Annotated in this window: 42 protein-coding genes and 5 pseudogenes; 15 read left to right on the plus strand and 32 right to left on the minus strand. The window is 68.7% G+C overall.

Going from position 1 to position 50,616, the window contains the following annotated elements:
* Positions 1 to 234 precede the first annotated feature (234 nt).
* Together SSP08S_RS50195 and SSP08S_RS64695 are read left to right on the plus strand one after the other, a co-directional pair.
* Entirely contained in the window at positions 235 to 1,347 is a 1,113-nt protein-coding gene (locus SSP08S_RS50195; RefSeq protein WP_019075229.1) for an IS110 family RNA-guided transposase, read from the plus strand.
* Complete coding sequence (locus SSP08S_RS64695; RefSeq protein WP_086022078.1) at positions 1,238 to 1,567, plus strand: integrase core domain-containing protein; 330 nt, start codon at positions 1,238 to 1,240, stop codon at positions 1,565 to 1,567. The genes SSP08S_RS50195 and SSP08S_RS64695 overlap by 110 nt, the downstream gene beginning before the upstream one ends.
* Positions 1,568 to 1,668: 101 nt before the next feature.
* On the opposite strand, the pseudogene SSP08S_RS57670 reads toward SSP08S_RS64695, so the two are convergent.
* The 8 genes and pseudogenes from SSP08S_RS57670 to SSP08S_RS50225 form a co-directional block, all read right to left on the minus strand.
* A pseudogene (locus tag SSP08S_RS57670) lies at positions 1,669 to 3,459 on the minus strand (SpoIIE family protein phosphatase); the annotation flags it as partial.
* 30 nt (positions 3,460 to 3,489) lie between these two features.
* Positions 3,490 to 4,830: pseudogene (locus tag SSP08S_RS64355) on the minus strand (SAV_2336 N-terminal domain-related protein); the annotation flags it as partial.
* The gene (locus SSP08S_RS50205; protein WP_026179514.1) at positions 4,811 to 5,740 is read right to left on the minus strand and encodes an AAA family ATPase; all 930 of its coding nucleotides are present in this window, start codon (positions 5,738 to 5,740) and stop codon (positions 4,811 to 4,813) included. The gene SSP08S_RS50205 and the pseudogene SSP08S_RS64355, both read right to left, overlap by 20 nt.
* Complete coding sequence (locus SSP08S_RS57675) at positions 5,737 to 7,806, minus strand: vWA-MoxR associated conflict system protein (protein ID WP_019075231.1); 2,070 nt, start codon at positions 7,804 to 7,806, stop codon at positions 5,737 to 5,739. The genes SSP08S_RS50205 and SSP08S_RS57675 overlap by 4 nt, the downstream gene beginning before the upstream one ends.
* Positions 7,803 to 8,771 (minus strand): alpha/beta hydrolase, encoded by a 969-nt coding sequence (locus SSP08S_RS50215; protein WP_019075232.1) that lies wholly within the window; start codon positions 8,769 to 8,771, stop codon positions 7,803 to 7,805. The genes SSP08S_RS57675 and SSP08S_RS50215 overlap by 4 nt, the downstream gene beginning before the upstream one ends.
* Before the next feature lie 416 nt (positions 8,772 to 9,187).
* Positions 9,188 to 9,358 (minus strand): hypothetical protein, encoded by a 171-nt coding sequence (locus tag SSP08S_RS60365; protein WP_245608123.1) that lies wholly within the window; start codon positions 9,356 to 9,358, stop codon positions 9,188 to 9,190.
* A gap of 36 nt (positions 9,359 to 9,394) precedes the next feature.
* Positions 9,395 to 9,911: pseudogene (locus SSP08S_RS60370) on the minus strand (winged helix-turn-helix domain-containing protein); the annotation flags it as partial.
* A 109-nt stretch (positions 9,912 to 10,020) separates the two neighbouring features.
* A complete protein-coding gene (locus SSP08S_RS50225) occupies positions 10,021 to 11,280 on the minus strand; it encodes a tyrosine-type recombinase/integrase (RefSeq protein ID WP_245608125.1) in 1,260 nt (419 codons plus the stop codon).
* A gap of 292 nt (positions 11,281 to 11,572) precedes the next feature.
* On the opposite strand from SSP08S_RS50225, the gene SSP08S_RS57680 reads away from it, so the two are divergent.
* The gene (locus SSP08S_RS57680) at positions 11,573 to 11,791 is read left to right on the plus strand and encodes a helix-turn-helix domain-containing protein (RefSeq protein ID WP_102133586.1); all 219 of its coding nucleotides are present in this window, start codon (positions 11,573 to 11,575) and stop codon (positions 11,789 to 11,791) included.
* 82 nt (positions 11,792 to 11,873) lie between these two features.
* Here SSP08S_RS57680 and SSP08S_RS57685 read toward each other — a convergent pair.
* Positions 11,874 to 12,167, minus strand: a pseudogene (locus SSP08S_RS57685) (transposase family protein); the annotation flags it as partial.
* Positions 12,168 to 12,648: 481 nt separating this feature from the next.
* Between SSP08S_RS57685 and SSP08S_RS64005 the strand changes: the two are divergent.
* The 5 genes from SSP08S_RS64005 (at position 12,649) to SSP08S_RS50255 (ending at position 20,933) form a co-directional block, all read left to right on the plus strand.
* Positions 12,649 to 13,299: a hypothetical protein gene (locus SSP08S_RS64005; RefSeq protein ID WP_019075237.1), complete on the plus strand. Its 651-nt coding sequence runs from the start codon at positions 12,649 to 12,651 to the stop codon at positions 13,297 to 13,299.
* Positions 13,250 to 13,639 (plus strand): endonuclease domain-containing protein, encoded by a 390-nt coding sequence (locus SSP08S_RS60375; protein ID WP_245608127.1) that lies wholly within the window; start codon positions 13,250 to 13,252, stop codon positions 13,637 to 13,639. Before SSP08S_RS64005 ends, SSP08S_RS60375 begins: the two co-directional genes overlap by 50 nt.
* A 171-nt stretch (positions 13,640 to 13,810) precedes the next feature.
* Entirely contained in the window at positions 13,811 to 18,391 is a 4,581-nt protein-coding gene (locus tag SSP08S_RS50245; protein ID WP_245608129.1) for a PDDEXK-like endonuclease domain-containing protein, read from the plus strand.
* A gap of 1 nt (position 18,392) precedes the next feature.
* Positions 18,393 to 19,208, plus strand: a complete 816-nt coding sequence (locus tag SSP08S_RS50250; protein ID WP_019075239.1) for a hypothetical protein — start codon at positions 18,393 to 18,395, stop codon at positions 19,206 to 19,208.
* Between the two features lie 540 nt (positions 19,209 to 19,748).
* Positions 19,749 to 20,933, plus strand: coding sequence for a hypothetical protein (locus SSP08S_RS50255; RefSeq protein ID WP_245608128.1), 1,185 nt, complete (start codon positions 19,749 to 19,751; stop codon positions 20,931 to 20,933).
* A gap of 322 nt (positions 20,934 to 21,255) precedes the next feature.
* Here the strand turns inward: SSP08S_RS50255 and SSP08S_RS50260 are convergent, their stop codons facing one another.
* From SSP08S_RS50260 to SSP08S_RS50295, 8 genes are all read right to left on the minus strand, one after another.
* Complete coding sequence (locus tag SSP08S_RS50260) at positions 21,256 to 21,960, minus strand: restriction endonuclease (protein WP_078532833.1); 705 nt, start codon at positions 21,958 to 21,960, stop codon at positions 21,256 to 21,258.
* Between the two features lie 183 nt (positions 21,961 to 22,143).
* Positions 22,144 to 22,449 carry a hypothetical protein gene (locus SSP08S_RS50265; RefSeq protein WP_019075242.1) on the minus strand — a complete coding sequence of 102 codons (306 nt, stop codon included), beginning with the start codon at positions 22,447 to 22,449 and terminating at the stop codon, positions 22,144 to 22,146.
* A gap of 140 nt (positions 22,450 to 22,589) precedes the next feature.
* On the minus strand, positions 22,590 to 22,718 hold the full coding sequence (locus SSP08S_RS64360) for a hypothetical protein (RefSeq protein WP_019075243.1): 129 nt from the start codon (positions 22,716 to 22,718) through the stop codon (positions 22,590 to 22,592).
* Positions 22,719 to 23,419: 701 nt separating this feature from the next.
* Positions 23,420 to 24,136 (minus strand): ParA family protein, encoded by a 717-nt coding sequence (locus tag SSP08S_RS50275; RefSeq protein ID WP_019075244.1) that lies wholly within the window; start codon positions 24,134 to 24,136, stop codon positions 23,420 to 23,422.
* 183 nt (positions 24,137 to 24,319) lie between these two features.
* On the minus strand, positions 24,320 to 24,892 hold the full coding sequence (locus SSP08S_RS50280) for a helix-turn-helix domain-containing protein (RefSeq protein WP_026179516.1): 573 nt from the start codon (positions 24,890 to 24,892) through the stop codon (positions 24,320 to 24,322).
* Positions 24,889 to 26,217: a helix-turn-helix domain-containing protein gene (locus SSP08S_RS50285; RefSeq protein ID WP_019075246.1), complete on the minus strand. Its 1,329-nt coding sequence runs from the start codon at positions 26,215 to 26,217 to the stop codon at positions 24,889 to 24,891. Before SSP08S_RS50285 ends, SSP08S_RS50280 begins: the two co-directional genes overlap by 4 nt.
* 704 nt (positions 26,218 to 26,921) lie before the next feature.
* Positions 26,922 to 28,841, minus strand: coding sequence for a hypothetical protein (locus SSP08S_RS50290; RefSeq protein ID WP_026179517.1), 1,920 nt, complete (start codon positions 28,839 to 28,841; stop codon positions 26,922 to 26,924).
* 49 nt (positions 28,842 to 28,890) lie between these two features.
* On the minus strand, positions 28,891 to 29,391 hold the full coding sequence (locus SSP08S_RS50295; protein ID WP_019075248.1) for a tetratricopeptide repeat protein: 501 nt from the start codon (positions 29,389 to 29,391) through the stop codon (positions 28,891 to 28,893).
* A 138-nt stretch (positions 29,392 to 29,529) separates the two neighbouring features.
* Here SSP08S_RS50295 and SSP08S_RS50300 point away from each other — a divergent pair, with 138 nt between their 5' ends.
* Positions 29,530 to 29,931, plus strand: a complete 402-nt coding sequence (locus SSP08S_RS50300; RefSeq protein WP_026179518.1) for a hypothetical protein — start codon at positions 29,530 to 29,532, stop codon at positions 29,929 to 29,931.
* A gap of 119 nt (positions 29,932 to 30,050) precedes the next feature.
* Here SSP08S_RS50300 and SSP08S_RS50305 read toward each other — a convergent pair whose 3' ends face one another.
* From SSP08S_RS50305 to SSP08S_RS64010, 8 genes and pseudogenes are all read right to left on the minus strand, one after another.
* Positions 30,051 to 31,604, minus strand: coding sequence for a DUF1996 domain-containing protein (locus SSP08S_RS50305; RefSeq protein WP_026179519.1), 1,554 nt, complete (start codon positions 31,602 to 31,604; stop codon positions 30,051 to 30,053).
* A gap of 183 nt (positions 31,605 to 31,787) precedes the next feature.
* Positions 31,788 to 32,441 carry a LuxR C-terminal-related transcriptional regulator gene (locus tag SSP08S_RS50310; protein WP_019075251.1) on the minus strand — a complete coding sequence of 218 codons (654 nt, stop codon included), beginning with the start codon at positions 32,439 to 32,441 and terminating at the stop codon, positions 31,788 to 31,790.
* Positions 32,426 to 33,643 (minus strand): sensor histidine kinase, encoded by a 1,218-nt coding sequence (locus SSP08S_RS50315; protein ID WP_019075252.1) that lies wholly within the window; start codon positions 33,641 to 33,643, stop codon positions 32,426 to 32,428. The genes SSP08S_RS50310 and SSP08S_RS50315 overlap by 16 nt, the downstream gene beginning before the upstream one ends.
* Positions 33,644 to 33,776: 133 nt before the next feature.
* Positions 33,777 to 34,781, minus strand: coding sequence for an NAD-dependent epimerase/dehydratase family protein (locus SSP08S_RS50320; protein ID WP_078532835.1), 1,005 nt, complete (start codon positions 34,779 to 34,781; stop codon positions 33,777 to 33,779).
* Positions 34,782 to 34,841: 60 nt separating this feature from the next.
* Positions 34,842 to 35,447, minus strand: coding sequence for a winged helix-turn-helix domain-containing protein (locus tag SSP08S_RS50325; RefSeq protein WP_019075254.1), 606 nt, complete (start codon positions 35,445 to 35,447; stop codon positions 34,842 to 34,844).
* Positions 35,448 to 35,740: 293 nt separating this feature from the next.
* The gene (locus SSP08S_RS50330; protein WP_019075255.1) at positions 35,741 to 36,697 is read right to left on the minus strand and encodes a DUF6891 domain-containing protein; all 957 of its coding nucleotides are present in this window, start codon (positions 36,695 to 36,697) and stop codon (positions 35,741 to 35,743) included.
* A gap of 85 nt (positions 36,698 to 36,782) precedes the next feature.
* A complete protein-coding gene (glnII, locus tag SSP08S_RS50335; RefSeq protein WP_019075256.1) occupies positions 36,783 to 37,811 on the minus strand; it encodes a glutamine synthetase in 1,029 nt (342 codons plus the stop codon).
* Positions 37,812 to 38,063: 252 nt separating this feature from the next.
* Positions 38,064 to 38,207, minus strand: a pseudogene (locus tag SSP08S_RS64010) (MarR family transcriptional regulator); the annotation flags it as partial.
* Positions 38,208 to 38,227: 20 nt separating this feature from the next.
* Between SSP08S_RS64010 and SSP08S_RS50340 the strand changes: the two are divergent.
* On the plus strand, positions 38,228 to 39,103 hold the full coding sequence (locus SSP08S_RS50340; RefSeq protein WP_019075257.1) for an alpha/beta fold hydrolase: 876 nt from the start codon (positions 38,228 to 38,230) through the stop codon (positions 39,101 to 39,103).
* Between the two features lie 3 nt (positions 39,104 to 39,106).
* On the opposite strand, the gene SSP08S_RS50345 is transcribed toward SSP08S_RS50340, so the two are convergent.
* Positions 39,107 to 39,784 carry an SCO2207 family protein gene (locus SSP08S_RS50345; protein ID WP_019075258.1) on the minus strand — a complete coding sequence of 226 codons (678 nt, stop codon included), beginning with the start codon at positions 39,782 to 39,784 and terminating at the stop codon, positions 39,107 to 39,109.
* Between the two features lie 353 nt (positions 39,785 to 40,137).
* Here SSP08S_RS50345 and SSP08S_RS50355 point away from each other — a divergent pair, with 353 nt between their 5' ends.
* Complete coding sequence (locus SSP08S_RS50355; protein WP_026179521.1) at positions 40,138 to 40,452, plus strand: hypothetical protein; 315 nt, start codon at positions 40,138 to 40,140, stop codon at positions 40,450 to 40,452.
* Positions 40,453 to 40,522: 70 nt separating this feature from the next.
* On the opposite strand, the gene SSP08S_RS50360 is transcribed toward SSP08S_RS50355, so the two are convergent.
* A complete protein-coding gene (locus SSP08S_RS50360) occupies positions 40,523 to 41,698 on the minus strand; it encodes a winged helix DNA-binding domain-containing protein (RefSeq protein ID WP_019075261.1) in 1,176 nt (391 codons plus the stop codon).
* A 128-nt stretch (positions 41,699 to 41,826) separates the two neighbouring features.
* Between SSP08S_RS50360 and SSP08S_RS50365 the strand changes: the two genes are divergently transcribed.
* On the plus strand, positions 41,827 to 43,167 hold the full coding sequence (locus SSP08S_RS50365; protein ID WP_019075262.1) for a DUF2252 domain-containing protein: 1,341 nt from the start codon (positions 41,827 to 41,829) through the stop codon (positions 43,165 to 43,167).
* Positions 43,168 to 43,393: 226 nt separating this feature from the next.
* Entirely contained in the window at positions 43,394 to 43,684 is a 291-nt protein-coding gene (locus tag SSP08S_RS50370) for a hypothetical protein (RefSeq protein WP_019075263.1), read from the plus strand.
* Positions 43,685 to 43,690: 6 nt separating this feature from the next.
* Here SSP08S_RS50370 and pspAB read toward each other — a convergent pair whose 3' ends face one another.
* The 5 genes from pspAB to glnA all read right to left on the minus strand — a co-directional run bounded on the left by pspAB (position 43,691) and on the right by glnA (position 48,401).
* Positions 43,691 to 44,275, minus strand: a complete 585-nt coding sequence (gene pspAB, locus SSP08S_RS50375) for a PspA-associated protein PspAB (protein ID WP_026179522.1) — start codon at positions 44,273 to 44,275, stop codon at positions 43,691 to 43,693.
* Between the two features lie 2 nt (positions 44,276 to 44,277).
* Positions 44,278 to 45,201, minus strand: a complete 924-nt coding sequence (htpX, locus tag SSP08S_RS50380) for a zinc metalloprotease HtpX (RefSeq protein WP_019075265.1) — start codon at positions 45,199 to 45,201, stop codon at positions 44,278 to 44,280.
* 122 nt (positions 45,202 to 45,323) lie between these two features.
* Complete coding sequence (locus SSP08S_RS50385; protein WP_026179523.1) at positions 45,324 to 46,634, minus strand: hypothetical protein; 1,311 nt, start codon at positions 46,632 to 46,634, stop codon at positions 45,324 to 45,326.
* Between the two features lie 5 nt (positions 46,635 to 46,639).
* On the minus strand, positions 46,640 to 46,894 hold the full coding sequence (locus SSP08S_RS50390) for an SCO2583/SCO2584 N-terminal domain-containing protein (RefSeq protein WP_019075267.1): 255 nt from the start codon (positions 46,892 to 46,894) through the stop codon (positions 46,640 to 46,642).
* A 97-nt stretch (positions 46,895 to 46,991) separates the two neighbouring features.
* On the minus strand, positions 46,992 to 48,401 hold the full coding sequence (glnA, locus tag SSP08S_RS50395; protein ID WP_019075268.1) for a type I glutamate--ammonia ligase: 1,410 nt from the start codon (positions 48,399 to 48,401) through the stop codon (positions 46,992 to 46,994).
* A 198-nt stretch (positions 48,402 to 48,599) separates the two neighbouring features.
* On the opposite strand from glnA, the gene SSP08S_RS50400 reads away from it, so the two are divergent.
* Complete coding sequence (locus SSP08S_RS50400) at positions 48,600 to 49,070, plus strand: RDD family protein (RefSeq protein WP_019075269.1); 471 nt, start codon at positions 48,600 to 48,602, stop codon at positions 49,068 to 49,070.
* Between the two features lie 208 nt (positions 49,071 to 49,278).
* The gene (locus SSP08S_RS50405; RefSeq protein ID WP_019075270.1) at positions 49,279 to 50,457 is read left to right on the plus strand and encodes an acyl-CoA dehydrogenase family protein; all 1,179 of its coding nucleotides are present in this window, start codon (positions 49,279 to 49,281) and stop codon (positions 50,455 to 50,457) included.
* The last annotated feature ends 159 nt before the right edge of the window (positions 50,458 to 50,616 follow it).

Here is a 50,616-nt window from a genome sequence, read left to right on the forward strand (position 1 = left end):
TGCTTCGACTGTGAGGATGATCAGGTGCCGCTTCGGGCGGTGGCCTGACCCGTGCTTCGACTGGCGCTGTTGCCTTTGCATTGATCTGTCGGCCACTGCTTGGAGCGGTACACACTGCCGCCGGGCAGGGGACGTGTCCCGATAGGGGCCTTCGCGACAGGCACCGTCACAGTCTTGACCGCCCCGGCCCGGCGACGGTCACCCACACCCGAGGCGATCAGGAGACAGGCGACCTTGCCCAGCATCACGCAGTCCGCTGCCCCGTGTCACATCCCGGCCGACGCCGCCGGGGAAGTCCTGCTCGGCGTCGACACCCACAAGGACGTCCACGCCGCGGCCGTCATCACCACGCTCGGCGCCACTTTGGACGGCCGCACCTTCCCCGCAACTGCTGAGGGCTATCGCCAACTCGTGGCCTGGGCCCGCTCGTTCGGCCTGCTGCGCCGCGCCGGAGTCGAGTGCACCGGCTCCTACGGAGCCGCTCTGACACGGCACCTACGCACCGAGGGCATCGAGGTGACCGAGGTCAACCAGCCCGACAGGGCCGCCCGACGGCGCCACGGCAAGACCGATGCCATCGATGCCGAAGCCGCCGCTCGCGCCGTGCTGTCCGGCCGGGCCACGGCCACAGCGAAGACGAGCGACGGCCCGGTGGAGATGCTGCGGCTGTTCAAACTGGCCAAAGGGTCCGCGATCAAGTCCCGCACCCAGGCCATCAACCAGCTCAAGAGCGTCCTGGTCTGCGCGGACGTCGAACTTCGCGAATCCCTGGCCGGGCTGAGCAACCCGAAGCTGTTCCAGCAGTGCGCCGCACTCACGGAGTCGGAGGACTTTGGGCCGGCAGGGGCCGCGCGGCACACCTTGAGACTGCTGGCCCGCCGCATTCAGAGCCTGACCGAGGAGATCACCGAGCTCACCGGGCGGATAACCGAAGCGATCACGTCGAGCACTCCTGGACTGCTCGAGGTGAACGGCGTCGGCCCGGACAGCGCCGCGACCCTGCTCATCGCTGCCGGGGACAACCCTGAACGCCTCGGCAACGAAGCATCCTTCGCAGCCTTGTGCGGCACCAGCCCCGTCGAGGCATCCTCCGGCAAGACCCAGCGCCGCAGGCTCAACCGAGGCGGTGACCGCCAGGCCAACGCCGCCCTCTTCCGGATCATCCTCAGTCGCCTGCGCTGGGAAAGCCGCACCCAGGACTACATGCGCCGACGCCTCGCCGAGGGCAAGTCCCGCCGTGAGATCGTCCGCTGCCTCAAACGCTACGTCGCACGAGAGATCTACCGAATCATCGTCCCCAAGGCCACCGTGGGAGAGCGCACGGAACCAGCCCGAGGCGCCGCTTGACATCCATAGGGGCATCAATGCGGCTGCGGAGAGGTTCTTCGCCGTACTCAAGTCCGAGATCGGCACCACCGCTTGGCCGACCCGGATGCAGGCCCGGCAGGACGTATTCTGGTGGATCGCGCAGTATTACAACCGAGAGCGGATCCACTCGACCATCGGCTACCTCACCCCGCATCAGGCACGGACTCGCTATCGGCAACGCCTCGACCTCGCGGCATAAAAAGGAAGTGTCGGACTTCAAGGGGTCACTTCACTATCGCCAAGCTCACTCATGAGTGCATCAGCAGCTCCGTTCGACACCGTAGGTTCCGGCAAGGAGCATTCGAACCACACGACCTTGCCGGTGCTCAGCCGGGTGCTGCCCCAGCGGTTGGCCAGCTTGTTGACCAAGTAGAGCCCGAGTCCCTCTGCCTCACCGAACCGCGGCTGCCGCATACGGGGCAGCTGAGAAGAATCGTCGCCAACTTCGCAGCGCAGCACATCGGTACGCAGCAACCGCAACGCCACCGGCCGGGACGAGTAGCGGACAGCATTGGTCACGACTTCACTTACGAGTAGTTCGACCACGCCACTGAGCTCCTCCAGCCCCCACCGGGCCAACGCTCTCCGGGCCCTTCGCCGGGCCTTGCCCGGCGAGGTTTCCTCGGGCTCCAGGAACCAGTACGCCACGTCGCTGGGCGCGATCCCCTCGAAGCGGGCGGCGAGCAGCGCGATGTCGTCGTCCCGGTGGTCCCGGCCGAGCAGGTCGAACACCTCGTCGCACAGGGCGTCGAGGGGCGGCGGATGGCCGGGTCCGGTGTGCTGCGCGACCGCGGTGACCTTCTCGCGCAGTTGCTCTATCCCAGTCCACACGTCCCGCAGCCGCGACTCGACCAGCCCGTCCGTGTACAGGAGCAGAGTCGCTCCGGCCGGTGCGTCGAGCTCTACGGCCTCGAAGTCGACGCCGCCGACACCGATCGGTGGGGCGGGAGGTACCGGCAGGATATCGGCCCGGCCGCCCAGATGCAGCAGTATCGGCGGCGGATGGCCGGCGTTGGCGATGGTGATGCGTTGCGAGACCGGGTCGTAGACCGCGTAGAGGCAGGTCGCCATGTGCTCGGTGCCCAGGCGCTGGGCCTGTTCGTCGAGATGGTGCAGAACCTCCTGCGGGGGCAGGTCGAGACCAGCTAGGGTCTGCGTGGCCGTCCGCAGCTGGCCCATGATCATTGCGGACGTCATGGAGTGGCCCATGACGTCGCCGACGACGAGGGCGACCCGGCTGCCGGGCAGCGGGATCGCGTCGTACCAGTCGCCGCCGACGCGGGCGGTCTCGGCGGCCGGGAGGTAGCGGGCCGCCAGCCGCACGCCAGGCGTACCGGGGAGTGACTCCGGCAGCATGGTGCGCTGCAGTTCGCGGGCGGTGTACGCCTCGCGGCCGTAGAGCCTCGCCTTGTCGATGGCCAGCGCGCTGTGCGTGGCGAGCTGGGCGGCGACCAGGAGGTCGTCGGCCTCGAATGCCATCCGCTCCGAGCTGCGCAGGAAGAGCGCCACCCCGATCTCCCTGCGCCGGCCACGCAGCGGGGCAAGGATCACGCGCTGACCGTGGGGGACGATCGACTCGTCGCCCTCGCTGAGGAGTTCGGACAGCGCTGCACGCGCGGCGGGTGCATCCGTGAAGACTGGGCGGACGCCGCGCAGGACTTCGGAGAGACCACCGCCGAGCCGTACCTGACACTCCGCCAGACCGACGTGCGGGCCGGACTGATTTCTTCGGCCGGAGCCCCACCGCCGCAATGTCACGGGTTCAATGGGCGTCTCGTTGTCGACCGTGATGGGGTCACGAAGATATAGGACGAGTGTGTCGGCGAAAGCAGGGACGGCGGTGCCGAAGAGGGCATGGACGATTTCGTCGGTATCGATCCCACCGGCGATTCGGGCCGTCGCCGAGGCCAGGATGGATGCCATGCCGTCCGGCCCTGGTTCGCCGTGGTCGAGTGCCCGCAGGACATCGTGAGTGGCGCGGCCGAACGGCTGTATTTCGGCAGGAAGGAGCTGTAGTGCTTGGGGGTTGTGCAGAACTGCGGGCACGCTCATCGTGCTGTCGACCCGGGCCCGGACATACGTCTCCAGCATTCCGCACAAGCGCCATGCCTCGTGCTGGGGAAGTAACTGCTTCAGTTCTTCTTCGACACCGTTGCGGAAGGTCACCACGAACACGCCGCTGTCCTGCGAGTGAAGTGACACGATGTCGCTTGTGATCAGCTCGGCGAGGTCGGCGACGGTGGCTTCGGGTACGAGCTCTCGCCGGATCAGTTGAAGCACGGGAAGGCTGATGCGCCCGACCAGTGAGCACAGGACTGCGAGCTTGACCGTATCGGGCGAAGCTGTGCGGATGAATGCTTGGACTGGGTTGACTTGTGTGGCACGGGTGTGGGGCGAACTGCCGCGCCGGAGGCGGCCCGTTGCGGGGATGAGTACGGTGTCGCAGCCGCCGGGGTCGCCACGCATCTGGGCCCGTGCCCAGCGACCGAGCGAGTGCGGGCTGAGCGAGAGGATGGGAATGGGGAGCCATGGTGACGGGCCGTCCTGTGAATTTTCCAGGAGCAGCGGTACCTCGAACCTCAATGTTGTGCTGCTGTTGCCCGGCACTGCTTGAACGGCTGTAGCGCCCGGAAGGTCAAGTGCACTGCGCCGCCACAGTTTCGGGGGCAGTGGATCAAGTAGGGCCACTGGTGTCGACTGGGCCCATGCTCGCAGTTGCTTCCAAATTTTCCGCCGGTACCAGCCGGGGGCCGAGCAGTCTGAGATGACCAGGACCAGGCGTCTGCCCTGTGGGGAGAGTACGTGATCTGGACCGGCCACCGCCCCTTGGTGATCGTGGAGGAGGGGTTGTGAGTTCTCGAAGGTCAGTCCCCAGGTACGCAGAAGCCGAAAGGCGCCGAGGTGGTCCAGGACGCGTTCGAATTCGGCGATCGTTTCTGTCCACACCTGCATGGAGAGCGACTGGTCGACGATCAGCAGAAGGTCGAACCAGCGTTCCGGAGCGGCTCGCAGTGCGGGGATGAGTTCTCCGCTGCGCGCGTATCCGTCGATGGTGCGTTCGATGTCCAGCTCAGTGTGCAGGCCAGCTGCCCATGGTCGTTTGTAGGCTCGGAGCGCGCGTGACAGCTCAAGAGCTTTGGGAAGGGCCCGGCCTCGGGCGACGGCAACCAAGTCGCCCGGCATGCTGCCGGGGCTGTCAGAGAGTTGCTCGTGCATCGCCGCGCCGTGCTGGGGTGAGTCCGCTGATGCCCGGTCGCTCTGTGGTCGGTCGTGCTGTGTGTCGTCAGTCCTCTGCGGTGTCGGCCCGTAGTTGCTGGTATCTGGCTGCCGAAGACCCGCTTCCCCGCGGACCGTGGCGGCCAGCCAGACGGCTTCGGCCAGGACCGTTGCGTCCAGGTCTGTCCCCGCGGCACGCAGGCTGTGCAGTACGCGAGCCAAGTTGTCAGGCACGGGAGAGCTCACGCATGAGTAGTTCGGCGACCTCCTGCCGGCCGCGCCCTTCGGGAGCGGTGGTTCCGGATATCACGTAGACGGCGTTGAGGAGTTGGTCGATGGCCAGGCTGTCGCCGCCTTCCAGTCTGGCGACGAATTCCTCGACGAGGTCTTTCAGTGGTCCTCCGGCGTCGATGTCGATCTGCAGGTGAGCCAAGATCATTTGGCGGAGCAGGGGAACTGTCGGTGGCGCCATGGTGTAGCGGATGCACCGGCGCAGGAATGCGGCGGGGAAGTCCCGCTCGCCGTTGCTGGTCATCACGATGAAGGGGAACTGTGTGCAGCGCACGCGGCCCCGTTCGATGTCGTGATGCTCGTCGCTGCCCCACTGCCGGACGGAGACGAGGTCCTCTTGATAGCGGGCGAGTTCGGGGATCTCGTATTCGCCGCGTTCCAGGACGTCGAGGAGGTCGCTGGGAAGGTCGAGATCGCTCTTGTCCACCTCGTCGATCAGCAGCGCGCGTGGATGGTCCGAAGGCAGCAGGGCCGTGCCCAGCGGTCCCAGCTGCATGAACGGCGCGATGTCATCGACCCCGCCGGCTTGGCCGATCCGCTGAGCGTGAATTCGGCCGAGGGCGTCGTACCGGTACAGCGCCTCGTTCAGGGTGCTGCGGGAGGTGATGTGCCAGCGCAGCACCGCGCCGAGTTTCAGCTCGCTGGCCACCTGCTCGATGACGGTGGACTTGCCCGATCCGGCCGGACCGGTCACCAGCAGCGGCCGGCGCAGATGGAGCGCCGCGTTCACCGACTCCACCAGACCCGCCGGTGGCTTGAATTCCTTCGCCATCGCGCGACGGGGGAACATCCGCCATGGTGGTGGGGGCGCGAGTGCCACGTCGCGGGGGATGCCGTCTCCTACGTAGTACGGATTCCAAGTCATAGAGCGCTCCCGTGTGCGGCGTCCTGGCTGTCGAACCAGCTGCAGAAATCGAGCCATTCGAGGTCGTGCCAGACCGATCTCAGGTCGGCGAGCCGATCGGACGGAGCGGCCGAACCGCCCTGCCAGCGGCGTCGGTACGCCTCGGCCAGCTCTGTGGGCAGGCGGTCCCAGAACGTGTCCAGGAGTGCCTGTTCGGTGGGCGAGAAGTTGTTGTTCGTGTCGGGCCACAGCACGACCGGCACATAGGCCAGGAGCAACTCCATCAGCTGCTTCAGGTGGGCCGGCCGGTGCGCGAATGCCACCGCGCGCGTGTATCTGCCGGACTTCAGCCGCTCGCCGAGTTCCTGTGACTTGCCCTCATCGTGCGCCGCCAGCCAGTCGACCGGGGCCTTGGCCGCGCAGGCGCTCATCTGTTCCAGGCCCGACCGGGCGTGATCATTGATCCACCACAGGTGGGCGGGCGGGTTCAGACGCATGCTCCAGCGCACGACCACGTCGTGGTTCACGCCCAGTCGGACGCCGAAGTCGGTCTCTTCGGGCTTCCAGCGCAGCAGCAGCGAGGTGGGAATGGCAACGTCCACGTGTCTCAGTGGTGCCTGGCGCATTCGGGCGTGCTTGCGTCCCCAGGCGACGGCCTCTCCGACTTTGGCTTCGACGGCAGTCTGTGTCGGGGAGCAGGTGATCTCCGCCCGCTCGCACACTCTGCCACCGTCCAGCAGCCACAGGTCCAGTGATTCGGGCCAGTCGTCAGCCACCGTGGCATGCAAGCTGACCACCAGCCGCAACCGTCGTGCGGCCTGACCGCGAACCAGGTCTTCTTGGGCGTCGTTGAGTTCTATGCGGGCCCCGCAGGCATCCGCCCAGTCAGTGATCTCGGGAGCCGAGAGGTCCAGTCCGGCGTCGGCGCCGAGTGCCGCAACGAATCGGGTGAGCAAGGCTGTACGACTGTCCCCGACGCGCGGTGCGCGCAGGACGAGGAGCTCAAGGAGATCTGTGAGCAGGGCGGTGCCCGTGGTTGCCGGCATCAGCGCGTAGACGTCGTTGGGCAGCGGGGGCAGTGCCTTACGCAGACCGTGGGTGGTGAGTTTGTAGCCCATCCAGGAGACAAGGAAGGATTGGGTGAGAAGGCAGGTGCGCAGAGCGTCCACCACGTGGATGGCCCTGTAGACAAGGGCGATCGGGCCGATGGCTGTGCCGGTCTCCTTGATCGTCTGGATCTCGTGCCGGACCCGTTCCAGCTCGTGCAGGGACCACGGCTCCGGCCAGGCCACGGCGGGACCGACGGCTTCGAGCGCCGATCTGAGGTCCTCGGCGCCGAGCGTTCCAGGGCCGGGGCGATCCGTATCTGCACAGAGCGGATTGTGTGACAGCCACAACCCCTGCGCCGCGAAGTGATCACCGTCGTGTTCCAGACTGACGATGTCCTGACCGACGATGGTGTGGCGCAGCAGCTCCCGCAGCGTGGACACTCCTGTGTGTTTTCCTGCGCCCGGGACGCCCTGTCTCAGCAGTTCAGCGAGGCGTCGGCTGAACACGAGGCCATAGGCTTCCTGATCGGCCCCGGAGGCCATGAGCAGGGACACTCGGGTGCGGCCTCCTCGCACGCCTGCTACAAGGGCCTTGACGTCGGGCACGGCTCCTGAGGCATGGCAGGTGTCGACCAGGGCGATGACGCCGTTGACGCCCGGGTGCTCCGCCGCCTGGACGATGAGGTGGCCGATGTTCACCGCGGTGCTGAGTACGTCCGGCTGCGCGTCAGCGCCCATCAGGTACAGCTCAGAATGCCCGCCCGGGGTCATTCCGTGGCCGAGGAAGGCCAGGACCAGTGTGGCGCCGGTGTCGCCTGCCTGTCGGGCGGCCGCACGCACCGCAGTCTCGATCTGTACCTGAGTCACGTCCGTGCCGTACAGCAGGGCGATGCCGTCGGCCAGTGCAGGAGAACACTGGCCCAGGTCGTGCTGCTGAAGCGCCTTGCCCAAGGCGCGTGCGGCTCCCTCCAGTTCATCGAGGTGGCCCATGGCGGTGTTCTGAGGCGCCAGCATGAGCAGCAGCCGTGAAGCGGTCATGCCGAGAACCTCTCCTCGGCGCGGCGGATGGCCTCCACGATCGGGCCGGCCACGCTGGCCTGCGCCAAGTATTTGGTGGCTGTGTGAACCCAGATGCCGTCGGAATCCACCCGGTCAGTCACCGGCAGGCAGCCATCGGCGTTTGGCAGCATGTCCCGCTCCAGCCACGGGCGCGGGGCGATGATGTCGTCACGGTCCCAATAGTTGAGCCACCCCTCCACACAGTCCGGTGTGGCCGGCGGCTGGGGACGCAGCCGCGGGAGTACGACAGTGCGCATGCCGATCGGAGAGCCCACGGTCACCAGTAGTGGTACGGATCCCCGGTGGTGGTGCAGGGATTCCAGGGCGACGATGCTTCCCAGGGAATGCGCAACGACGACCGTGGGCCTGCTGTCGTCGAGAAAGCCGAGGACCCGGTCCCGGATGCGCCCGTCGAGCGTATGGCCGTTGCCGTCCGGCTCGGCCCGTGTCAGGTAGCGGGTGACCTGGGCGAGGTGACCAGCCATAATCCGTCCGCTCGCCCACTGACCCCCACGCCGGATACCGGGCAGGGCTAACAGAGTTGTGCAGACATTCACCAGCCGCCGTACGAGATCTCCGCTGCCTTGAGCCTGCTGTGTCGCCGTCAGCTCCACGCGTGCATGCTGCAACACACGCCGTTCGCCCTCCTCGGGGCGGGTGTCCAGCTGCGCCTCAATCATGTCTCCGAGCAGCTGTCGAAGGGCCTCACTCTCGGCTGCCTCTACGAGCGGTGCCGGCCCGCCCTGGGCATCCGGGTCCACGAACAGGTCACCGTAGTAGGCGAAGGCCGTGTCAGCGAACCCATTCTGGTCCAATGTCGTTGCCACCCGGGAATGGCCCGCCTTGCGTACCCCTGTGGCCAGGGCCGCGAGCCAGGAGTTGCGCTCCGCCTCGGGATCCCGCGCAGCGCCGATGCCATGAACAAATACCAAGGCCGGTCTCACGCCCTGGCCCCCTCCCCCGCCTATGCTCCACCAGTATGCGCACACGAGACCAACGGCGTTTCACACAAAGGGAGTCGACGTGGTCCGCGTGCTTGGAGAAGAGTTGAGAGTAGCAAGCAGAGCCTTCAACTCGGGCCGTACCGCGCGAGGTTAGCCGACGGTCAGCAAAGGCTTCTGTGTTGGGCGGCCGGGCCGTGCCCGGCAGGCAGGCTGGTTCGGGTGGCGGCGTTCGTAGTCGTGGCTGGTGTACGGAGGCCGAGGGAACTCCCGGCCTGACCGGCGGGCTCACTCAAGAAGAACCGCACCCATTGCCGAAGGCCCTGACTGAACGTCCGTTCCAGTTGTACCGGCCCCCAGGGCGATCCACTGCCCATCGGGTCGGGTCAGCGGCGGTTGCCCACTGGGGAGGGGTTCCGTCACCGGCGGGTCAGGTTGGCGAGGGCCGTCACCAGTCCCGCAGCCAGCGTCAGCGTCAGGGTGGTGGTGAAGGCAACTGTCGCTCGGGTTATGGCTGTTGGATACGAGGCGTGGTCGCGGCGGGCGAGATAGCTGACTGCCCCTGCGACGAGGACCGCGGTTAAGGTCACGAGAGCGCAGGTGAGAAGGACTACGGCGTGATGGCTCAGGCCCTGACCTGCCTCGTCCTCGAAGCGGAGCCGGGCGCCCAGGTCCGCCGCCCTCTTTTTGTGACGGGCCACTGCTCGTCCTTCCAGGCGGCGATCTGCGCCTCGTTGCGCTCGCTGGCCTTGCGGGCCGGGACCTGCACGCTCCAGCCGATGCGGTGCAGAAGCAGATTCAGCCCGGCCAGGGTGTACTCGACGCCGAACCGGCGGCGCACGACCTCGCCGATGCGGGCCAGCGTCCAGCACTGGTCACTCCATCCGCACGTGGCTGGCCCGGCCTCCAACACCGCCTCCAGAACATGCAGTTGACCTGTGCTGAGCTTGCAGCGAGCGCCACCGGAACCCTTGGAGACCAGCGCCTGCCGGCCGCCCGAAGCCAGGGCCCGGCGCCAGCGGTTCGCCGACATCCGGGTCACCCGGAACCGCCGGGCCACCTCCCGGTCACTGCCCCCGCCTCAATCAAGTCAGCTGCCGCGAACCGGACTTGCTCACGCCGATTGCGCTCCTCGGCCGTCAGCCCACCGCCATCGGGATATCACACCTCTCCGGCATAGCGCAGCCGACGCCAACCGTCACGACCAGACGTAACCCGCACCGTTAAAGATCTCTAGACGTGCCGAGCGTTCTCAGACAGCCGATGCGGCGTCAGAGAACGCGGTGCCGAACACCGTGACCGTGACCGCCTCCACTGCGAGCGGTGGGTGGGCGTAGGTGTCCCAGGTCTCGGAGAACTCGGCATGCCGTGAGAGGGCTTGCACGGTCTTCGGGTCGTGCTGGCCGGAGGCACCGAGCGTGCTGGTGTAGAAGTGCTTGAGATCATGGAAGCGAGCTCGCTCGGGAAGTCCGGCTCGGGTCACGGCTTTTCGCCATTTCGCATAGAAGTCGTTGTACAGGACGGGGCGGCCGATCCGGTTGGTGACGAGAAGGTCCTCTGACGTGAGGTCGACAGGAGTGCGGTCCTGCCTGCGGCGCTCGGCAGAGGACAACCTGGCCTCTGGGCCGGAGAACTGCGCAGCGTGGCGGGCGAGCTGTTTGATCAGGAAACGATCCACTGGCAACGTCGCATAGCTGGATCTGGTCTTGAGACGTACCGCCTTGCCGCGCTGACGCTGTTCCACGATGCGAAGCAGGTCATTTTCCCAGGCCACGTGACTTCGCATCAGCCCGAAGGCTTCGCCCAGACGCAGACCGGCGCACGCGCCGAGCCAGATCAGAACCTCATAGCGGGGCGCCACCTGCCGCATCGCAGCTGCGACTGCTGCGACATGTCCGGGTGACAGCACAACCTTGATGCGCGGTGTGACTTCCGGGAGCTCGATCCGCGAGACGATGTTGGACGGGAGCGGGACATCCTCGTCGACCATGTAGTGCATGAGAAGGCGCCAGATCTTGAAGATCTGGACCACCGTGCGGGGCGAGTTGATGTTGGGTTTGTCGATCAAGTAGTCGACGAAGGACGTAGAGTCCCGGCGGCGCAGGGTGCCGGCCGAGCGGCTCCCGATGAACGGCAGGACATGGTTGCGGAGTTGGCCTTCGTAGGCGGCGGTCGTGTGGGCGTTCTTTCGTCGCTGGCGTCTCCTTTCAATCATCTGAGCCGCGTAGTATGCAACGCGCTTGCTGTCGGAGGGGTTTGGTGATTCCTTCTCTTTGATTTCTGCAAGTGCCCTGTCCAGGTGCTCACGCGCCTCCTGCCAGGTGGTCAGGCAGACTCTTCGCTCTTTGCCCCCGATGTCGGTGTAGCGCGCTTGCCATTGCCGGCCCCGGCTGTGATCCGCAGACGGGTATAGGGGGCGCTTTTTGGTGCCGCATCGGCACGGTTCCTCGCCGCGTTCTGGTTTGGGATATCGCTTGTGCCAGCGATCGAACGGCTCGGTCGGCTTGCTCAATGTTCCGCCCGTAAATCGGTGGTGCGTTGTGCGCGGGTGCTCGCCCTCGTACCGGCCCGGCGACGTGACGTTGTGGGCGGTCCGGAGGTTCACGTCGGTGGCGGCTGCTGTGGTGGAGCGCCTTGTGTGGCCGGTGCGTCTGGTGTCTGTTCAGGGCCGGTCAGAACGATGCTTTCCGCTACACCGAGTAGTTATGCACAACTGTTCATGGTGAACCTCGATGGTGTGACGATCGAGTCACCGTGTGCCCAAAAGTCAATCGCTGCCGGATCCGCGACTTGTGTCCATCGGAATGCAAATCCGACGCCTTAGAGAAGAGCGCGGCTACAGCTTGGAAGAGCTCGCCGAACGCAGCGGATTGAGTTTTCGAGGACTGATTTACATCGAGCACGGGCGGCGCAATCCGGGGGTGCTGACCATCCTGAGCATCGCGTCCGGCCTGGACGTAGCGCCTGCGAGGCTGTTCGAAGACGTTGCGGAGACGTCCGACGAAGCGGACTCTGAACGATGAACGACACAGAGCCTGCGATACCGTCCACGAGCGATATGTGCTGCCTGAAGCGGCTGGCGTAACCAGGACACGGTGAGGGTTTTCAGCGGTGCCGCTCCAGGGTGAGGACAGCCGTGGCGATTGACGTCATGCGGTTCGGGCTGTATCGGGCTCTGCGGAAGATTCGCCAGGATTTGAGGCGGGCGATTCCTCGTTCGACGGGTACGCGAGCCGCGGACAGCCCCCGGTTGACCGTCCGCTCGGTCGTGGTGAGTTCACCTTGGGGCGGTCGGCGTTTGGGGGTGGTGACCCACTCGCCCGCGCCGATGCAGGCCATGTCGGCGAGGACGGGGACGCCTTGGCGCTCGCAGATCCTGATGATCTTGTGGGTGCGGCCGGGCATCTCGCGTCGTGTCGCACTTCTCAATGCACGGAGTTCCCACCGCCGACCGCTTCGCCATTGACGCGGTGTTCCTCATGTCGGCTCGTAAGGACAAGGGTTCGCTTTCGCTCGCCCGCTCGGACTTCCCCTTCGCTTGTGGCGTGATGATGGCCCATCGTGCGCTTGAGCCTGACCACTTCGGCTCAGCACCCCCGCGTCACCGCAGACGCACCCGAGGCTGTGGACCGGCTATCGGTCACAGGCCGGAGTAGTCGACTCCTCTCCTTGCAACTACCACTGCATGACAGCGACTTCACGTCGCACTGACAGTCCGAGGCTAAAGGCGTGCAGATCTTTAACTCGCCCTTTTGGCCTTGGTCTGGTGTTCGAGGACTTCGTGGAACCAACGTCTGCGCTCTGACGGTCGGACTCTGCAGGTTCTGGAAGGATCGTCGCCAGCAGCCAAGAGACGGGCGGGGCCCGGGTCCTCGCCGCCGTGTCGATCGACACCACCGATGTCGTCGAGGCCCAAGTGCCCAGTCGCCGCTACTTCGACGACCGGGAAGCCTACGATGACTGGCGTCGCGCCGACTGGCGCAGGACGCTGAACTACTGGATGTACGCGGCCGCGCGGCGATCCCACCGGAGCGAAGTCCACGCCCCCGCCGCCTTCGCCTACGACCCTGCCAACGACTTCGACGTGTTCGATCCCGAGGCCATCGGCTTCGAGGTGAACACCGCCGACGCCTTCGAGACCGACGTCTGGAGGAACAGGTACGAGATCGGCTCTCACGGCCTCCCCGGCGAACTCACTCTTGAGGACCTCGTCTTGCACTACGGCGAGCGCACGATCGCCGGCACCCGCCCGCTTGCTCTGCTGGCCTGGTCCGGGACGTACTGGGTGCTCCCGCGTGCGTACGCGGACATGATGGATCGCTGGCAGGAGCGAGAGCGGACCCTGGCCGAGCGGGCCCGGATCTGTACCGGCTGCCGGGCTCAGGGGAGCCGCTGGGGCTGGCGCACCGTCACCCCCAGCGGCTACGTCACTTTTGTGCCCGGTCTGCTCCGGCAAGGCCTTCGGGACGTACGAGGGACAGTTGGACGGCGTCGCCTACCGCTCGCTGCGTCGCACGCACCGCTCCGATGAGTACCTGTGCTGCCTGTGCCGCGAGAGCCGGGCGGCCCTCTGGGACCACTGCCATGAACACGGCCATGTCAGGGGACCGGTCTGCCCGAGCTGCAACACCTTTGAGGGCAAGGGCGTGGCCTTCCTCCGTCGCAACGGCAGTGGCCAGCACCTGCTGAGATGCCGCGGATGCAGGGAAGGGCACACTCTTCCGAGCCGCTTCCACCTCGACGTCGTCCTGGACCACCTGGAGGAGGTCGAGCGCCACGGTCGTCGTTGCCGGCACCGGCCGAACGCCTACCGCACCGAGTGCGTACACGGGGTGCACCGCATCGCCCTGCACTGCGATACCCACGCCTAGATGGCAACGTGGACGAGGGAGATGACCACGGCCGAGGTTGCCAGCATCGTGCGCGCCTACGTGGACGCCGCTCTGTCTGGAAACGGCCCCGGCTGAGGTCTGCCGCATTGCCTGACTTGTGGCGGTCGTGGACTCTGGAAGGCTTGCCACAGTGGCAGGCGTTTGGGGGATGTGATGGCCCGCCCGGCGGTACGCGATGGCAGTGATCCCAAGGCCATCCGCGACACTCGTGTGTTGGTCGACTGTCTGCAGGAGCTGGTGCGAGGTGCCTACCGGCCCGTCAGGAACTGTGCCAAGTATTCAGAGGTGGTGTGGTTCGCGGAGGTGCCCGAGGGCCTCGTCCGCCGTTCCCGGGACGCCGACTCCCAGATCATGGTGGTCAAGCACCGTCCGCCTCTGGAGCCACCTCGGTTGCCTGCCATCCTGGACGGCCGTGTGTCGGTCGAGGCGGCAGCCACCGCTGCTAGCGAGCCTCCCGAGCTGATTGACGACGCGCTGATCGATGAAGATCAGGCTGAGCCCCCCGCTGACCAGGGAGAGACCCCGAAGGCGTTGGACATCGGCACGTCGGAGGTTCGCAAGGCTTACGAAGCCTGGGCTGGACGATGGAAGCGGTGGGCGCAGGAGGAGTTGGCGGCCGAGCCGCAGCGCCGTCTGCATCAGCAGCTGTACCGGATGGCGAAGAAGATCCAGCAGGACGGTGACACGTTCGAGGTCGTCCTGGCGGTAGGGCTCTTGCAGATGGGGGCCGAGCGTGCTTCATCTCGGGTGCGCAGGCACCTGGTGACTGCGCCCGTTACCCTGATGGTTGACCCGAATTCGGTCAACATAACGGTGTCCCTGGTGCCGGGGCAGTCGGGCCGATTGGAAGACACCGAGTTCCTCAGCGAGTCCGACGGCTACACCTCGGAGTTGCTGGGGGTCGTGCGTGCTGATGTCGATGACGTCGCCTTCCACCCGCTGTCGGACCGGGCGACAGAGGCCTTGCGCTCGTGGTCACAGCGGGCCTTCGGAGTCGAACGAACGCTTCCCTTCGATGCCGGCAGAGAGCATCCCGACCTCACCGCAGACCCGCGGACGCGTTCGGTGCATCGCGCGCCGGCGCTCATCCTGCGCGAACACGGTCAGCGCTCGGTACTCGGCTTCTTCGAGGGCATCGCCCGAGCGTTGAAACGTCCAGGAACGCCAGCTCCTCTGGGGCTGGCGCAGCTGCTGTACGACCTCGAACCGGAGCAGCGCATGGCCTGGCGGAGCAGGAGCGGCTCCGTTCCTCCGGCACTGGGCCCGGAACCGTTGTTCCCGATGGTTACCAATGCGGCCCAGCTGGATGTTCTGGACAGGCTGCAGCGCGACACCAGTGTCGTGGTCCAGGGACCGCCGGGGACAGGAAAGACGCACACGATCAGCAACCTGATTGCAGCCCTCCTCGCGGACGGGAAGCGAGTCCTGGTCACGAGCGAAAAGGGTCAGGCGCTGAAGGTGCTGCGCGACCAACTGCCCGCCGGGCTGCGCAGCATGTGCGTCATCCAGCGTGATCATTGGCAGGGCGGCAGCTCTGATCTGCGCCAGTCCCTCGGAGCACTGGCACACCTGAGCGCGACCACGAATCCCGAACGGCTTCAGCAGCGTATCGAGGTCCAGCAAGCCCAGCGGCACCAGCTCATGGAGGAACAGGCCAGACTGCGGGAGGGCCTGCGGGCGGTGCGCGAAGTCGAATGGTACGAGCACCCCGAGATCGCGCCGGGATACCGGGGCCGGCTCGACGAGATCGTGCAAGCAGTCGATCGCGGCACGGCCGACTACCAATGGCTGCCGCCGCTGCCTGCGCAGTCGGGGCAACTGCCGCCGCTGACCACGGACGAGGCGCAGCGACTGCGGCTGCTGGTCACCCTGCACGGCCCGGGAATCCTCGACGCGCACATCCAGTACTGCCCCGATCCCGCCATGCTGCCGAACCCCGCGGACGTCGCCGGCCGGATCAAGGACCTGGAAGCCGCCGAGCAAGCACTTGGCCCAGAGCCCGTCATGCCACTGGCCCAGACGCTGAGCGACCACGGCGACGCGGAGCTCACGGTCCTGGAAACGCTGCTCGATCAAGCTCAACAAGCCCTGCAGAGGGTAGGGCTGTCCGCGGATCCTGCGTCGTGGCACAACGAGACCTGGTCCACCCGTGCACTTCAGGACGGCATCGCACGCCGATGGCAGCAGATGTGGGACAGCATCCGAAACGCTTCACAGCGTGCCCAGCAGACGCAGCAGGAGATAGCGGCCGCCTCCTTCCCTGAGGTGGAGATACCAAAGCTTGCCGAAGGCGAGGAGAAAGAGCTCCTGATCAGCGGCCGCACCGTGGAGCAGTACATTCGGCAGGGCGGGCAGTTGAACAAACGCTGGCCACGGCCGGCCGTTCTCAAACAAGCCCGTGTCCTGCTGGAACAGTGCCGTGTCGAGGGCATGGCGCCCGCCGGCCGGGAGCAGATCGCCGCGGTGGTTCGCCATCTGGAGATGCGCGCCCACGCTCGTGTCCTGCGCGACCGATGGGCGGGTGTCGGATCGACCGTCGGGCAGGACACGGCCGAGTTGCTGGTGTCCGAACTCCTGGACAGAGCAGCAGACTTGCAGGCTGTCGACACGTGTGTCGAGGTCATCCGTCAAGTTCACGCAACCTTGCTGTCCTGCGGCATCCCGGCATCGGTCACCACTCCTGAACAATGGGGGGACATCCGCAACGCCGTTGCACAGGCACGGCAGTTGCTGCAGGTTCGGACCGCAGGCCGACAGCTCGACGACGTCCTCACCGTTCTTCCGCAGCCACAACCACATGCCGTTGAGGAACTCCGGCACGCGGCTGATGCGGCAGCCGCCCGCGACGCACAGGCCTACGCACGCGCGGTGGAAGCACTGGAAGCGGCCTACCAGCGAGAAGCGGACCGGCGCGAGACCGGCAAACTCTTCCAGCGGCTCAGTGAAGCCCACCCCGAACTGGCGCAGGCATTCGCTGCCGATCCCCTCAGCGGGGACTGGCGTGCCCGGTTCACCGCCTTGCCTCAAGCCTGGGCTTGGCGCCAAGCCCAGGACTTCCTTGACACGCATCTGCTTCCCGGACGTGAAGAGCAGTTGGACGGGGAACTGGCACAGGTCGAAGCCCGAATCAACGACCTCGTGGAACAACTCGTCTGCGACCGTGCGGCTCTCCACTGCGTAAGCCGGATGACCACGAAGCACAAGCAAGCCCTGGCCGCCTACGCCAGCGCCATCGCCAACGCCGGTCAAGGAACGACCGAGTACGGCAAACGCCATCAACGCCACGCACGCTCAGCCATGCAGACAGCCCAGGGCGCGGTACCGGCGTGGATCATGCCGCTGAGGCAGGTAGCCGAAACGATCCGCCCGGAACCGGACTCCTTCGACGTCGTGATCGTCGACGAAGCAAGCCAAGTCGGTCTGAACGGCCTGCTGCTGCTCTGGCTCGCCCCGCGGATCATCGTCGTCGGAGACGACCGCCAGTGCGCGCCCTCCTACACCGGCAGTAAGCACGACCGGATCACCCAGATCTTCGACGAACGCCTGGCCGCACTCGAACCCTGGCAACGCGAGGGCTTCGATCCCAAATCAAACCTGTACGAACTGCTGTCATCCCGCTTCACCGAAGTGATCCGCCTCACCGAGCACTTCCGCTGCATGCCCGAGATCATCAAGTGGTCTTCTCTGCAGTTCTACCCCGACAACCAGCTCATCCTGCTGCGTCAGCACGGTTCGGACCGGCTCCCTCCGCTGAAAGTGATCCACCTTCCCGAGGGCCACTGCGAAGGACGCAGGGACAAGCTGATCAACCGGCCGGAAGCGGAAGCTGTCGTCGACCAACTCCACCGCCTCACCCAGGATCCCGCCTACGCAGGCCGCAGCATGGGTGTGATCATCCTGCGCCAGGGCGCCCAGACGCGGCTCGTACAGGACCTCGTCGACCAGCGCATCGACATGCCCGCCCGCGAACGCCACAACATCCAGGTCGGCACCCCCGAAGAGTTTCAGGGCGACCAACGCGACGTCATCCTGCTGTCGATGGTCGTAGACGGCCGCAACGTCATCGCCGCGACCGGCCGCCACCACGAACGACGCTTCAACGTCGCAGCCAGCCGAGCCCGCGACCAGATGTGGCTCTTCCACTCCATGACCGCCGACCAGCTCAGCAGCAAGGACCTGCGCCACTCCCTGCTCACCTACATGCAAAGCCCACCCCCGCCCTACACCCACGCCCACCAGCCCACCGACGTCAGCCCGGATCAGCACTGCAAGCCGTTCGGTTCACTCTTCGAACAGCGCGTCTTCCTGCGCATCAAGGAACGCGGATATGACGTGGTGCCGCAATGGGAAGTCAACGGCAAGTACATCGACCTCGTCGTCACCGGAGACCACGGGCGCCTCGCCGTCGAATGCGACGGAAGCCCCTATCACTCCGACAGCCAGCAGATCCACGACGACGCCGAGCGGGAACGGGAACTGCGCCGCGCCGGCTGGACGTTCTGGCGCGTACGCAGCAGCGCCTTCGCACTCTCACCGGAAGAGGCCCTGGCCCCGCTGTGGAAACGCCTGACCGACCTGGGCATCCACCCGCGCACCACGTCGGCGACCTCCACGGACGACACCGAACCTCACGCGTCATGGACACCGGTCGGACTGGCCGAAGCCGAACCCGATGACGAAGACACCGACCCCTACGACGGCGAGCTGGACGACGACAACGAGGCGGCCTGACATGGAGAACTTCGACGACAGCACACTCGACGAACTCGCCGCCATGGTCTGCGGCGACGAGCCCGGCATGAAACGACGGCGTGGATGGGAGCTCGCGCTGTTCCTCCGCCGGGCCGGTTGGGAAGACGTCCCCGATCACGACGGAAGCCCACGACAGCGCTGGATCCTGGACCTCCTGCGCGAACGGAAAGAGGACGACGCCGACGACATCGAACGTGTCGTCCTGCGACTGGCCGACCGCCGCGAGTACCAGCAACAGCCCAGCGAATACGACCCCGTCATCGAACGCCTTCAAGAAGTCCTGGCCCTGGAAGGCCGCCGCATCGACTACCGAAACGGCCAGCCCGTCCTCGTCGAATACGACCCCGACGAACCACCACGCCTCCAGCGGGTGGAACTCAAAGTAGCCATCACCGACATCGTCGCCGACACGGACCTGGCCCGCGCGGTGCAACTACGCCTCGATGAGGCACACATCTGCCAAGAACACGGCGCCTACACGTCCGCGGTCATCATGCTCGGCAGCCTCCTGGAAGGCGTCCTGGTCCACGCAGCTGAAGCCAGACCCGCAAGCGTGCCCCTCTCCAGGCCGCTACGCGCCACCGGGTTGCAGGAGCTTGTCCAGCACGCCCACGCCAACGGATGGATCGACCAGGACGCGAAGATGGCCTCGGAATTGCTGCGGACCTACCGCAACCTGGTCCACCCACTCGCGGAGAAGCGAGCCAAGCACAGCGCAGACTTCGACACGGCCGATCTGTGCTGGTCGACGGTCAACGCTGTCCTCAACGATCTGGCGGCGAGCAAACCCCAATAGATACGAGGCGTGAGCGGCACCTCGGCAGACGTACGCCCTGCTTTCGAAAGCCGGTGCCATCCGCGGTCAGGACATCGTCCTGACCGCCGAGGTACTCGACCACGTACCGGCGCACGCCGTCGAGGAGCTTGCCGCTTCCCTCAATCCGCTTCGGCCTGGCATCGCGGCCGAAGCCACACCCTCTGCCGAGGAAATGCGCCGCTGAACACCGTTACCGTCAGGCCCTCGGTCGCCAGCGGCGGACGGGCGTAGGTGCCCCAGGTCTCGGAGAACCTGGCGTGCCAGGAGAGAGCCTGGACAGGCTTGGGATCGTGCATGCCCGCAGCGCCGACAAGATAGTCCACTCCCAGCACGCCCGCTGGAGGGCCGCATCAAATCCCACGAGTTGGTTCCACACTGACAGTTGGAGCGAACATCGAACCGCCTCGGATACAGGTCCGTACGTGTGAGCCGTTCGTGAGGCGGATCTTGGTGGGGAGCCACAGGGTGCAGCGGAAAATGGATGGGAGTGGTCCGCAGAGCGACCTACGATCGTTCGTCGTGACCGTATACCGGAGCTGGAACCGGACCGATGCGTCGCCGAAGCGGGCGGCGGAGTCGGATGCTGAGTTCTTCGACAGGATCGCGGGTCCGTTCTGGGATCAGGTTCGGGATGTGATCAACGAGTGGTTGTCGCACTTCCCTGACCAGGCTCAGTCCGGCCTCCGAAGTCGGCTGCTGGACCGGAACTCCGACGCGAACGTCTCCTCCGCGCTGTGGGAGCTGTACCTGCACGAGATGCTGCTCGGGTCCGGTTGCATCGTGGAGATCGAACGGCCAATCGGTACGCGTGGCAAAAACCCGGACTTCCTGGTCGCCCGCGACGGTGAGCAGTTCGTCGTCGAGGCAATCTGGACGTCCCAGCGCCTCGGCGGCACGGTGCCGAACCCGCTTCCACCTCAGCTGATCGATGCCATCGATCGCCTGCCGAGCCCCAACTTCTTTGTGTCGTACAAGCTTGTCAGGACAGGGAAGGCAACGCCGCCACAGAAGGGGCTGAAGCGAGAGCTGAAGCGGTGGCTCGCGAGCTTGGATCCTGATCAAGTCATTGCCGAGTACGAAGGCAAAGTACCGCTGCCCAGCCACACCTGGCAGGAGGCCGGCTGGTGCCTCACGTTCGAGGCACTTCCGCGCAGTCCGGGGAAGCGAGGCGATCCAACGAGCAGGACGATCGGCATCCACCCCGCGATATGGCTCGACGAGGAATCGAATCTTGTCCACGATGCGGTCAAGCGGAAGGGCGGAAAGTACGGCGACCTGGCTCTGCCGTTCATCGTGGCGGTCGGCCACGCGGCCGTCTTCCCTGAAGCCGAGGACACCGAGAACGCGCTGTACGGGACGTCAGTTGAGTACCTCCACGCCAGCCCACGGAGGTTTGGCCGTATGCCCGACGGCTACTGGACTCCCACCCTTGACGACCATCCCCACAGCCGGGTCAGCGGCGTACTCACCGTCGACAACCCAGCACCCTGGACTTGGACGAAGAACACTCCCACCCTCTGGCGAAGCTCCGACCTCAATTCCCTTCCGGCTCCCGTCCTCCCTGCCTGGGCAACCGCACAGCTGGTAGAGGTCCAGGTCGAACACCAGCCCGCAGCTCACCCCACTCACACTGCTCTCGGTCTGCCCGAGCACTGGCCGACTGGTGACGCCTTCCCACGACACCATGGGAGCAACCAAAGCTGACGACAGCAGCGCCACCAGCCTTCACCCCGTAGCGATCATCGTGAGCTTGTTTTCCTGAGGGACCGCGACTGAGAGTGCGTCAACGGGCACCCGGCCGACGCGCTCGTAAGGACCCCCAACGGCCCTGCTCCAAGCGCCGTGCTGCTCGACCGGGGCCCGACGACGACAGCGACGCCACACGTCATTTGCGGTTGGTGCTGCAGCGCCGAAAGGTTCTGGACGGTGGCGAGCCGGGAGGCACGGCCATGCGCTACCCGGCCTGGAGGCTGTACGACGTCAACGCCGGCTGACCACGAGGCTGCTTGAGACTCTGCCCTGTCGGTCACTTGCCGTACGCCTGCTTCCAGCGCGCCCGGTGGCGGGAATCCCCCTGCCCATGGCCGTTCACGCCGCTTAACGACAAGAGGGAAGCACCGTTGTTCCACAGTCCGAGGTGATCCCGGTGCACGGCGAGAATTCCGTGCTCCACCGCGAACTTCTCCGAGGGACGACTGAAGCGCGTGGTCGTCACGAACACGGCCACGTCTGCCCGGAAGTGCACCTTGGCGCCCAGCAGATCGCGTAACTCCCGACTCGCGATGGTGCTGCTCGGTGCGTACCGCTTGCATTGGACCACCATGGTCCGCCCGTCCGGGAGACGCCCGAGGACGTCGGCACCGTTGTCGTGCGAACCACCCACCTGCCGGACCTCCGTGCACCCGTCACGGCGGCACAGGCCCGCGACCAGTTCCTCGAACTCCGTGCCGGTCATGGCGTCCACCTCGGCGAGGGTCCGGCGGCCGGCCTTCACCTCCTCGTCCTGTCGCCAACCATGGTCCCGCGCACGCACGATCCGGTCCGTGCGCCACAGCCACCAGCCCATCGCTCCGATACCGCCGAGGAGCAGGGCCGCCGTGACATACGGCCACACCGCCGACCAGAACACCGCCAGGAGGACCAGCAGCACACCGCCGCCGATCCCGGCCGACTTCACCCGCGCCCCGCGCCGCCTGCGAGCAGCCGAAACCCGTCCACGCCGAGCAGCCATCCCCGCCTCCCCCTGCCGTCCCTGATGGGCAGTCTGGGCAGTTCAGAGCCGGGCGAGAAGAGCGTGAGTCAGCCATGGCCTGATCGGCTCACAGCACGGGAAACGCACCGGCAGTACGGCCAGCACAGCTGCAGGGAGGTCACCGCTTATTCAAAGCTGGCAGACCCCAACAAGTTGGGCCCGCTAACCCCCCGGAGGCGCCGGGGACTCTGGTGGGTAGCCCTTGGCGCGGAGGAAGCCGTCGAGTGCGAGGGCGACGATGTCGCCGTGGGGGATGCCGCTGTCGGCGTTGTAGCGGCGTATGCGGCGTTGGAGTTGGAGGGCTTCGGGTACGGCGTAGTTGAGTTGGCCGCGGATTGTGTGGCGCGTGGCGATGATTGCTTGTGTGTCGGGGTGCGAGGTGAAGGGATCGTCGGCGGGTACGGGCTGGGTTTCGAGGATGTCCGCCAGGTCGCGCAGCAGACGGATGTGGTGGGTGTGGTCGGGCATCGTGGTGCTCCGGGTTGCTGTGACTAGTCGAATTGTGATCCGCCTAGTCGACTATTCGGCTAGTCGAATAGGCGCCGGGGTGGACGCGGTCCCGCGGGACCGCGTCCACCCTGTGTCCTACGGGGCGAAGCGTCGGATGCTCAGAAGCCGCGGGTGGTGAGCCACTCGTCCATGGCGACGGCGACGATGTCGCCGAGCGGCAGGTGGTCGAGTTCGTTGTCCAGCGCGAAGCGCTTGATCCTCCGCTTGAGTTTCAGTGCGGCCGGCACGGACGAGTCGAGGGACTCGCGGGTGATGACGCGCTGGTTGAGGAGGACCGCGAGGTCGGGGATGTCTCCCGGACGTCCGGGTCCCGGCGCCCACGGTGGGCCTTCGCTGGGCGTTTCGCCAGATTGAGCTCCGCGGTCGTGCCCAGGCGCGGGTTCATAGCCCGGGATGGGGAAGACCGTTCCCCCTGTCCCCGCCACTGGAGCAGTTGGCGGGCGGACCGCTACTTCTGAGGCCGTCGCCGCAGCGGTCGATGTGTCGGGGGCTGGGGAGGTCCCCTGAACCGCGTGCGGCTCGCTCTGCCCTGTGGTCTGTGGCGTGGGCGTCACAGCCTGCCCGGTGGTGACCGGGTTTCGCTGGGACGCGGCACCAGCTGCTTCAGCTGGCTGGCCCTTGGCCGATTCCCGGGCGGCTGCAGTCGGGAGATTTGCAGGAGCTGAGTCCGCGGCAACCGGCGGAGTGCCCGTCTCCGGGGCGATGTCCGTCGCCACAGTTGCCTCGGCTACGGGCATGGGCGCGACGGTGGAGTCTGCTGGGAGTGGGATCTCGTCGGCGCGGGCTGTTGTTTGGGTGGCAGTCTGTTCGGCGGCGTACTGCTCGGGGGTGAGTTCGGCGGCCGGTGGAGGGGGCGGCGGGGTCGTCTTCTTGGCCCCGCCCAGGGCACGACCGCTGGTGCGGCGGGCTGGGGGCTTCATGCGTTCGGTCATGCCGCGCTCAGCTCCTTCATCAGCTCGGCGTATTCGCTCAGTTCGGTGGGGATCTCGCCGAAGGCCTCCATGTAGTGGACCCAGGCGTGGATGGCGGTGTCGGCGAGGGGGAAGGGTTCGTCGCGGTCGGGGCCGATGCCTTCGCCCTCGCCGGGCTCCAGGAGGTTCTCGCGGGCGTTGCGGGGGAGGCTGGTGCGGTCGTCGGCCTTGACCATGACGACGTGGGCGGTGACGCCGCGGGTGTTGCGGGCGGCGGCGCGCTCGGCCTCGTCGAAGGTGGCCACGAGCTTGCGGCGTTCGATCTTGGTGGGTGCGACCGGCACGAGCAGCAGGTTCGCCTCAGTGACGGCCTCGTGGAACAACTTGGCGCTGCCGCCGCCGGCGTCGACCACGATCGCGCCGAACTCGGCACGCTTGGTGTGGATGTACTCGGCGATGTCGTCGAACGGGTACCGCTCGACCACCAGGTTGGCCGGGATCTCGAAGCCGGCGGCCTGGGCGACCTTGAACCAGTCGTAGGCGGACTGGCTCGTCGCGTCGGCGTCCAGCAACAACGTGGGCAGGCCGAGGACGACGGCGTAGTAGAGGGCGATGAACCAGGCGGAGGTGGTCTTGCCAGTGCCGCCCTTGAGCATGCCGACGACGATGACGAATGCGTCCCAGACGGCGGCTGTGGCCGCGGTCAGGGCCTTGTGACGGGTGTTCTCGTTCACGTGTGCTTGATCTCCTCAAACTTGAAAGGGATGTTTGTGAGGGCTGTCGACCGCGTCGACACGTGCTTTGGGCCTTGCGAAGTGGGGCGGGAGGGGCTCTTGGAGTACAGGTGTGGCTGGGATGGTGGGTGGGTGGGTCCTTGAGGCGGACTCCGCGCAGAGGATCCGTGAGGGGTCGGGCGTTCATGACGGCTTCTTCACCTGGCTAGCGGGTCCGTGGCGGTGCTGTGGCCTCATGTGGGTGCCCGCCTGGTGCAGGAGCCGGTAGACGGTGCCGGCGGAGTACCTGCACTCCTGGGAGAGTTCCGGGACCGTGGCACCCGCCTCGTACTTCGCCCGCAAGGACTGTGCGAGCTTCTGCCGCTCGGCGGCGCGCGCTGCGAAGCGGATCTGCAGCGTCTGCTGCGTCGTGCGCACGGTGCCGCCTGCCTCGACGAGCAGGCCTCGCGCTACGGTCCTCGTCTCTCCTGCGGCTGATGCGAGTTCGGTGAGGGTTGCGCCGTGCTGCTCGTAGAGGGTGCGCAGGTGGGCGGCGAGACGCCGGCGCGCTTCGGGGTCCGCGCGCATGCGGCGGGTCTGCCACGAGGTGCGCATCACGGTCCCGGCCTCGTGGAGCCGGTTGAGGAGCGTGCCGTACGACAGGCCGCTGGCAGTCATGAGTTCCTGGACCGTGGCACCCGCCTCGTACCGTTCACGCAGGGCCTGAGGGGCCCGTATTTCATCGTCGGCGGGTGTGCTCGGGGGGTGTGGGTTCATGCTGCGGATTCCCATTCGCTGAGGGCTTCGGCATGGGCGGCGGCCAGTTCGTCGTAACTGCGCTGGTCGGCAGGGGTGATGAGGATCAGGCGGCCGTCCGTGGCGATGCGCCAGTCGGCGGCAGGCCGGCCGGTGGCCGGGTCGAGGACGCGTCCGCCCGTGCTCTGCCACGTGGAGGGGATCTCATCGGGCCGGGGTGTCGGGACGAGGATCTGGCGCCCGTCGCGGACGATCACCACGGCTTTGCTGCGGTGCTCTGCGAGGCGGTCCAGTGCCTCCCGGTAGGCCGCTCGCTCGGCTGCATGCAGCGTCCTGCGTCGGACCGCGGTGCCCGCCGTGCCGTAGAACCGGGCGATGCCCTCCCACCCCGGTGCTGGACGTGTGCCTGGTTGCGAAGCGGCATCCAGAGGGCTGAGACCGAAGCCCTCCACCGCGCGCGGGGCAAGCGTCCAGGTCTCGCCGGCGTGGTGGACGAGACCGTGGTCGGCCAGGCGCCGCAGGGTCCGGTAGGCAGTGGCCCGGGACACCGAGGCCGTAGCGACAAGATCGCTGACCGTCTGGGCAGGCTGGACGTGCAGTGCCCCGACGATCATGAGGGCGGAGCTGCCGAGACCGCGGTGGGCGAAGGCGTCGTGGCTCATCAGGCGGGCGACGACGGTGGAGTCGATGTCGGCCCTCATGCCTGTCTCAGGGGTGGTCCACTCCTCAAGTGCCAGGTCGGGGGGGTACTGAGTGGTCCAGGAACGAGACAGCGAAGCGCGGGCACGAGGGTTACCCGTGCCGGCGTGGTCGAGGTACCAGGTGGAGCCCTCCCGGCTGTGACCGACCCGCAGACGACGCAGCCAGCCCTCAGGCTTGAGGACGGTCTCGTAGACCACGCGCAGCGTCGTCCGGGAGATCCCTGCTTCCTCCGCGGTCTGCCGCTCACTGGCGTGGTGCAGCGGGCCGCCGGCGGTCTCCGCGAAGCTCAGATGGGCCCGCAGCACCCGCAGTGCGGTCCGTCCTCGCTCGCCGCGCCACGGCGTGGTCTCGATGCGATCCCGCAGCGCGGCGAGGACCTCGTAGGCGTGATGACGCGACTCCAGCACGCGCGTTCCAGTGACCACGGCCGAGGCGCTGGCCCACACCCGGCGGATGTAGTCCAGGGCGCGTGCCTGCCCCGAACGCAGCGCGATGTGCTGAGCATGTCGGCCACCGTCGTGGTCGGGGTGCAGCAGCAGCCGGGTCAGCTCGTCGATGGTGCCGCCGGACCGGGCGACATGGCAGGCGATGGCCGCCGTGATGCGGTGCCCGTGCCCGGCCGCACTCTCCCGGTCCTGGCGCATGACTACGGTGCGGCCGTCGGACCCGAGTCTGCTGTAACTGCCGGTCGCGTAGCGGCCGGTGAGATCCCCGAGAAGGACGAGCTCGGCCGCAGCCGGGCGAAGCCGGTGAAGGCTCAGGCGGTCGAGCGGTTCAGTTGTCTGGCGTTGTGGTTGTGCCTGATGACTGTGTTGGGGCACGGTGAGGTCGTCTCGCAAAGACGAGGGCGCCACCCAGGCCCGCTAAAACCACGGGTGGTACCCGGAACCGACCTCCGGTCGGTGCCAGCGATGCCTCCAGGATTGCCGTCCTGGAGGCATTCGTATGCCTGGCTCCGTTCAGGAGGCAGGCGTCCCCATCGCAACTCGACCAAGGCGGGAGCAGAGAGCCGTCGAGGTTGCCGCTCCTGATCGATCTCCGTCAACTCGGGTCTTTCGGAGGCGAGTTACAGAGGGATCGCCTCTGACTGCCTCCGAGCGGCCCGGGTCGAACCGGGGTCGAATCAGAGCGTTTCCCTCTGACTGCCTCCGATCGCCTCTTCAACCCGTCCTAGCAGGTCACAGCCGTTTCGGCCTCCGTAAGCCCAGGTCAGAAGGGTGCGGCAGGATTACCAGGAGAAGGACACCTTTCGGGCCTTGAGCGGCTGCTTGTTGGACATGGCGTCAATGTACTGACGGGTAAGTCCGTGGGGAACCCTTGTGCGGGGACTTGTTGACGTGAACGTCAGCTAGCGCAGCCCGGTGATCGTCCCGCCGTCGTCCAGCGTGCCGTTCAGCTCGGCCTGGACGCCCTGCTTCGTCTTCACGGCCAGCAGGGCGCCCTGCGCCGAGCCGGTCACCCCGCCGGTCGCCCTGACCGACTTCGTGTCCTTGCCGCCCGCGGCCAGCAGATACCAGGAGCCCGCCGCCGACTTCCACAGCACTCCGGCCAGCACCTGCGGGTCGCGCGCCCCGCACGCCGGCACGTCCTGCGCCTTCGCGGCGACCGCGCCGTACGTCCCGCCCGGCGTGCGGAACTGCGCCAGCACCCGCTCGCCGCCGCCCCGCCAGGTCTCGGCCCGGGTGCACACCCACGCCGCCGTGCCGCTCGCGTCGGGCAGCGGCTGCCGGGCGTACTGCCAGGCGTTCACGGACCGTACGCCGAGCGAGCGCATCGCGCCGAGGGAGCAGGCGAAGGGCGCCCAGGCGTGCTGGGTCTCCGCGCCGGACACCTCGTGGGCCGCGCCGGGCCGACCGGCGGTGAGGTGCGCCGGGACCAGCTCGCCGAGGTCGCTCATCAGGCGGGTGCCGGTGTCGTCGGTCAGCTGGAGCACGTTCCACGACGTGCACGCGCCGGTCTCCTGGGCGGGGGAGGCCAGCGGTGAGGTGATGCCGTCGGTGAGGGTCATGGGCAGGGCGCCGGCGCTCGGCTTCAGCAGGTCCCGCTCGGCGACCTTCTTCACCCAAGGGGCCGTCAGATAGCGGACGTTGCCGTCGGCCCGGTCCAGGACCACCGCGTTCGCCTCGGTGCCGGTCGCGCCGTCGACCCGCGCGAAGTCCAGCGCGGCGCCCTTGGTGCCGTCCTTCGGCTCGGCGTAGCGGGCGATGCGCAGACCGTCGTAGAGGATCACCACGCGGGCGTTGTCGACCGTTCCCGCGTACAGGAGTTGGGGCGGTCCGGCCGGGCCGCCGGAGGGGGTGCCGGGGGTCGCCGAGACCTGGACGGACTCGCCGGGGCGGGCCCAGACGGCGAGGGCGCGGCGCAGCAGGGCGGTGTCCTTGGTGAGGTCGCCGCGGGCGGGCCAGACGGAGAAGTCCTTACGGGTGGCGGACTCCCAGGCGGTGGGCACGACCCTCGTCAACTTGCCCGGATTCAGGGCGGCTTCGGCCGCCGGATTCTCCGCGTACGCGGGTGCGGCGGCGCCGTCCGGGCCCCAGCCGCCGCCGGGGAGCACGAGCAGCGCGCCGCACACGGCGACGGCAGCCGCGGCGGCGAGCGCGGCCTTTCCGTGCTGACGGCGGCGCATCAGATCGGTGGGCCGGGCGTGCAGCGAACACGGGTCGAACTCGGGGGAGTCGAGGAGCGGATACTGCGCGGGCGCCTCGTCGGCCTCGCGCAGCGCCGCGTCCACGTCGTCGACTCCGGCCGCCACCAGCACCCGGCGTACGTCGCCGTCGGGCAGCTTCTCCAGGCCGCGCAGCGCGTACACCGCGCGGGCCGGTCCCGACAGGGCCGACAGCCGCTGGTCCAGGGCGAGTTCGTCGGCGCCGCCCGAGCGCGGGAAGAGCCGCAGACCCCACACCTGGGGGAGCAGCGGCGGGAGTTGGGAGCGCTTGGGCCAGGCCCGGAACGACAGCGGGAGGCCCGCCTCCAGTGCCGTACGCACGACTTGGAGGCGGACGAAGGCGTAACCGGGGTCGCCGTCCCGTCCGGTCGACTGGGCCGGGATCGCGGACGCCGACGCGCGGCCCCTGGGCAGGGCGCGCTGGGTGAGGGCGTGCGCGGTCAGGACGCGCCGGTTGCGGCCGAGGCTCGGGGGGAGCACCAGATAGGCGAGCCGGACGAGCCGTGGATAGTGCTCGACGAGCGCGGCCTCGGCCTGTTCGACATCGACGACCGGGGCGGTGGGTGAAGCTGCGGGGCGCTTGGCGACATCCTGTGACTGCACGTTCAGCAAAACGAGCGAATCGTGAGTTGGTCACCGCCACCCGGGCGACTCAGTCCTCCGGCTCGACCAGCGCCCGCGCGTAATTCGCCATCGACCGCTGGTAGCGCGGCAGATGGGGCGCCAGCGCGCCCAGCACGAGGGACAGCCCCTCGCGGTCGCGGCCCAGACTGGACAGACACAGGGCGAGGCACGCGCGTACCGCGTCGTCCAACTCGTCCGAAGGGCCGTCGAGTTCGGGCGTGAGCAGCTTGACGCCCTCCTCCGCCTGCCCGGTGTTCCGCAGCGAGCTGGAGAGTTGGATCTTCGCGCGCCGCCCCTTGTAGCCGTCCAGCCCGCGTGCCAGCGCCTCCCGGTACAGCGGAACGGCCTGGTCCGAGTGCCCGGTCGAGTCCCAGGCGCAGGCGCGCTCGAAGGGGCCCAGCGGACTCCCGTCCGGGAGTTCGGCGACGAGCGCGTCGATCACGGCCCGGAAGTCGGCGGCCTGCTCCTCGGGGCAGTCGTCGAAGGTCGCCCACGCGGCGGTCGTACGGTCTTCCCAGTCCTGGTTCACGGCGCCACCTTCGCAGACGTGTACAGCCGGGTGCCAGGGATTTGAGTGCGGGGCCCGTTGTGTCCGTATCGAAGGAGAAGGCCCCTCGGCGGGGCCGTCTGCGGCATGCTGCTGACCGGACTACCGGAGGAACGACAGATGAGGCTGACCCGACCGATGCTCGCGGTGGCCGGCGCCACGGCGGCGCTGGCGCTGGTGGGCTGCGGCGCCGACACCAAGGCCGCGACCATACCTCCGGCGGCCACCGGCAGCCTGGAGAGCCTGGCGGCCAAGGTGAAGTGCACGCCCGACATCCAGACCGACGCCGACGAACTCCGCCAGGCCATCTGCAAGATGAGCTACGGCAAGTTCGTCCTCGCGACCTTCGCCACCGACCGCGGCCAGCGCGAGTGGATCAACGACGCCAAGGACTACGGCGGTTTCTACCTCGTCGGCCGCAAGTGGGTCGCCGTCGGCACCGAGAAGATCGTCAAGAAGCTGCAGACGACGCTCGGCGGCGACGAGGAGATCGGCACCGACCACTCGAAGCACACCAGCTGAAAACTGTGTCCCCGGTTCACACCCCTCAAAGGGCCCACACCGGTTAGTCCAGGACACACACGAAAGCGGGCGGTGGGAGAATCCCACCGCCCGCTTCGTACTACCTACTGGCTACCTGCTCACTGGCACTTCTTGCCGGTGTTGACGCAGTTGGCGATCTTCGCCGCCAGGTTGTTCTTGGTGACGCTGATGAAGTCGTCGTGGTCGGTCGACGCCTTGTGCAGCTGCTCCGGGAAGCCGTCCACCGCGTAGGCGTTCTTCACGGTGCCGTCCGCCTGGATGGTGGGGGGCGTGATCTTGTAGACCAGGCGCATCGTCAGCTGGGGGATCGCCTTGAAGCCGTTCCCGCAGACACCGCTCGCCGGGTCCGCGAAGGCCACGTGCGTACGGTGGTTGGCGCTGTCGATGTTCACGCCGTCCCAGCAGCTCTGGAAGGCGAAGGTGCGCACCACGTTGCTGCCCTGCGGGCAGATCGGGTACTGCTCCGTCAGCTGGACCTTGTTCTCGAAGCCGGTGCAGCTCCAGTGCGCGTTGGCGTTGGCCAGACCGTTGGTGAGGGTCTTGGCGTCACCGGTGATGATGCGCAGGAACTGCGGCATCGCGACGACCTTGCTGGCCGGCGAGCCGACGTACTTGATCTGCGCCGACTGCGGGGTCAGGATCTTGCCGACGTTGCCTTCCTTGCCACCGCCGAGCGCGTTCGCGTCGAACTCCTGCGAACCGTCCTGCACACGCACGACCGGCCAGTAGTACGCCGAGAGGTCACTCTGGTTCTGGCAGCTGGAGGGGGCGGCCAGCAGCGAGTCGTTCGTGGAGAACGCGTTGACCTTCTGGTTGCCGACGTAGTCGTGCTCGTGGTGCGCGCCGTTGGTCACACCGGGAGCCACGATGACGTTGTCGGTGTTGTGGTTCTTGTTGGCGTTGACACCGCACCGGGTGGTGAAGGAACCCGTCGAGGCCTGAGCCTGGTTCTGCGGCTTGGCCAGGACGTTGTTCGCGACCTTCGTGATGTCCACGAAGTCCGCGGCCGTCGGACCGTTGCCGGCCTGACCACCGTTGTTGGCGGCGGGCGCGGAGGCACTGGCACTGGCGCTCGGAGCGGCCGTGTTGCCGTTGTTCTGGCCGCCGTTGTTGTTGTTCTGACCGCCGTTGTTGTTGCCACCGTTGTTGTTCTGACCCCCCGCGGTGGTCGTGTTGGTGGCGGTCTGCGTCGTACAGGCGGCGAGTTGCTTCAGTGCAGCCGCGTTGACACTGCCGCCCACTCGCTGGATGTCGATGCGGATGCGGTCGATCGTCGCGGCCCGCTTCTCCTTGAGGGGGCCGACGATCGCGTTCTGCACGAAGCTCGCGTCGTTGGCCTGAGCCTGGCGCGTCGAGGCGAGCCGGGCGTAGGCCTCGGTGATCTGCTTGTCCAGGTTCGCCAACTCGGTGGCGACACCCTGACGAGCCTTCTGCGGCACGTTCGTCAGCTGCTGGCCGACGTCCGGGCAGGCGATCGTCGCGACCTGAGCCGCGGCGGCCTTCGTCTGGTTCTGGCCCGACGAGTTGGACTCGTGGGCCGAAGCGTTCATCTGCGCCCAGAGCAGCCCGGCCCCACCGAGCGCTAGGGCAGCCGAGGCGGCAATGGCCTTGGTGGCCATCGGCGTACGGCGTTTACGATCATTGCGTCCCATGGAACTCCTCTGACTTCCTTGCGGGGCAGCGAGGCGCCCGACAGGAGTGAAGCGGCGCCCTTTGATACGCAGGGAGTCCCAGGAGTGTTCAGTCGTCTCAGAAACTGATGAGAGATTCTTGGGTAAGTCCCCTCACAACTGCCCTTTAAACACCGGCAGTTGTGATCGACTCACAGCTAGTGCTCAGCGTCCCTGGTCCAAATAGGCCAATACCGCCAGCACGCGGCGATTGTCGTCGTCGGAGACTTCCAGCCCCAGTTTGGCGAAAATATTGGACGTGTGCTTCCCGATCGCCCGTTCTGTCACGACGAGTTGCCCCGCGATCGCCGCGTTCGACCGCCCCTGCGCCATCAGTTCGAGGACCTCGACCTCCCGAGGGGTCAACCGCCCCAGCGGCCGGTCGTCGGCCGCCCGCCGCGCCAGCAACTGCTGAATGACCTGCGGATCCATCACCGTCCCCCCGCCCGCCACCCGCCGTAAGGCGTCCACGAACTGCTCCGCGTCGAACACCCGGTCCTTCAGCAGATAGCCCACCCCGCCACTCCCGTCGGCGAGCAACTCCCGCGCGTACAACTGCTCCACGTGCTGCGACAGCACCAGCACCGGAAACCCGGGCCGCTCCCGCCGCGCCCGCAACGCGCACTGCAGCCCCTCGTCGGTGTGCGTGGGCGGCAGCCGTACGTCGACCACGGCCACGTCCGGCGCCAACTCGGCCAGCGCCTTGGTGAGTTCGGGCCCGCTCTCCACAGCCGCGGCGATCTCGAAGTCGTAGGCCTCCAACAGCCGCACCAGACCGTCCCGCAGCAGGAACAGGTCTTCGGCTAGGACAACACGCACGGAATCTCCATGGTCACCACGGTGGGACCGCCCGCGGGGCTGCTGACGGCCAGGACGCCGTCGAATGTACCGAGTCGCCGCCCGACTCCGGAGAGTCCCGACCCCGCCCCGACCACGGCACCACCCCCGCCGTTGTCGGTGACGGAGATCCGCAGCAGCCCCTCCGCGTGGTGCAGGTCGACCCAGATCCGGTCGGCACCGGAGTGCTTGACGGCGTTGGTCAGCACCTCGCTCACCGCGAAGTACGCGGCCGACTCGACCGGCGCGTCCGCCCGCCCGCCCTCGAAGTCCACGTCCACCTCCGTCGGCACCGGCATCCGCAGCGCCAACGCCCTTACGGCGTCCCCGAGTCCACGCTCCGCCAGCACCGGCGGATGAATCCCGCGCACGAGATCCCGCAACTCGCCCAACGCCTCGGCGGAGGACCGACGCGCCCGGGCCAACAGCTCCTTGGCCTTCGCCGGATTCTTCTCGAGCAGCGCCTCGATCGTCCCGAGATCCATCCCCATGGCCACCAGCCGGGCCTGCGCACCGTCGTGCAGATCCCGCTCGATCCGCCGCAGCTCGGCCGCCGAGGAGTCCACCGCGTCCCGCCGAGTCTCGGTCAACACCCTTACCCGCTCGGCGAGTTCACCCTGCCCCGGAGCGAGCACGGCCCGCGTCAGCAGGAAATGGACGCGCAGCAGGGCGGGAGTGAGGAAGTAGGAAGCGACGAGCAGCGCGACACCCAGCAGCCCCGCGAGCAGGGCACTGCCCTGCCCACTCACCGGCACGAACCCGTACCACCACCCCACATACGTCCCGTCCGTGAACACCCGCCACAGCCCGAAGGCCAACGCGAACCCCTCCAGCGGATAGAACACGAGAGCCGCGGGCACCAGCGCGGTGACGAACCCGGCGGTCATGTCGACGAACAGCCAGCCGAGCAACCGGAAGGTGCCTTTCCAGGACTTCGCCCCGCTCGGCTCCACCGGAATCCGCACCCCGCACCACTCCACGGCGAACAGCCGCCGCCGATCCGCGTGCGCCCGCACACCGGCCAGCACCCAGGGCGTGGTGATCAGCCCGATCCCCACAGGCACGAGCACAAGGGAGACGACCATGAGAACGAAGAGGACGAGCGACCCGTAGAGGGAGAGCAGAGCGAGCGCGAGCCCGCGCAGCCCGGCAGTGACGACCGTACGGGCCCTGTTCATGTCCATAGGCCCAGTCTCACGGACGGGGAGGACGAGGTCACGGGGCCGAGCCACCATCAAGGGGGTGTCGCTGTCCCCACCTGGTTTTAGGGGCGCGGGGAACTGCGCGCCCAGCCCCCACCGGCCCGCACTGAACGGACTACGCCACGAACGGCACCCCAAGCACCTTCGCCTCCACAACAGGGTCAAGCCCCACCCCCGGCCGATCCGGCCGCTGCGGCGCGGACCCCCCGATGCCCTGCAACCACCCCCACGTATCAGTCACCGTCTCCTCCACAGGACGACAGCTCAACCCGGTCGCCACCGCCCGAGACACATCCGCACAGTGCAACGCGTCGTACCCCTCACTCCCGGCCGGAATCCACACCGGCAACTGGGTCCACGGCTCGATACCCGCCCCGAGCACGACATCCGCAGAGGTCCACCGCAGCTCGGCCGCCCCACCGGTGACCCGCACACACGCGTCCAACAACGACCCCATCGTCGCGTGCCCCCGCGGAGAGGTCAGGTTGTACGCCCCGCTCAACTCCCGCTCCACAGAACCGAGCACCCACTCCGCGAGGTCCCGCACATCCACGTACTGGAGCGCGAGATCCCGCGGCCCCGGCGCCAACACCGGCCCACCGCGCACGACCCGGGTCAGCCACCACGGCAGCCGCCCGATGTTCTCGTACGGCCCGAGAATCAGCCCCGCCCGCACGAGCACCGACCGCTCCGCCCCGAATGCATCGAGCGCGGCCAGCTCCCCGCCCCGCTTGTCGCGCGCGTAGTCCGTCTTGTCGGCGTCGGGTTCGGCGCCCTCGACGACGGGCGCGTCCTCGGTGTACCCGGCGGGCGGCGCCCACTCGTACACCGAGCGGCTCGACACGTACACATACCGGCCCGCCCGCCCGGCCAGCAGCCGCGCGGCGTCGTGCACCGCGCGGGGCGCCGCCGACCAGGTGTCGACGACGGCGTCCCACTCGCCCCCGGCCAGCGCGTCGAGCCCACCGGGCGCGGTGCGGTCACCCCGCAGCGCCCGTACCCCGGGCAGGGCCTCGTGCCGTCCCCGGTTGAGGACGGTCACCTCCCAGCCCCGCCCGAGAGCCGCCTCCACGACGGCCCGTCCCGCGAACTCCGTACCGCCCAGCACCAGAAGTCTCATACCTGCGACTCTGCCCGCGCGGCCCGCGGAACGGAACGCGAATCTGCCGTCAGCAGACGATCAACGCGCGGTCGGCGGCGTGTACTTGTACCCGACCCGGCGCACCGTCTGGATCGCCTGGCGGTGCTCGACGCCCAGCTTGCGGCGCAGCCGGGCGATGTGGACGTCGACGGTACGGCCGTCGCCCACGTGCCCGTAGCCCCACACCGTGGTGACCAGCTGGTCGCGCGTGTGCACCCGGTTGGGGTGGGCCACCAGGTGGGCGAGGAGTTCGAACTCCAGGTACGTGAGGTCGAGTTCCTCGCCCTTGAGCTGCGCGGTGCGCTGCACGGTGTCGATGCGGACGAGCGGTTCGGCGTCGGCGGTGATGCCGGCGGTGATGTCGGGTCCGCCGTCGGGCAGCACGTCGGGGTGCCCGGTCCGGGCGAGATGCGGGCTGTCGGCCGGGATGAGGACGAGGTACCCGACCATCGGCGGCTGCCCCGGCAGGGTGGGCAGCGTGTGCGGCGGCGCCGGCAGCCAGGTGGCACCCGGCGGCAGGAACTCCGCGACGTCGATCACCTCGTCCCGGTCGACGGCACGCAGATGGTTCCGCGTGCCGGTCGGGACGGGGGAGGGCGCCGGGGCGTCGAGGGCGGCGGAGGGCAGTGAACGGATGATCGCCATGAGAGGTCAGCTCTTTCGCGCGAGAGGTTCGTCGAGGGACGTACGTCGAGTCGCGCAGGCCGGAGGCCGGGGGTGTACGGCTTTAGAGGGCCGGCGCGTTCATCGCGCGACAACACACCCGGTCGAAGTCATGGTGCTGACGGGAAGGCCAGAAGGGCTCCAGGTCATGGCGACCCGTCGCTCCGCACTTCTGGTAGTTGCCCATGGGCCCATTGAAGCAGACACACGCCCGCAACAGGACCCTCCTCTCACAGCTTGGACGCCCCCTTGGCGGGAAATTGACGTCCGGCCCCTCATCCCACCAGCCGTCTGTGCCAGGTCAGCGGCTTGACGTCGATCGCCTTGTCCGGATCGCCGTCCCAGCCGGCGGACAGCCCGGCGGCCCGGAGCGCGGCCAGGACCTCGTGCCCGACGGCCGTGGTGGTCTCGGCGGAGCCGTCGAACCCGCCGTAGTGCAGAGCTAGCCCGTGCCCCTCTACGGCGTGCTCGGTGACCTGCTGATGGAAGAAGACGAAGCCACGCGCACCCTCCCGCTCCGCGCCTATCTCCGAGAGGCCGCAGCCCCGGCAGCAGGCGAAGTTCTCCCGGGCGGTGATGCCGCTCGCGTCCAGCGCCTCGAAGGCGCGGGCGAGCCGGTCCGGGTCGGTGACCCCGTCCCAGGCCGCCTGCTCGGTCACCCGCTCCACCCACAGCCGGTCCACCAGCCGCGCGGCCTGCGCGCGGGACACCGGCCGCTCGTCGCCCTTCACGAGGTAGTCCTCGGCGATCTCGGTCAGCGTCTTCCGGTCGTCGTAGCCGCAGCGCAGCCGTGTCCTGACCCGCTCCTCGACCTTCTCCCGCACCTCGTCCGGGAGTTCGGGCACCTCTTCCCGAGGGCCCAGGTCGACGGGTTCCCAGTCGAGGCCCGCGTCCCAGCCGGCCGTCTGCCGTGCCCAGCTGATGAGCAGCTCCGCCACCCGCACGGGATCCGTGAGATTCGTGCCGTAGAACTCGTCCTCGCTCAGGCGGTGTTCGAGCCGGTAGTCCCCGCCCTCTTCGTGCCACACCTGCGCGAACACGTCAGGGAGGTCGGGTATCCGCTGCACGATCAGGAAACGGTCGTGGGCGCCCCCGATCCGCGCCACCAGCTCCCGCAGCCTCCCCCACTCTCGAATTCGCTCGAGCGGGGGGACCCCCATCGCCGAAGTCCGCGTGTACGTCTGCCTGTTCTCCGTCTCGACCTTGATGTCGAGAGTCGTCTCGCTGTCCATGGATCAAGACTGGCATCCGCCACTGACAACGCGAAGGGGCGCCCACCACGACGGTGGACGCCCCTTCGGGGAAGCGCGGTGGGGATCAGACCTGGCCGGCCTTCTCCAGGGCGGAGCAGCACGTGTCGACGATCAGGCGGGTGACGACGTACGGGTCGACGTTGGCGTTCGGGCGGCGGTCCTCGATGTAGCCCTTGCCGTCCTTCTCGACCTGCCACGGGATACGGACCGAGGCACCGCGGTTGGAGACGCCGTAGGAGTACTCGTTCCACGGGGCGGTCTCGTGCAGGCCCGTCAGACGGTCGTCGATGCCGGCGCCGTAGTTCTTGACGTGGTCGAGGGGCTTGGAGCCCTCGCCGAGGGACTCGCACGCGGTGATGATCGCGTCGTAGCCCTCGCGCATCGCCTTGGTGGAGAAGTTGGTGTGCGCGCCGGCGCCGTTCCAGTCGCCCTTGACCGGCTTGGGGTCGAGGGTCGCGGAGACGCCGAAGTCCTCGGCGGTGCGGTAGAGCAGCCAGCGGGCGATCCACAGGTGGTCGGAGACCTCCAGCGGGGAGACCGGGCCGACCTGGAACTCCCACTGGCCGGGCATGACCTCGGCGTTGATGCCGGAGATCGCGAGACCGGCCTTCAGGCAGTTCTCCAGGTGGGCCTCGACGATCTCGCGGCCGAAGATCTCGTCGGCGCCGACGCCGCAGTAGTAGCCGCCCTGGGGGGCCGGGAAGCCGCCCTCGGGGAAGCCCAGCGGGCGGGAGCCGTCGAAGAAGGTGTACTCCTGCTCGATGCCGAAGATGGGCTCCTGGGAGCCGAACTTCGCGACGACCTCGGCGAGCGCGGCACGGGTGTTGGACTCGTGCGGCGTGAAGTCGATGTCGAGGACCTCGCACATCACGAGGATGTCGTCGCCGCCGCGGATCGGGTCCGGGAAGCTGGCGACCGGCTTGAGCACGCGGTCCGAGGAGTGCCCCTCGGCCTGGTTCGTGGACGACCCGTCGAAGCCCCAGATCGGGAGCTCGGCGCCCTTGGCGTCGTCGGCCAGAATCTTCGTCTTGGAACGGAGCTTGGCCGTCGGCTGGGTGCCGTCGATCCAGATATACTCAGCCTTGAAGGTCACGGGCCACATCCTTCGGGGTGGGTCATTCGTCGCACTTGCGGGTGCTGCGGCGCAGCGGCACTGGAGCGCCGCGATTCATGCCGGGCAGCCTGTCAACATGCGATTTCCCGATCATTGCTCAAGTGTGAACCCCGTGTTACCTGGTGGCGCTGTGTCGCGATTCACGTGCCCTGCGTGCGGCGCACCTGTGAGAGCGCTGTTCGCAGTCGCAGACGAGGGTGGTCGGACAGCTCGTATGCGATGGGGTTAGCCCTCGCTCCGCGTCCGCCGCACATGCCCGGCCCGTTCCAGCCGGTCGACCAGGGCGCGTACGTCCGTCGGGTGCATGCCGTTCTGGTTCGCGAACCGGGCGCCGCGCAGGCCGAGTTCGACCGCGACGGCCCGGGAACAATGAAGGGGAGGGGGAGGTGAGCGGCATGGGCATCCGTGGTGGGGGCGGCTACGACAGTGACCGCTTCAGGTCCGCCTACGACAAGGTCATGGCGAAGTGGCCCGAGGAGCGGGAGGCGGTGAGCGTCCCGACGCCGTTCGGCGAGACGTATGTCAACGTCTGCGGGCCCGCCGACGGGCGGCCGCTCGTGCTGCTGCCGGGCGGCGGGGGAGCGACCTCGGCGTCCTGGTACGCGCAGGCCGGCGAGCTCGCCCGGGCCGGCCACCGGGTCCACGCCGTCGACCTGATCGGCTTCCCGGGTCGGAGTGCCCCGGCGCCCGGCCGCCGCCCCCGCACGGTGGCCGACCTGATGACCTGGCTGGACGCGGTGTTCGACGGGCTGGGCGTGACGCCGGCCGCCGACCTCGGTGGTCATTCCTACGGCGGCTGGATCGCCCTGCACTACGCGCTGTACGCGCCCGACCGGATACGCCGTCTGTTCCTCCTCGACCCGACCCAGTGCTTCGCCGGGTTCGAGACGGCGTATCTGCTGCACGCGCTGCCGATGCTGCTACGGCCCACCCCGCGCCGGGTCCGCGCGTTCCTGGAGTGGGAGACCGGGGGAGCGGCGCTCGACCCCGACTGGCTGCGTCTCCAGGAGGCGGGCGCGCGGTTCCCGTCCGCGAAACCGGTGACCGGTCCCCGCCCGGCGCCGGACGCGCTGCGCGGGCTGAACGCGTCGGTCCTGCTGCTTCTGGCCGGAAGCAGCAGGACCTATGACACGCACCTGGTGGCGACCCGGGTGGCGAGTCTGCTGCCGCACGTGGAGATCGACATCCTGGCGGACGTCTCACATCACATGCTGCCGCAGTCTGCGCCTGAGCGACTGGGCCGTCACCTCACCGGTTTTCTCGGACCCTGAGCGTCACCCCACCTTCTGGATCAGAGCACGGCGGATGAGGAACTTGCCGGGCTCACGGACCTGTTCGAATGCGGCGTTGTTCAGCAGGACACAGCTGCCGGAGACCGAAGTCACCTTCACCGTCGTGGACTTGTTGTTGTCCAGGTTGGTGACCTTCAGCGTCGTCCCCGCCGGGAACTGGTTGCTGGAGGCGGCGGGCGCACCGGCCTCGCCGGAGAGCGTGACGGTCGAGCCGTTGCACACCTGGCTGCCCGCGGCGGCACCGGTGCCGGTGTTGCCCGCCGGAGGGGTCGCCTTGGAGGTCGCCGTGGCCGCGGGTGCGGACTGCGCGGGCTGTGCGGCCTGGGAGCCCTGAGCCGACTCCCCAACCGTGCAACCCGACGCCTTCTGCTGCACCTTGATCTGCGCGATGACCGCCTCGCGGTTGGCGATCCGCGCCGCCGACTGGGCGTCGGGACTGGCCTTCTGGCCGGCGATGAAGCTCTGGTTGTTGCCGAGGGCGGTGGCGAGCCCCTGGCAGACCGTCGAGTTCGTCGCGGACAGCGTCTTCGCGTTCTGCGTGTTCGTCTGCGAAGCGTTCGACGTGGTGGCGAGAGCGAAGGCCCCGCCTCCGGCGACCGCCGCTGCGGTGACCAGCAGCGCCAGCTTCTTCTTCGTGCTGGCAGTTCTCCTGCGCGACATGCGCGTCTCCTGTGGGGTAGGGGACCGTACGCCGCTATGTACGGGATGCCGAACGATGTAACTCATCCGACACAGAAGTCACTGAAGTGACGTACGCCACAAGGGGGTTGTGGATCATTCGCCGCGCTTCGCCACCGGGAGCTACCGGGACAGCGCCTCCCGCACGGCCTCGTCACCGCGCGCGACCACCGCCGACAGCCACCGCGAAAACCCGTCTTCCACCTGCGTCACAGCGCCCTCAACAGCCGTTGTGGCCAGGGCGTTTGTCAGTGGCGGGCAGTAGAATAGAAGCAGTGTTCGAGGGTGTCGCCGGGCGGTCCGGACGGCGCCCTGACCGCGACAGGAGGATGTCCGTGCCCGCTGCCGCACTGAAGCCGAAGCCGCTGCCGACCCAGTCCACCGCGAAGCGCTCCGTCCAACTCGACCTGCCCTACGTCCCCGTGGCGAAGCGTCCGCTGCCGCCCGGCCGCCCGCGGGAGTGGTACGTCACGCACAACCGCCGCCTCAAGGCGATGCGCCTGGCCATCGCCCTGCTCGACTCGGGCGTCTACGTCCCGAACCAGGCCCGCAACGAGACGATCCGCACCACCGCCGAACTGATCGGCGTCCACGCGCCGTCGGACACGACGTGTCACATGGTGCGCGCGCTGATGCGCTACTCGCGCTGAGCCGTCGCGCCGGGTGCCCCGTGGTTTCGGGGCGCCCGGCGCAGGCGCCCCGATCAACAAAGGCGTGTCCCTACGCCGACAACTCCTTCTCCACCGGCGTCCGGAACCGCGGTGTCACCCGTGTCGCCCCCACCCACCCCCGCAACCGCTCCGCCGCCTCCCCGATCGCGGCCTCGGCCTCCCTGCCGACGTCCGTCCGGTCGAGCACGCGCCAGACGATCTCGCCGTCCGGTCGCTGGGCCCAACTGCCCACCACCCGCCCGTTCCACCACACCGTGGGCCCCACGTTGCCGCTGTAGTCGAACAGCGCGGGACGCAACTCCGGTGCCAGGTACCAGTCCCGGTGCTGCCAGCCCATCGCCGTGGGATCGAGAGCGGGCAGCAGGGCCGCCCAGGCGGGGGCGGCCGGTGGGGCGAGGTCACCGGCGGTGACGTACCCCGTGCCCTCGTCCAGGGACACCGGCTCGGCGCCGATCGCGGCCAGCGCCCGGCGGACCTCCGTCACCTTCCACCCCGTCCACCACTTCAGGTCGGCCTCGGTGGCCGGGCCGCAGGTCGTGAGCCAGCGCTCCAGCAGGGCCGACTGGGCCTCGGCCACGTCGAGTTCGGGATGTTCCGGCGCCACCGCCCAGCGCAGCTGGCTCGACGTCCAGCCGCCGAGCGGACGGCCCCGCACGACCTTCCCCTCGACCCCCAGCACCCTCAGCAGCCGGGTCGAGAGGGTGTGGACGCCCTCGTAGCTCTTCCCGGCCGCGTACACCCACTGTTCCCTCAACCTCGGCTCGTCCTCCGCTAGTTCGGCCGCCGTCGCCTGCCCGCGCCGGGCCAGCGCGGCGAGCGTCGCGTCCTCGACCTCCTTCAGCCAGACCGCGTCCGGCGCACCCGCCTTCGCCATGTCCTTGACCAGGGAGGCCCGTTCACGTGCGGCGACGGTGAGTCCGGTCGAGGCGTGCACGACGGCGGTCAGGTCGGTCGGGAACACGAACACCGTGTGCCGCATGCCGTGCATACGGACGAGGGTGCGGTCCTCGTAGAGCGCGCGGGCGGTCTCGTCCACGGTGCCGGCCGGGTCGGCGAGGCGTGCGCCGACGGCCAGGAACACCGTCGCCGGGTCCGAGCCGTGCAGGGCGACGAGGGAGTCGGCGACGTCCTCGGGGGTCGCGGCGCGGGTGCTCGGGGTGAGGCGGTGGCGGAGGGCGAGCCGGGCCCGCCGTTCGGCCGGGGTGATGTGGCGCGGGCTGCTCATCCGGACCTCCGCTTGAAAGGGCGACTGCTCGACCGACAGTAAACGGGTGGGTGGGCGAACCATCTGTTCTTTCACCTGATCGCCGTGCACGGAATGCGCCCCCACGCCCACCCGGTTTCACTGCGTACATGACCACACCGGCCGACCGAGCGGAGCGGGGCCGCGCCGCGCGCAAACGCGTTGCCCGTTCCGCGCACGCCGGCTGGATCCCCTCCGTGGACCGCCCGGACCCCGTCGCCGTACTGGGACGCCAGGGCCGCGACCGGCTCCCGGAACTCCTCCCGATCCGCTACGGCCGTATGGTCGCCTCCCCCTTCGCCTTCCTGCGCGGCTCGGCCGCCGTGATGGCCGCCGACCTGGCCTCCCAGCCGCACACCGGGCTCACCGTGCAGCTGTGCGGCGACGCGCACCTCCTCAACTTCGGCCTGTACGCGTCCCCGGAACGTGCCCTGCTCTTCGACCTCAACGACTTCGACGAGACGTTCCCGGGCCCCTTCGAATGGGACGTCAAACGCCTCGCCGCGAGCCTCGCCGTCGCCGCCCGCGAGAACGGCCACAGCGACACGAAGGCCCACCGCGCGGCGCTGGAGGCGACCGCCGCGTACCGTACTGCGCTGCGTTCCCTGGCCCGCAAGGGCGAACTCGCCGTCTGGTACGACCGGATCGACGCCGACAGCCTGCTGCCCCTGGTCCGCTCCGCCCGCAACCGCCGCCGGGTCGAGTCCAGCCTCACCCGCGCCCGCCGCCGCACCAGCCTGCACGCCGTCGGCAAGCTCACCGAGACCGTCGACGGCCGCCGCCGTATCGTCCAGGACCCGCCCCTCCTGGAACCGGCCGGCGCCTCGGACATGGCCGCCGTACGCAAGATCTTCAGCGACTACCGCTCCACCCTCTCCGAGGAGCGCCGCCTGCTGCTCGACCGCTACCGTTTCGTGGACGCCGCCCGCAAGGTCGTCGGTGTCGGCAGCGTCGGCACCCGCTGCTTCATCGTGCTGCTCGCCGGCCGCGACCAGGACGACCCGCTGTTCCTGCAGATCAAGGAGGCGCGGAAGTCCGTACTGGAGGAGCATCTGCCGAGCGGACCGTACGTCCACCCCGGTCACCGTGTCGTCGCGGGCCAGCGCCTGCTCCAGGCCGCGAGCGACATCTTCCTCGGCTGGATGACCGGACCGCAGGGCCGCGCCTTCTACTGGCGCCAACTGCGCGACATGAAGGGCTCCGCGGACGTCGCCGGCATGAGCCCGCCCGAACTCCTCGCCTACGGCCGCCTGTGCGGCACCGCGCTGGCCCGCGCCCACGCCCGCTCCGGCGACCGCGTCGCCATCGCCGCGTACCTGGGCGGCACCGACACCTTCGAACACGCCGTGGCCGACTTCGCCTTGGCCTACGCCACCCAGACCACCGCCGACCACGCGACGCTGGGCGCGGCGGTCGCGGCGGGCGTAGTCACGGCGGCACCGGGGATCTGACGGTCACCCACGAAAAACGAGATGCACACCGAGTGACCGACTCCCTACGCTGGAGACGCATTCCGGAGCAGGTCACCACCGTTTCACGCAGGGGAGGCGTCACCCTGCGGAGTCGGCGCTACTCTCGTTCGCACCCAACCCACCGACGGTCGGCCGCCCACCCCAGCGCCCTGTCGGACACGTTCACATCGCTCGGACACCACACCCACGCCCACGGAGGCCCGTCATGGGCACCATCGTCATATCCGGAACCGCCGTCCTGGTCCTCTTCGGCTTCGGCAACCACGTCTGGTGGCTGGCCGCGGTCGCCGTCCTCTTCCTGTACGTCCAGTACGGGCGGGACTCCTCCTCGAAGACCTCGTCCTCGTCCTCGTCGACCGGAGGTTCCTCCTCGGGGGCCACACCGTCGAGCTACCGCGCCTACCGCGACCGCCGTGACAAGCAGGCCAAGTGGGAGCGCCGCTACCAGCGCGAACGCCCCCTGGAGTCACGTCGGCAGGCACGGGAGAAGAGCTAGCGGGACCTACAACCCGGGGGCACCCCACACCGGGAACCACCGGCTCAGATCCTGCTCGATCCGCAGGTCGTTGCCGAGCATCGACTTGACCTGCAGCTCCAGCGAGCTGTCGCGCCGCTGCCCGTCACCGGCCAGCGGCGCGAACGGGAAGAACGTCCCGCGCTTGTAGAGATAGACGAGCGCGAGCCGTCGGCCCCCGTCATCCTCGAACCCGGCGAGCGAGCACAGCAGTTGGGGCCCGAACCCGTTGACCTCCATCGCGCTGTTCACCGCGTGCAGATCGTTGACCAGCGCCGACAGCTCGTCGGGTGCCCGGTGCGAGACCAGCCAGGAGTAGCCGTAGGAGTCCTGGGTCAACTCCACCGGGGGACCGGTGCGTTCGGCGTCCGCGTCCAGAAGTGCCTGGACCTCCCGGTGCGTCTGCTCGAACGCCCCGCCCTCCACCGTGGCGAAGCACACCGCACCGCGCCCGGTCGGCGTGAAGCCGGCCGCCGCCTCCAGCGTCACCGCCGCCGAGGGCAGCGCGAACAGCTGGTCGAGATCGGGGGCGACCGGTTTCGTACGGCCGAGCAGGATGTCCAGCAACCCCATCCTCAGCCCGCCTTGTCGATGCCGGGCACCGCCGCCTCACCCAACTCGGCGGAGATCCGCCCCAGTTGGTCGAGCCGCTGCTCCAGGCTCGGGTGCGTCGAGAAGTACTTCGAGATACCGGGCTCGCTGCCGGTCGCCGGAGTGAAGTAGAAGGCGTTGAAGGCCTGCGCGGTCCGCAGGTCCTTGGTCGGGATCCGGGCGATGTCCCCGTCGACCTTGGTGAGCGCGGAGGCCAGCGCCGAGGGCCGTCCGGTGAGCAGCGCCGCCGCCCGGTCCGCCGCGAGTTCCCGGTACCGGGACAGCGCCCTGATCAGCAGGAAGCTGATCGCGTACACGGCCGCCGAGATCCCCATGATCCCCGCGAAGACCGCGAGGGTGTTCTGGTCCTTGCGCCCCCGGAAGATCTGCGAGTAGAACGCGAACCGCACCATCAGCCCGGCGAGCACTCCGAGGAACGACGCCACCGTGATCACGGCCACGTCCTTGTGCGCCACGTGCGACAGCTCGTGCGCGAGCACACCCTCCAGCTCGGCCGGCTCCAGCCGCCGCAGCAACCCGGTGGTCACGCAGATCACGGCGTTGTCGGCATTGCGCCCAGTAGCGAAGGCATTAGGCATGTCAATGTCCGACACGGCGACGACGGGCTTGGGCATGTCGGCGACGGCACACAGCCGGTCGATCACACCGTGGAGATCGGGATACTCCTCCCGCTCCACGATCCGACCCTTCATCGCGTACAGCGCGATCCGGTCGGAGAACCAGTACTGCGCGACGAGCAGCCCGCCGGCCAGCACCACGACCAGCACCCAGGACTTCAGCAACACGATCAGCGCGGCCACGAACGCCACGTACAACAGCCCGAGCAGGAACAGCGTCAGACCCATACGCACGGTCAGCCGCCGGTCGCTCCGGAAGCGGCTCTGCATCTGCCATCACCCCGCAGTCAGGCACTCGTCCCACCGCCCAGTGTGCACCCGCCCTCTCCCATGAAGCGGTCGCGATCGGCCCTAGGCGGAGCAAAAGGTGCCTGTGAATCCGGGTCCGGTCCTCACCCCCGCTTTACGGCGTGCTCGGCCCACCCGCGCAGCTTCACGTCCGGATCGTCCAACAGCGCCTCGGCCACCTCCCGCCGTACGCCCCCGCCCCGCGCGTCGAGCAGCCGGAACGCGGCGACCCGCACCGCCCGGGGCCACCCCGCCCCCAGCCTTTCCGTCGGCCACTCCTCGGGCACCAGCTCCGCGGCCGGCAACAGCGCGGCGGTCACCTCACGCACGACCCCGGCCACCGGATCGTCCAGCAGCGGCCGCAACCGTCGTACGTCCGCCACGTCCAGCACCCGCAGCCCGGCCACGGCTTGTGCCCGCACCGCGCCCGACGGATGGCCGACGAGCGTCCACAGCAGCTCGGCATCCGCCCGCCCACCGCACTCCGCCAGCCCGATCACGGCCCCCGGCACCGGCTCCGGCGCCGCGCACCACGCCCGGTACAGCGCCAGCGGATCGACCCCGTCCCGCCGTACGACATACCGCGCACAGGCCCGTACGACCGCGGCCCGGTCGCCCAGGAACCCCACCGCGAGGTCGGCCCGCCCGGCCGGCCGCAGCACGGTGACCCCGGCGGAACGCACACGCGGACTCCGCGCCCCGAGCAGCGGCCCGAACACCTCGTCGTACGCCCCGCCCTGCGCCACGGCGGCCAGCGCGGCATCCGCGCACAGCGTCTGCACGACGGCGTCGGCGTCCCGGGCGGTGGCGCGGGCGAGTCCGGCGGGGGAGAGGAGACCGTCCTCGACGGCGAGACGGTAGGCGTAGCGGCGCACGGCGCGGTCGGCGCTGGAGCAGAGCGCCACGATCCGGTCGCGGGGGCCCCGGCGCAGGGTCTCGTCGAGCAGGCCTACGGCGAAGTCGGCCCGGTCGCGGCGGCCGACGAGCAGGATCATCGGCGCGAGCGACCCGGCGGTCAGGTCGTCGAGCCCCTCGGTCAGCCGCTGCCGGGCCAGGTCACGCACCGGCGGGGCCCACTCGGCGCAGCGCAGCACGACCAGCGGCAGCAGCACGGGGTGCCCGGCGGCCCGCTCCAGCGCCGCCTGCCGGATCCGGCCGTCCCGATGACACAGGGCGAGCGCGAGCTGGGACTCGGTCAGCGGGCCGGGCCCGCGCAGGACCTCGGTGAACTCACGACCACCGGCCGTCAGCTCCCACGGCACGAGGTCCGGCGTACAGAAGAACTCGTCCACCCGCGCCCCCTCGTCCAGCCCGAGCCACGCCCGCGGATCCCGCACGTCGAGCACGTCCCGCACCGCTTCCCCCTGCGCGAGCCGCGCCGCGGCGGCCACTCCACGCCTGATGTCCGCACGCATCTCTATTACGGCGCCCGGAAGTTGACGTACCCCAGCAGCACGACGACCGCGGCGACACTCCCCAACACGATCACCGTCGACACCCACGACGACCGCCGGGGCCCCACCCCGTCCGGCTCACCCCGGAACGGCACCGGCCCCGGCGGATTCTCCTTCCACCGCGCCGCGAGCATCCGAGCCCGCGCGGACGGCTCCTTGTGCTCGGCCCCGTCGGCCCACTTGAGGTCGAACTCGCGCTCTTCGTCGTCGTGTTGTCCCATCCCCGTTGCCCCTCCCGAAGAACAGTCTGTGTACGACGGTGCCCCCGCCTCTCCGAAGAGAGACGGGGGCACCCGGCGATCGGTTCGGTCGGTTCGATCACACGTCGAAGTACAGCTCGAACTCGTGCGGGTGCGGGCGCAGCTGCAGCGGCGCGATCTCGTTCGTGCGCTTGAAGTCGATCCACGTCTCGATCAGGTCGGACGTGAAGACGTCGCCGGCGAGGAGGAACTCGTGGTCGGCCTCGAGGCGGTCGAGGACGGCCGGGAGGGAGGTCGGGACCTGGGCGACGCCCGCGTGCTCCTCGGGGGCCAGCTCGTAGAGGTCCTTGTCGATCGGCTCGGCCGGCTCGATCTTGTTCTTGATGCCGTCCAGGCCCGCGAGGAGCAGGGCGGAGAAGGCGAGGTACGGGTTGCCGGAGGAGTCGGGCGCGCGGAACTCGACGCGCTTGGCCTTCGGGTTGGAGCCCGTGATCGGGATACGCATCGCGGCGGAGCGGTTGCGCTGCGAGTAGACCAGGTTGACCGGCGCCTCGAAGCCCGGCACCAGGCGGTGGTACGAGTTCACCGTCGGGTTGGTGAACGCGAGCAGCGACGGGGCGTGCTTGAGGATGCCGCCGATGTAGTAGCGGGCGAGGTCCGACAGACCCGCGTAGCCAGCCTCGTCGTAGAAGAGCGGGGAACCGCCCGCCCACAGCGAGGAATGGACGTGCATGCCCGAGCCGTTGTCGCCGAAGATCGGCTTCGGCATGAAGGTCGCGGTCTTGCCGTTGCGCCAGGCCACGTTCTTCACGATGTACTTGAAGAGCTGGAGGTCGTCGGCCGCGGCGAGCAGCGTGTTGAACTTGTAGTTGATCTCGGCCTGGCCGGCGGTGCCCACCTCGTGGTGCTGGCGCTCGACCTGGAGGCCGGACGCGGCCAGCTCCAGGGAGATCTCCGCACGCAGGTCGGCGAAGTGGTCGACCGGCGGGGTCGGGAAGTAGCCGCCCTTGTAGCGGACCTTGTAACCGCGGTTGTCCTCGACCGCACCGGTGTTCCAGGCGCCCGCCTCGGAGTCGATGTGGTAGAAGGCCTCGTTCGACTTGGTCTCGAAGCGCACGCTGTCGAAGACGTAGAACTCGGCCTCGGGACCGAAGTACGCGGTGTCGGCGATGCCGGTGGAGGCGAGGTACGCCTCGGCCTTCTTCGCCACGTTGCGCGGGTCACGGGAGTACTGCTCGCCCGTGATCGGGTCGTGGATGAAGAAGTTGATGTTGACCGTCTTGTCGCGGCGGAAGGGGTCCACGCGCGCGGTCGACAGGTCGGCGCGAAGCGCCATGTCGGACTCGTGGATGGCCTGGAAGCCGCGGATCGAGGAGCCGTCGAAGGCGAGTTCCTCGTCCGGGTCGAAGGCCGTCGCCGGCAGCGTGAAGTGCTGCATCACACCCGGCAGATCGCAGAATCGGACGTCGACGAACTTGACGTCCTCGTCCGCGATGAACTTCTTGGCCTCGTCGGCGTTCTGGAACATCCAGCTCCTCCTACTCCCGACCGTCCGTGCCGGGGTGGTAGTTCGTTCGTGCGGCCAGTGCGGTGGCACACGCTGGACCCGACCTTAGGGACGGGGGATTTCTCAGGCGTGACCCATTTGTTTCGCCCAAGTTAACCGGTCTTGAGCCGCCTGGCCCCTCCTGTCCGCATGGCAGAACGCGGGCAGTACCGTGGACGGGTGGACAACAGGGATGCAATCGGCTCATGGCTCTCCGGGCCCCGTGAGGCCGCGGAGCGAGCAGGTGTCGACTTCGGCTACCGCGGTGAGCAGCTGGGCCTGCCCGAGGACGGCCCCGGCTCGATCGCCCGCCCGGGCCGCCGCCTCGGCGCCCTCGCCGTCGACTGGGCCCTGTGCCTGTTGATCGCATACGGCCTGCTCACCCACGGCTACAAGCCGGGCGCGACCGGCAACTGGGCCCTCCTCGTCTTCTTCGTCCTCAGCGCCCTCACGGTCGGCACGATCGGCTTCACCCCGGGCAAGCGCCTCTTCGGCCTCCGCGTCTACGCCCTCGACACCGGCCGCCCCAGCCCCCTCCGCGCCCTGCTCCGCTCCGCCCTGCTCTGCGTCGCCGTCCCCGCCCTGATCTGGGACCGCGACGGCCGCGGCCTCCACGACCGGCTGGCCCGCACGGTGGAGGTACGGATCTAGCAGCAGCCGTACGGCGTGCGTATCGGCAGAAGCCGTACAGCTGCGGATCAGCAGCAGTCGTATGACCGAGGGGGCGCCCGGAAGGAGCCGGGCCGCCCCCTTGGGCGTGCCGGGCGGGTGACCGTCGGCCGGTCTCGGCCCGGGGTCCGCTCCGTGACCGGCTGTGACCGGGACACTGTCGCCGTTCCCGACGGAAGTGGTGGGCAGGATGGCAGCAGGCGACAAGTCGACGGTCATGGCCGGGGCGCCGATGGTCGCGGAGATCGCGGCCCGGTACGCGGACGAGGCGGAGAGTGCCCGCAGGCTCTCGCCGCAGGTGGTCGAGGCGGTGCGGGACGCGGGCTTCGCGCGGCACTTCGTACCGCGGGCGCACGGCGGCGAAGCCGGTGGTTTCGCCGAGGTGACCTCCGCGGTCGGCCTGGTGGGGGAGGGCTGCACCTCGGCCGCCTGGGCCGCCTCGCTGGCGGCCTACGCCGGGCGGTACGGGGCGTTCCTGCCCGAGGAGGGACAGGCCGACATCTGGGCGGACGGGCCCGACGCCCTGCTTGCCGGTGCGCTGATGCCGTCCGGCAAGGCGGAACCGGTCGCGGGCGGCTGGCGGCTGAGCGGTGAGTGGAAGTACATCAGCGGGGTGCACTTCGCCGACTGGGCGCTCGCCTGCGCGGCCGTACCCACCGAGGGCCCCGTCGACCCGGACGCGCGGCCCGAAGTGCGGTTCTTCGCCGTGCCGCGGGCCGACTTCGCCATCGAGGACAGCTGGTTCACCGTGGGGATGCGCGGCACCGGCAGCGACACCCTGCTCCTGGCCGACGCCTTCGTGCCCGAGCACCGGACGCTGGCCCGGTCGGCGGTCCATGCCGGACGGGCGCCCGCGTCGGACGCGCGCTGCCACCTCGTCCCGATGTACGCCGTGAGCGCGCTGCCCTTCGCCGCCCCGCTGGTCGGCGCCGTCCGGGGCGCGCTGCGGGCCTGGATCGCCCGGACCGGCGCGCGCGTCGACCGCCGGGGACAGTCCGTCGGCGAGAAGCCCTCGACACAGGTCGCCCTGGCCCGCTCGGCGGCCGAGGTGGACGCCGCCGAACTCCTCATCCTGCGCACGGCGGCGGTGGCCGACGGCACGGTACACGTCCCGGACGGCGAGGCGGCGGTCCGCGGCGCCCGCGACCTCGCCCTGGCCGTGGAGCTGCTCGTCTCGGCGGTCGACCGCGTCTTCCGAGCCGGCGGCACCTCCGGCCAGTCATCCTCCGACCCCGTACAGCGCTTCTGGCGGGACGTGAACAGCGCCGCCTCCCACGTCGCCCTCTCCTTCGAGACGACCGGCGCGGCGTACGGCGCGTGGGCACTGGGCGGCGGGGAGGGAGCGGGGGCCGTGGCGGCCGTGCACTGATCCGGTCCTGCCTCGGAGCCCTGCCCCCTGTCCCGGCCCGGTACTTGACTCCGCTCCCGGCCCTGGGGTCCGGTCACGGTCCGGGGCTCGGTCTCGGTCTCTGGCCAGGCGCTGACCTCGGCCCTTCCCGGTCCTGGTCCCGGTCCCATGTCGGATCCC

The organism is Streptomyces hokutonensis, assembly GCF_000376565.1.
Lineage (GTDB): Bacteria > Actinomycetota > Actinomycetes > Streptomycetales > Streptomycetaceae > Streptomyces > Streptomyces hokutonensis.

Coding starts and splice junctions, on each gene's coding strand:
- SSP08S_RS50205 (WP_026179514.1), bottom strand. CDS start 5,740: ATGACTTGGAATCCGTACTACGTAGGAGACGGCATCCCCCGCGACGTG.
- SSP08S_RS57675 (WP_019075231.1), bottom strand. CDS start 7,806: ATGACCGCTTCACGGCTGCTGCTCATGCTGGCGCCTCAGAACACCGCC.
- SSP08S_RS57680 (WP_102133586.1), top strand. CDS start 11,573: ATGCAAATCCGACGCCTTAGAGAAGAGCGCGGCTACAGCTTGGAAGAG.
- SSP08S_RS50250 (WP_019075239.1), top strand. CDS start 18,393: ATGGAGAACTTCGACGACAGCACACTCGACGAACTCGCCGCCATGGTC.
- SSP08S_RS50260 (WP_078532833.1), bottom strand. CDS start 21,960: ATGGCTGCTCGGCGTGGACGGGTTTCGGCTGCTCGCAGGCGGCGCGGG.
- SSP08S_RS50265 (WP_019075242.1), bottom strand. CDS start 22,449: ATGCCCGACCACACCCACCACATCCGTCTGCTGCGCGACCTGGCGGAC.
- SSP08S_RS50280 (WP_026179516.1), bottom strand. CDS start 24,892: ATGAACCCACACCCCCCGAGCACACCCGCCGACGATGAAATACGGGCC.
- SSP08S_RS50285 (WP_019075246.1), bottom strand. CDS start 26,217: ATGCGCCAGGACCGGGAGAGTGCGGCCGGGCACGGGCACCGCATCACG.
- SSP08S_RS50300 (WP_026179518.1), top strand. CDS start 29,530: ATGAGGCTGACCCGACCGATGCTCGCGGTGGCCGGCGCCACGGCGGCG.
- SSP08S_RS50305 (WP_026179519.1), bottom strand. CDS start 31,604: ATGGGACGCAATGATCGTAAACGCCGTACGCCGATGGCCACCAAGGCC.
- SSP08S_RS50315 (WP_019075252.1), bottom strand. CDS start 33,643: ATGGACATGAACAGGGCCCGTACGGTCGTCACTGCCGGGCTGCGCGGG.
- SSP08S_RS50320 (WP_078532835.1), bottom strand. CDS start 34,781: ATGAGACTTCTGGTGCTGGGCGGTACGGAGTTCGCGGGACGGGCCGTC.
- SSP08S_RS50325 (WP_019075254.1), bottom strand. CDS start 35,447: ATGGCGATCATCCGTTCACTGCCCTCCGCCGCCCTCGACGCCCCGGCG.
- SSP08S_RS50330 (WP_019075255.1), bottom strand. CDS start 36,697: ATGGACAGCGAGACGACTCTCGACATCAAGGTCGAGACGGAGAACAGG.
- SSP08S_RS50340 (WP_019075257.1), top strand. CDS start 38,228: ATGGGCATCCGTGGTGGGGGCGGCTACGACAGTGACCGCTTCAGGTCC.
- SSP08S_RS50345 (WP_019075258.1), bottom strand. CDS start 39,784: ATGTCGCGCAGGAGAACTGCCAGCACGAAGAAGAAGCTGGCGCTGCTG.
- SSP08S_RS50360 (WP_019075261.1), bottom strand. CDS start 41,698: ATGAGCAGCCCGCGCCACATCACCCCGGCCGAACGGCGGGCCCGGCTC.
- SSP08S_RS50365 (WP_019075262.1), top strand. CDS start 41,827: ATGACCACACCGGCCGACCGAGCGGAGCGGGGCCGCGCCGCGCGCAAA.
- SSP08S_RS50370 (WP_019075263.1), top strand. CDS start 43,394: ATGGGCACCATCGTCATATCCGGAACCGCCGTCCTGGTCCTCTTCGGC.
- pspAB (WP_026179522.1), bottom strand. CDS start 44,275: ATGGGGTTGCTGGACATCCTGCTCGGCCGTACGAAACCGGTCGCCCCC.
- htpX (WP_019075265.1), bottom strand. CDS start 45,201: ATGCAGAGCCGCTTCCGGAGCGACCGGCGGCTGACCGTGCGTATGGGT.
- SSP08S_RS50385 (WP_026179523.1), bottom strand. CDS start 46,634: ATGCGTGCGGACATCAGGCGTGGAGTGGCCGCCGCGGCGCGGCTCGCG.
- SSP08S_RS50390 (WP_019075267.1), bottom strand. CDS start 46,894: ATGGGACAACACGACGACGAAGAGCGCGAGTTCGACCTCAAGTGGGCC.
- glnA (WP_019075268.1), bottom strand. CDS start 48,401: ATGTTCCAGAACGCCGACGAGGCCAAGAAGTTCATCGCGGACGAGGAC.
- SSP08S_RS50405 (WP_019075270.1), top strand. CDS start 49,279: ATGGCAGCAGGCGACAAGTCGACGGTCATGGCCGGGGCGCCGATGGTC.